A 56,696-nucleotide genomic window follows, 5' to 3' on the forward strand; every position below is an offset into this window, starting at 1 on the left:
GCAACCCGCTCGCCGGGGTGAAGGGGGCATCGGGGCCGTCGCCGTCAAAGACCCCCGGCACACCGCGACGGAAGCTGATCGCATAGGTCTTGGAGTTGCGGTCCACCTCGACGTCGAGGCGCGAACTGAGCGCATTGACCACCGACGCGCCCACGCCGTGCAGGCCACCGGTGGCGTTGTAGGTGCCCGAGCCGAACTTGCCACCGGCATGCAGCTTGGTGAACACGACCTCGACGCCCGACAGGCCGGTGCGGGGTTCCTTGTCGACCGGAATGCCGCGGGCCACGTCGGCCACGACGATGGACCCGTCCTGGCGCAGGTCGACGGTGATCCGGTCACCGAAGCCGCCCAGCGCCTCGTCCACGGCGTTGTCGATGATCTCCCACAGGCAGTGCATCAGGCCCTTGGTGTCGGTGGAGCCGATGTACATGGCGGGGCGTTTGCGCACGGCTTCCAGGCCTTCGAGCACCAACAGGTGCTTGGCCTCGTAGTCGCGTCCGGCGTGCTGGGGGTGATTCTGAGCCACCCCGAGATGATAGCCGCGACCACCGACACGACCTGGTCAGGCTCGCGGCGGGCCGACGGGGCTCCCGTTACGCTGCTGGCATGAGACCCCTGAGTGGACGATTCCGGATCAAGCAGGCCGCCGCCGAGGAACTGCTGCCCGCGGCCCGGGTGATGGCCAGGGCCTGGCGGGAGAGTTTCCCCTTCAGCGACGAGGTCTTCGACCGGCAGGACCAGCTGGTCGGTGCGTCGGCGAGGCGCTGGGACGAGGCCAACCGCCGGGGCGGCTACTTCTGGGTGGTGGTCGACAGCCAGGCTGAGGTCGAGGACGAACGGCTCGTCGGGCTGGCCCATTCGCGGGTCAGCGACGACGCCGACGCGCCGACCCCGCTGGAGTTGCACCTGTTCTACCTGCTGGACGTGGCCAAGGGTTCCGGCATTGCCGACCGGCTGCTCGAGATGGCGATCGGCGACGCACCGGCCCACCTGTGGGTGCTGGAGGGCAACCAGCGGGCGATCGGCTTCTACGAGCGGCACGGTTTCGCCGCCGATGGTGGACGCCGCCGGCTGCCCGATGACCTGGGTGCCCGGTCGAACATCCGGATGGTGCGGGGCACCACCGAACAGGCCTGAGGATGTGACAGGGCCCCCGGCATTCAGCCGGGGGCCCTGGTGCTGCTATCGCCTTCGGTCAGTCCAGGCGAGCGGTCTCGTCCTGGATCGTCAACGCGACCTGCTGGAGCTTGTCGTGGTGGGCCCGGCCGTGGTGGGCGCAGAACAGCAGCTGTCCGCCGCTGTTGAGGGTGACGCGCAGGTAGGCCTGGGCACCACAACGATCGCACCGGTTGGATGCGTCGAGGGTGGTCTCTTCGACAGTTGCAGAACTCATCGGTGGCCTCTCCTTCTCAAGGTTGATCACTGGGTACCAACGCCTGGACGGCGAGGTTTGTTCCAGAACCTGCAGTGGGTACATCACCCGCGCCGGGGTGTCGTCCTGCCCCCACCGTAGGCGATGGGTTCAAGTGACGGGGGCAACACCGCGCGACTGTCACACAATCGTCGCGCAACGACGGGTCACGCCGCCCCGGGTGGGGCCCAGGCGTGTCAGTCGAGGTAGTCCCTGAGGACCTGCGAACGAGACGGGTGGCGCAGCTTCGACATGGTCTTCGACTCGATCTGGCGGATCCGCTCACGGGTGACGCCGTAGACCTTGCCGATTTCGTCGAGGGTCTTGGGCTGGCCGTCGGTCAGGCCGAACCGCATGCTGACCACGCCGGCCTCACGGTCGGAGAGGGTGTCGAGCACGTCGTGCAACTGCTCCTGCAGCAGGGTGAAGTTCACCGCATCGGCCGGGACGATCGCCTCGGAGTCCTCGATCAGGTCACCGAACTCGGAGTCGCCGTCCTCACCCAGCGGGGTGTGCAGCGAGATCGGTTCGCGGCCGTACTTCTGGACCTCGACGACCTTCTCGGGGGTCATGTCGAGTTCCTTGGCCAGTTCCTCGGGGGTGGGTTCACGACCGAGGTCCTGCAGCATCTGGCGCTGCACGCGTGCCAGCTTGTTGATGACCTCGACCATGTGCACGGGAATGCGGATGGTGCGGGCCTGGTCGGCCATGGCGCGGGTGATGGCCTGCTTGATCCACCAGGTCGCGTAGGTCGAGAACTTGTAGCCCTTGGTGTAGTCGAACTTCTCCACCGCACGGATCAGGCCCAGGTTGCCCTCCTGGATGAGGTCCAGGAACAACATGCCGCGGCCGGTGTAGCGCTTGGCCAGCGAGACGACCAGGCGCAGGTTCGCCTCCAGCAGGTGATTCTTGGCCTTGCGGCCGTCCTCGGCGATCCACTCGAAGTCGTCGAGGTCGACCGGCTTGATGTTCACGGTCGCGTCGCTGAGCTGCTCGTCGGCGAACAGGCCGGCCTCAATGCGCTTGGCCAGGTCGACCTCCTGCTCGGCGTTCAGCAGGGCGACCTTGCCGATCTGCTTCAGGTAGTCCTTGACCGGGTCGGCGGTGGCGCCGGCGGCGGTCACCTGCACCTCGGGTTCGTCGGTGTCGTCGGCCTCGTTCATCACGAAGCCTTCCTTGGTCAACTCCTTCTCATCCTTCGCCGCCTCCTCGGGGGTGAAGTCGGCGTCGTCAACCTCGTCCAGGCGCGCCTTGGCGTCCTTCTTCTTGCCACCGACAGTGATCACCAGGTCATCGCCGTCGAGTTCGACGTCAGCCTCGATCTCCACCTGCTGCAAGGTTTCGGCGACGGTCAGCTCGCTCACCGGCACCTCGTCGACCTCGGCCGCCTTCTTGGCGGTCGTCTTCTTCGGGGTGGACTTCGCGGTGGTCTTCTTCGCAGGGGTCGTTTTGGTGGCGGCCTTCTTGGCGGGGGCCTTCGCCGGGGGCTCGGTGGTAGCCGCAGTTGCCTTGGTCGCAGTTGCCTTCGTCGTCGCCGGCTTCCGGGTGCGAGTGGTCTTCTTGGCGCCGTCGGGCTGCTCAGCGGTGGTCGGGTTGTCGCCGGTGGAACGCGCGGTCACAAGGCACCTCTCGATGAAGAATCCAGAATCAGGGCATGGCCAAGCCAGTGGTTGTCAATGCCTCCGCACCATTCTGCCACGCACCTCCAACAGTGAACAACGCCAGCGCAGACAGGGCGCGTCGCCACCGGCATCGATAGGCTGGCGCGCATGTCCCACACCCCCACCCCGTCCGGCCCACCCGTCGCGGCCCGTCGACCCCACGAGCGCACTCACCACGGCGATGTCGTCATCGACAACTACGAGTGGCTGCGGGACAAGCAGGACCCTGAGGTGATCAGCCACCTCGAGGCCGAGAACGCCTGGGCCGAGGCCCGGACCGCCCACCTCGAAGACCTGCGCAACGACCTGTTCAACGACTACAAGGCGCGCACCCAGGAGACCGACCTGAGCGTGCCCACCTGGGAAACGCACACCGACGGTGCCGCCTACTGGTACTACTCACGCACCGTCGAGGGCAAGGACTACCCGATCTGGTGCCGGGTGCCGGCCACCCACCGCGACAACGTGCCCGACCTGACCACCGGCGCCCCGCTGGACGGTGAGCAGGTGCTGCTCGACGGCAACCTCGAGGCCGAGGGCAAGCAGTTCTTCTCCCTCGGTGCGCTGGAGGTCTCCCCCAACGGTCACCTGCTGATGTGGGCCACCGACAATGCCGGCGACGAACGCTACGACGTGTCGATCCGCGACCTGGCCACCGGCGACACCTACCCCGCGCAGACCGGCATCGCCGGCAACATCACCTGGGCCGGCGACGAGGTGCTGTTCTACACCCGGGTCGACGAGGCTTGGCGCCCCCACCAGGTGTGGCGCCACACTCTGCGCACCGACCTCGAGCAGGACGAACTGGTCTTCCAGGAGGACGACGAGCGGTTCTGGATGTGGGTCTCGACCAGCCGCGACCGCGCCTGGGTGGTCATCCACCTCGGCACCAAGCTGACCGGCGAGGTGCACCTGCTGCCGGCCGCCGACCCCACCGCCGCCCCGCGGGTCGTCTCACCCCGCCACGAGGGACTCGACTACGACGTCGAGGCCACCGCCGACCGGCTCTGGATCGTCCACAACGCCACCTTCGAGGACTTCGAGGTCGCCACCGTGGCGCTCGGCCCGCTCCCGGACGACCCGGCCACGCCACTGGCCCCGTCCCAGACCTGGCAGTCGGTGCTCACCCCGCCGCCGGGGACCCGCTTCAGCGAGGTGGACGCCTACGCCAGCCACCTGGTCGTCTCCGGACGGCACGACGGCCTGCCGGCCGTCTGGCTCGCCGAGGTCGACGACGTCGCCGGTGCCACCCCGCTGGGCTTCGACGAGCCGGTGCACGAGGTGTCGGCCCAGTCGGAGTCGGACTACGACACCGACCGGGTGCGGCTGTCGTTCACCTCACTGGTGACCCCACCGCAGGTGCGTGAGGTCGGCTTCAGCGACCGGCAGCAGCGGGTGCTCAAGCAGACCCCCGTGCTCGACCACCCCGTGCACGGGCCCTACCGTAGCGAGGACTACGTCCAGGAGCGGCTGTGGGCCACCGCCACGGACGGTACCCGCATCCCGCTGAGCATGGTGCGCCGTGCCGACACCCCCACCGACGGCAGCGCCCCGCTGGTGCTCTACGGCTATGGCTCCTACGAGATCTCGATCCCCGCCCGGTTCAGCACCCAGCGCCTCAGCCTGCTCGACCACGGCATCATCTACGTCATCGCCCACATCCGTGGGGGCGGTGAACTCGGCCGCGCCTGGTACGACCAGGGCAAGATGACCAACAAGCGCACCACCTTCACCGACTTCATCGATGCCGGCCAGTGGCTGGTCGACCAGGGCTGGACCCGCCCCGACCGGATGGCCGCAATCGGCGGTAGCGCCGGTGGACTGCTGATGGGCGCGGTGGCGAACATGGCGCCGGACCTGTTCTGCGCGATCCACGCCGCGGTCCCCTTCGTCGATGCGCTGACCACCATCCTCAACCCCGACCTGCCGCTCACGGTCACCGAGTGGGAGGAATGGGGCGACCCGCTGCACGACCCCGAGGTGTACCGCTACATGGCCGGCTACACCCCGTACGAGAACATCGCCCCGGTCGCCTACCCGGCGATCCTGGCCACCACCGGCCTCAACGACACCCGGGTGTACTACGTCGAACCCGCCAAGTGGGTGGCCCGGCTGCGGGCCGAGGCACAGCTGAGCCCCAATCGTCCGGTGTTGCTGCGCACGGAAATGGTCGCCGGGCACGCCGGGGTGACCGGCCGCTACGACAAGTGGCGCGAACAGGCCTGGGAAATGGCCTGGCTGGTGGACCGACTCACCGGCAGCGGGCAGGTCTCAGGGTCGGGTACGACCACGGTCTGACCCATTTTGCGCTGATGGCATACTGGAGGGCCCAAATGGGCCGGCGGTGAATCTTTCCGCTCCCCCCGTGCGTTGAGCCATGTGAAGGACGCACGAGAGGGAGTTCATGGAAACCAAGCAGCGTGTTCGCTCCAGTGATGGCATTGAGGGCAAGGACTCGGTCGGTCTGTACCTGGAGTCCATCGCCAAGACGGCTCTGTTGACCGCGGAGCAGGAAGTTGAGCTGGCCAAGCGCATCGAGGCTGGCGTATATGCACGGGGGATCCTTGACGGCGCCGTCAAGAGCAAGGTCAAGGCCACCCGTGAAGAACTCGAATGGCTCGCCGCCGACGGTGAGCAGGCCATGCAGCACTTCATCCGCGCCAACCTGCGCCTGGTGGTGTCGGTGGCGCGCAAGTACCACCGTTCACCGATGCCGATGCTGGACCTGGTCCAGGAGGGCAACACCGGCCTGATCCGCGCCGTCGAGAAGTTCGACTACGCCAAGGGCTTCAAGTTCTCGACCTACGCCACCTGGTGGGTCCGCCAGGCGATCAGCCGTGGCATCGCCCAGCAGGGCCGCATCGTCCGTCTGCCGGTGCATGTGGCCGAGCAGGTCAACCAGGTCTCCGCGGCCCGCCGCAACCTTGAGCGACTGCTGGGCCGTGAACCCAGCGTCGAGGAACTGGCGAAGGAACTCGAGCTCGACACCGACCGGGTCATCGAGCTCATCCGCTACTCGCGTGAGCACATCAGCCTCGACGCGCCGGTCGACGACGACGGGGACACCTCGCTCGGTGACCTGATCGCCAAGGACGTCACCCCCGGCCCGGACGAACTGGTCCTGGACGCCGAGGACCGTGGCCTGCTCGACGGCATGCTGTCCGACCTGGACGAGCGTTCCGCCGACGTGGTCCGCCGCCGCTACGGGCTGGTCGACGGGCGCCAGGCCAAGCTCGCCGACATCGGTGCCGTCTGGGGCATCACCGCCGAGCGTGTCCGCCAGATCGAACGCAGCGCACTGGCCCAGCTGAGGGTCACCACCGCCGCCTGAGCCGCCGTCACCCCGGCAGTACTGATCCGCCTGAGCCCGCTATGGGGCCAGGCGGATCAGTCCTTCCTGGCTCACCGAGGCGCTGAGCCGACCACCCTGGAACAGTCGGCCGTTCGAGAACCCCAGCCCGTTCGAGGCCGTCGGGGAGATCTGGTCGTGCAGCAGCCACCGGTCGGCCCGCAGGTCACGGTGGAACCACATGGCGTGGTCCAACGAGGCCGCCTGCACCTTCGGGGACAGGATGCTGACCGGGTGCGGCACCGCGGCCGCGCTGAGGATCGTCAGGTCGCTGAGGTAGGCGGCCAGGGCCGTGTGCAGCCGGGGGTCGTCCGGCAGGTCCTCGATGGTGCGGGCCCATACCCGCAGGTGGGCGGCATGGGCGCCGGAAGCAATGTCACCCTGCGAATCACCGACGAACCGCACGTCAAGCCCGCGCCAGGTGATCCACTGGCTCGCCTGCGGGCCGATCCGGTCTCTCAGCACCTCCCCCAGTCCCGGGCAGTCGTCGGGGTCGGGCACGCCGGCCGGAATCGGGTCGGCGTGTTCGAGGCCCGGTTCGTCGAGGTGGTAGCTGGCATTCAGCGTGAACAGCAGCACATCGGCCTGGTAGGCGGTGACGCGGCGCTGGGAGAAGGTGTTGCCGTCGCGGGTCAGTTCCACCCGGTAGTCGATCGGCAGCGCATTGCTGCCGGGACGCAGGAAGTAGGCGTGCATCGAGTGGCAGCGCCGCTCCGGCCCGAGGGTGTGTGCGGCGGCCATCAACGCCTGGGCCATCACCTGGCCACCGAAGGTGCGCTGGTGCTCCCAGGGGGTCCCGACGTGCAGCTGGGGGCCGCGGAAGGTGGTCGCCTCGACCTGGTCGAGGGTGAGCAGGCGCAGCAGCGAGGTTGGTTCGGTCACCCGGACTACTGTGCCACCTGCGCGGCGTTCATCCCCACATCCGTTCCACCACGTCGACGGCTCGGGAGACGCCGTCCTCGGCGCGCACCTGTTCACCCAGCACCCGGGCCCGGCGCTGCATGACCGCGTTCTGGCGCAAGGTCCGCAGGGCATGGGCGAGCTTGGCAGCGGTGAGTTTGTGCAGGTGCACCGGGGCCGGGCCGACGCCGAGCTGCTGGACGCGGCGACCGAAGTAGGGCTGGTCGGCCATGTGCGGCACGATCCACTGCGGCACCCCGGCTCGCAGCGCGGTGCCGGTGGTGCCCGACCCGCCGTGGTGGACGACCCCGGCGGTGCGGGGGAACAACCAGTCGAAGGGGGCCTCGTCGATGACGCAGATGTTGTCGGGCACCTCGTGGGGCTGCCAGTCGCGCCACCGGAACCGGACCACGGCCCGCTCACCGGTGTCGTCCAGTGCACGGCAGAGCATGGCCCACAGCTCCTGGGGTCGCGAGCTCGGCATCGACCCGAAGCCGATGTAGAACGGTGCCGGTGAGGTCTCCAGGAAGGTGCGCAGCCGCTCGGGAGGGATGTAGTCGTCCGGCGCCGGCACGTGCCAGTAGCCGGTGACGTCGACCAGCCCACGCCAGTCGTCCGGTTGGGGGATCACCTGCGGGCTGACCCCCACCAGCGTGGGGGTGGCCCGGGACATCTGCAGGTAGCCGCGGTAGGTGCCTCGCGGCACGTCGAGCCTGGCCCGGATCACGTCCCCACCGGGTTTGACGAGCTGGAACAGGGCTGCCTCGAACAGCAGCGAGGCGTACAGGTTGATCCGGCTCTCGCGCCGGCTGAGCGGCGGGTACAGCAGTGCCCTGCCCGACGCGGTGGGGGTCATCGGCGCCATCAGTCCGCGGATGTGTTTCAGGCCCAGGTGGGTGGCCGCCGAGAGCGCCGATTCGTAGGTGAGCATCCCGCTGATCAGCGCGTCGGCGTTGCCGACGATGCGTTCCAGCCCCTCGGCCGCAACCGGGGCCATCTCGGACATGACGCGGTTGAGGTGGCGCCCTTCGCGGTGGGGGCCGATGCTGTGTTCGACCCACTCGCGGCTGGTGTCGGCGTTGAAGGCGGCGGCCATGTCGATGAAGAACGGCTGGTAGGTGAGCCCTCGATCGGTCACCAACCGTGCCAGGTCGGTCGAGGCCGCGATCGACACATCGTGGCCGGCCCGTTGCAGTCCCTGGCCGAGTGCAACGAAGGGCTCGACGTCGCCGCGAGTACCCCACGCCAGCAAGCTGATGCGCATGCTGGCAATCTAGTCGCCTGCCGGCGCCGGACACGTCGTTTGCGCGGCCGAGTTGCCCCGAGATTTCCCCCAGTTCACGCTGCGGGCACCCGCAGTTCAGCCCAGCCGGGCGATGGCTGCCCGCACCCGCTTGGCCGAGATGGGCACCGAGGCCTTCAGCTGCTGGGCGAACAGGCTGATCCGCAGTTCCTCCAGCAGGAAGGCCACCTCTTCGACCTCGACAGGCAGCCGTCCGGGCGGTTGGGCCGCGCACAGGTCGGCGTAGTCGGCCTCCAGCTCGTCGATGACCTCCTGCTGCTGGGCATCCCGGGCGGGGTTGCTGCGCCAGGCGTTCACTCGGACGACCATGCCCTGGACGTAGCGCGGCAGGTGGCCGAACCAGGGGTCGGGGGTGGCTGAGATGAAATTGGTGAAGACCAGGTTGTCGAGCTGCTGGCTGATGTCCTGCGCGATGACCTGGTCGGCGGGTACCTGATCGAGGCCCTGCAGCACCTCGAGGCGCTGGGTCAGCACCTTCGCGGTGGTCGAAACCACCTGCCGCATCCGGTCGGCCTGGCCCTGCCGCACGGCCAGTTCCAGCGAGCGGTAGGCCTGTTCGTCGCGGACCCCGGACAGGTCGGGGTCGAGCTGGCGGGCCAGGGAGTCGACGGCCTTGAGCCGGGCATCGGCCAGCAGGGCCGGCACGCTCGGGTAGGGGCTGTGGGCCAGCGACACCTTCTCGACGTTGCTGAGGTGGGCGACTACCCAGTTGGTGGGGTCGGGGTTGGTCAGCACCAGCAGGCGGCGCACCCCGGCCGCGTGGGAGGCCTGCTGGGCCCGGGGGCTGTCGAGGACGACCTGGCCGACGCTGCTGGTTTCGTCGACCAGCGCCGGGTAGCCGACCGCGGTGTTTCCGCCGCGGCCGAGGTCGGCGCGGGTCTCGACCCGGCCGAAGGTCCAGTCGGTGGCGCCGGTGACCCGCTGCCGGCGGGCCGCCCTGGTGAGCACCTGGGACACCTTGGTGGCCAGCACCTGCCGCAGGCCGGTGAAGTCCTTGGTGGCCTCCTTCGGGGCCCCGGGCCCGGTGACCTGGAAGGACACCCGCAGGTGCGCCGGCACCGATTCCAGTGACCAGTCCCCCGGTTCGACGTGGTGCCCGGTGAGCGCCCGCAATGCCCGGCCCAGCTCGTCGGCGAAGCGCCGGGTGTGGTCGGCGTCGTTGTCGCGCAGCCAGTCCAGGGCGGCGCGGGCATGGTCGGGGGCGGGGATGAAGTTCGTCCGCACCCGCTTCGGCAGGCCCCTGATCAGTTCGGCGGCCAGTTCTCGTCGCAGCCCCGGCACCTGCCAGCTGAAGGGTTCCGCGGTGAGCTGGTTGAGCTGTTCCAGCGGGATGGTGACCGTCACCCCGTCATGGCCCGACCCGGGGTCGAAGACATAGCTGACCGGCAGGTCCAGCCCGTTGACCTGCCACTGGTCGGGGAAGGCGTCCGCATCGGGCCCGGAGGCCTCGTCGCGGATCATGTCGTCCATGGACAGGTCGAGCAGGTGGGGCTGGTCGAGGCGGCGCCACCACTTGTCGAAGGTGGACCCGCTGACCACCTCGGAGCCGAGGCGCCGGTCGTAGAACTCGTAGATGGTCTGGTCGTCAACCAGCAGGTCTCGGCGGCGGGTGCGTTCCTCGAGCTTCTCGGCCTCTGCGCGCACCTCGGCGTTGTGGGCGAAGAACTGGTGGCGCGTCTGCCAGCCGCCCTCGACCAGCGCGGAGCGGATGAAGATCTCCCGGGCTGCGACCGGGTCGATCCCGGAGTAGTCGACGCGGCGGTCAGCGATGATCGGCACCCCGTAGAGGCTGACCTTCTCGTAGGCGACCACGCTGGCAGAACTGGACGACCAGTGCGGCTCGGAGTGACTCCGCTTGAGGGCGTGGGCCCCGACCTGTTCGATCCACTCGGGTTCGACCTCGGCCACCGTGCGGGCCCACAGCCGGGTGGTTTCGACCAGTTCGACCGCCATCACCAGCGGCGGGTTGACCCGGGCGAGTGCCGAGCCGGGGTTGATCGCGAACCGGGCCCCGCGGGCACCAAGGTACTCCCGTGGCCCACGCCTGGGTTTGCCGCCGGCGGCGGGCTTGCCCCGGGTGCTGGGTTCACGGACGTCGAGCAGCCCGATGTGGGACAGCAACCCGGACGCGACCGCCGTCAGCACCGCCGAGGTGGGGGCCGGGGTGCGGTTGGGGCGCCACTTCAGTTCCCGACCGATCTCGCGCAGCTGGGCGGCCAGGTCCTCCCATTCGCGCACCCGCAGGAAGTTGATGAACTCGTCGCGGCACAGCCGCCGGAACGCGTTGCCGGACAGGGCGGCCCGCCGATCAGTGAGGTAGTGCCACAGTCTGACCAGGGCCATGATGTCGCCGCCTTCGGCGGGTGTGGGCCGGTTCTCCTGCGGGCGGGTGTTGGTGTGGGCGGTGTGCCGCAGCGGCTTGCCGTCGGGGCCGACGGTGCCGGCGGCACTGGCCTGGTCGGGTGCCTCGGTGTGGAACCGGGCGTGCAGGGCGTCGGCCTGTTCGCGCTTTTCGGCGGGGCGTTCACGGACATCGGGGATGGCCAGGGCCGCGACCACCACCTGTACCTCACGCAGCGCGTCGAGGCGTTGCCCCTCGACCAGCATGCGGGCCAGCCGCGGGTCGACCGGGATGCGGGCCAGCTGCTGGCCGACCCTGGTCAGTCGGGGGTTGTTGCGGTGGCCGGGTTGCAGGGCGCCGAGTTCCTCCAGCAGTTTGATGCCGTCGCTGACCTGGGAGGAGTCGGGGGCCTCGACGAAGGGGAAACCGCTGATCGCCCCGAGCCGGGCCTGGGCCATCTGCAGGATCACCGAGGCCAGGTTGGTGCGCAGGATTTCCGGTTCGGTGAACTCCGGGCGGGCCTGGAAGTCCTCCTCGGAGTAGAGCCGGATGCAGATGCCCGGGGCGACGCGGCCGCATCGTCCGGCCCGCTGGTTCGCCGAAGCCTGCGAAACCGGTTCAATGGGCAGGCGCTGCACCTTGGTGCGCGCCGAGTAGCGCGAGATGCGGGCGGTGCCGACATCGACCACGTAGCGGATGCCGGGGACGGTCAAGGAGGTCTCGGCCACGTTGGTGGCCAGCACGATGCGCCTGCCGTGGTGCTGTTGGAAGATGCGGTTCTGCTCGGCGGCCGAAAGCCGGGCGAACAATGGCAGCACTTCGACATCGGGCAGCGACAGGTCGGACAATGCCTCGGCGGCGTCACGGATCTCACGCTCACCGGACAGGAAGACCAGGATGTCCCCGGGGCCTTCGGCGAGCAGGTCACCGACGGCGTTGAGGATGCCGGTGTTCTGGTCGGGGTCGTCCTCGTCCAGCGGTTGGTAGCGGATCTCGACGGGGTAGGTGCGCCCGGAGACCTCGACGATGGGGGCATCGTCGAAATGGGCGCTGAACCGGGCGGTGTCAATGGTGGCCGAGGTGATGACCAGTTTCAGGTCGGGGCGCCGGGGCAGCAGCTGCTTGAGGTAGCCGAGCAGGAAGTCGATGTTGAGGCTGCGTTCGTGGGCCTCGTCGATGATGATGGTGTCGTAGCGGCGCAGGTCACGGTCGCTGGTGATGGCGGCCAGCAGCACACCGTCGGTCATCACCGTCAGTTGGGTGTCGCTGGTGGCCTTGCGGGTGAACCGCACCTGGTAACCGACCTGGTCACCGAGTGCCACGCCCATCTCTTCGGCGATGCGTTCGGCGACGGTGCGCGCGGCGATGCGCCGCGGCTGGGTGTGCGCGATGCGTTGGCGGCCCAGTTGCAGGGCGATCTTGGGCAGCTGGGTGGTCTTGCCGGAGCCGGTCTCACCGGCCACGACCACCACCTGGTGTCGTGTCAGCAGGTCGGCGATGTCGTCGACGTGCGCCGTGATCGGCAGTGCCTCGTCGAAGGTGATCCTGGGTTCGTTCATCGCCGACCCAGCGTAGCCGTCAGCGCACCACCATCAGTGGGGACTCGGCGTGCGCCAGCACCGCGCGGGTCATGCCGCCCAGGGCGAACCCGAGGACGGTGGGGGCCCGCATGCCCAGCACCAGCAGGTCGACCTCGCGGCTGAGCGAGACGAGCCGGTCGACGGGGTCACCGGCCTCGACGACGACCTCGACCTCGAGGTCGGGGTCCTCCCCGACGACGCCGGTGACCAGTTCGGTGATCGCGGTGCGGGCCTCGGACAGCAGTTCCCGTTCGGCGTCGGCGGTCAGCTGGTAGCCACCGAACATGCCGACCGGGACGGCGGGCTGGATGTGGGTGACGACCAGCTTGGCCCCACGGATGCGGGCCTCCGCCACCGCCTCGGCCAGGGTGTGCTGGCTGTGGCCCTCACCGTCGACCCCCACGGCGACGACCTTGCGGCCGCCGGTCTCGTCCGGGTTGACCGCGGCGGAGATGACCACCAGTGGGCAGTGCGCGACCGCTGCCAGGGAGGCCGAGGTCGAGCCGACGAACATGCGTTCCAGGCCCCCGAGCCGGCGGCGGCCGACGACCAGCCGGTCGGCGGTCTCGCTGGCCTCCGACAGGACGGCGGTGGGGTTGCCGATCAGGACCTCGCTGGTGATCCGGTCCTCGGGCAGGCCCAGGTCGACCGCGCGAGCACGGGCCGCGACCAGGGTCTGCTGGCCGGCGCGTTCCATCGCCTCGATGTCCTGGATGGCGCCCCAGGCCCCGGCCATCACGGCCGCGTCGACAGCGTGGATGAGGTGCACGGTGCCGCCCACGATCAGCGCACCGCGGGTGGCGTACTCGACGGCACGCAGGCCGTCAGGTGACCCGTCCACCCCGGCAACGTGCCTTCCGGTATGCGGTCGACGGTCAGACTTCTTCGTCATCGGTCCTCCTCGGGGCGAGACACTGCTCTACCGGTCAATCTAGTGGGTGCGATGACCAGCACGTGGTGGCGCGGCCCATCTGCCCACGGGATGATGGAGTCCCCCAACGGCGGGGCACCCTGCTCGAGCCGGCCGCGCACCAGCACGCTCCACGCCACCCCCGTCTCGGGGTCGATGTCGTCGACTTCGAAGGCCACCTGCTGCCCGACGGCGCCGGCGAGCATTGAGGTCGACCGGGTGCGAATGACGACCAGGTCGCTGGTCCACTCGTAGCTGACCGGGTGGATGGTCAGTTCGGCGGCGGTGAAGGCCACTCGTCCGATGACGGCGTCATGCAGCAGGTCGCGGCACTCGGCCTCGTCGAGCACGGTGATCTCGCCGCCCAACACACCGCTGGAGCGGACCTCCCCGTCGTCAGTGGCCACCATCGGCATGCCGTTCCTCCCTGCCTCGCTACGAACTCGGGCAAGTCTAGCCACGACCCCCCTGCGCGGCGCGGCGCCTGGTCAGCCCTCGAAAGTGGTGCGGCCACGCAGTTTGGCGGCCAGGAGGTCGTCCATCTCGTCGGCGATGCGGCTGATCGCCCGCAGTCCCTGCAGCAGGTGGGCCGGGACGAAGGGGTGCGCGAGCAGTGACATGGTGACGAAGACCCGGTCACGGAACAGCGCGAACCGGCCGTACTTGGCCTCGATGTTGAGGTCGTTGAGGACCTCCACCGCCCGGGAGCGGCCCTCGATGTCGTGGACCATCACCGAGAACAGCACGACCTCGTCGGCGGCCGGTGTGGTGCGGACGAAGACCAGTGACGAGCCGACCCGGATGGTGATGTCCCCGTCGGCGTCGCGCAGCGGGGCGTGGCCGAACAGGTCGGTCAGCTCGGCGGTGACCAGTTCGTCGAGGTGCTGCTTGTCGCGCGGCATCACCGCGGTGAGGTCCTCGGCGTCGAACTCCGGCCGACTGACCGGCTCGGGTTGCGGCTTCGGGGCTTCGGGGCGCAGGATCTCGGCCAGCTGGTCGGGGGCGAGGAAGACGGGGTGCTGGACCCCGTAGACGGTCCACAGGGTGCTGGTGGCCAGCACGGCGATCAGGTCGCTGCGTTCCTGAGGCACCACCTTGGAGAAGTTGGCGCTGGGCTGCGCGCCGATGGTGTGCGGTGACTCCCAGCCGGCGCGTTCCATCTCGGTGAGCTGGGTGCCGGTGAGCTGGAACCCGTCACCCAGGGAGGCGTTGCTGGCGGCCTCGACCAGGATCATGTCGGGGTCGCCCTCGATGTGGGTGAACCGGATGAACGGGGCGGGGTCGTCGCTGGCCGACAGGGTGCCGATGGTCAGCGAGCCGCCGTCGTCGATCACCGAAACCACCTCGGCCAGCCGCTCGGCGAAGGTCTCCCAGGCGGTGGCGATGCTGCGGTCAATGTCCAGCTCGGAACTCTCCACGGTTCCCCTTTCCCGTTCACCTGACACCCGCCAACCTAACAACAGGGTGCCGCCTCGACAACGACGCACCACAACCAGCTCAGGAACAACCGGACGATCGTGGGCTCAGCCGTGCACCAGGGCGGCGATGACACCGATGGTGAGGATCGAGCTGACGGTGGTGATGAACACCACATCACGGGCCAGGGCCAATGCCCTGCCGTAGCGTGCGGCCCACACGAACACGTTCTGGGCGGTCGGCAGGCCGGCGATGACGACCACCGCGAGCGTGGTGGTCGCATCCAGGCCGAGCAGGTGCGCGAGCAGCCACGCCACCAGCGGGTGGACGACCAGCTTGATGACCGAGGCCAGGGCTGTCGGGCGCCCGACTCCCCCGCGTCCGGGCAGCGGGCCCAGCCGCAACGAGATGCCGAAGGCGACCAGCATCGCGGGCACCGACATGTCGGCGAGCAGGCTGACCGGGCTGGTGAGCCACGCCGGCAACGTCCAGCCCAGCAGGTTCACCGCGAGCCCGGCCAGGGTGCCGATGGTCATCGGGTTGCGCAGCGGCAGGGTCAGGTTGCCCAGCCACGACACCTGGCGGCCCTCGTCCTTGGCCTGGTCGAGGTCGAGCACGCTCAGCGCGATGGGTTGGACGATGGCGACCTGGAACAGCAGCAGTGGCGCCAGCCAGGTCACGTCATTGAGCACGAACACCGCGATCGGGATGCCGAGGTTCGCGGCGTTCACGTAGGAGGCGCCCATCGCGCCGACCACCAGTTCGGAGCGGGTCGGGCGCAGCCACAGCCGCGCGATGAGCAGGTACAGCCCGCAGGCGATCAGGGTCGCCAGCACGGTCACGACGAGGTTGCCCGAGAAGACCCGGCCCACGTCGGCCTCGGCGACCATGAGGAACAGCAGCGCCGGTGAGGCGATGAAGAAGGCGACCTTCGCCAGTACGTCCTGGGCGGTCAGGGTGAGGATGCGCAGGTGGGCGGCCAACCAGCCCGCGCCGATCACGACCCATATCGTCGCAAAGCCGCTGAGCACCCCGGTCACCGAGTCAGCATAGGATGTGGGGCAGGCCTCCCGGCCGCGCTGGTCCGGTGTGGACGGCCGCGGTGAGGGACCGGCCCGGGAACAGGAAGAGTGGATGTGAATCCGTACAGCTGGAACGCGCCGTGGTTCATCGTGGCCTGCGGCCTGTTCGTGATCGTGATGCTGCGGGCCAACGGCACCTACTGGTTGGGCCGCGGGATCTCCGCGGGCACCTCGCGCACCAAGTACGCCTCGCTGCTGGATTCCGCGGGCTACCACCGCGCCCAGTCCTGGTTGGATCGCTGGGGTGCCCCCGTGGTGAGTGCCTGCTTCCTGATGGTCGGCGTGCAGACCTTGGTGCTGCTGGCCGCCGGTGTGGGCCGGATGTCCATGAGGCGTTTCATGCCGGCGGTGGTGCTCGGCTGTATCCTGTGGGCCCTGCTGTATTCCACGATCGGCTTCGTCGGGATCTCGGCCGTGATGGCCCTGTACGCCTACTCCCCCGTGTTGACCTGGCTGCTCGGTGCGCTGGCCGTGGCCGGGCTGACCGCCTACATCCTCGTCCGGGTGCGCCAGCGGCGCCGGGAAAAGCTGGCCTGATCTGCATGGATTCTTCTCAGCCTCCTTCGGGCGCCGCGACCCTGACCGATGTGGCGCGACGGGCCGGGGTGTCGTTGGCGACGGCCTCCCGCGTGCTGAACGGCAGCTCGCGCACCGTGGGCGCCCGACTTGCCGAACGGGTCCACGCGGCCGCCGATGAGCTGTCCTACTCTCCCCACGGCCCGGCGCAGGCGATGGCCCGGGGGCACACCATGTCGATCGGCATGCTGGCCCCCGACATCGCCGACCCGTACTTCACCCAGTTGTCCGCCGGAGCCACCGAGGCGGCGGGACTGCGCTCCATGATGCTGAGCGTGGCCGTGCACCACGCCGATGCGGCCCGTGAACTGCAGCAGGTGCGCTCCTTCCGCGCGCAGCGGGTGCGGGGGTTGATGATCGCCGGGTCGCGCCCCGCCGGTGAGGACCCCGGTCCGCTGCTGCGTGCCCTGGGTGAGTTGCCCGCCGTGGTGGTGGGCCCCCCGGTCGGGGACCTGCCGGTGATCGGCTTCGCCAACCGCGAGGGGGCCGCCGACCTGGCCCGGGCCCTGCTGCAGGTGGGCTACCAGCGCTTCGTCATCCTGGCCGGTCCGGTGGAGCACACCACCTCGGTGGAGCGCACCGAAGGTTTCACCGCGGTGCTGGACGATGCCGCGGCGCCGTATGTCGTCCAGCGTGCCGCGTTCAGCCGCGACGGTGGGCACCAGGCCATGGTCGACGCCCTGGCTGCTGCGAGGGGCGGGGCCACCTGCGTGTTCGCGGTGACCGACATGATGGCGCTGGGTGCCATGACCGCGCTGCACGAGCACGGCGTCGAGGCCGGCCGTGACGTCGGCGTGGCCGGGTTCAACGACCTGCCGGTCCTGGCCGACCTGCGCCCGGGACTGTCCACCGTGCGACTGCCGTTGCGGGAGGCCGGGCAGGCTGCCATCGAGGCACTGCTGGGCGGTGACCTGCCGGCCGAACCCTTCCGCGGCGAGGTCGTGCTGCGGGCCAGCACCCCCGGCTGCTGAACTCTCCTACCGGCCTCCTGACGCATCACCACTGAGCGAACGCGCACACCTGTGGTCGCGCGCTTGCCTGCCTCGTGGCTCCTGTTGCTACGCTGGGAATACGCTTTCCCGACGATTACAGGAGACCTCGTGGAATCCATCGGCATCATCATGAACGGCGTCACCGGGCGCATGGGCTATCGCCAGCATCTGGTGCGTTCCATCCTGGCCATCCGCGACCAGGGCGGGGTCGAACTGCCCGATGGCCGCAAGGTGCAGGTCGACCCGATCCTGGTGGGGCGCAACGAGGCCAAGCTCGCCGAGATCGCCGCGCGCCATGGGCTCGAGAAGTACTCCACCGACCTCGACCAGGTGCTGGCCGACCCGGCCTACGCCATCTACTTCGATGCGCAGCTGACCTCGGTCCGTGAGGACGCGCTGCGCCGGGCGATTGCCGCCGGCAAGCACATCTACACCGAGAAGCCGACCGCGGAGAACTCCGAAGTCGCCCTCGAGCTGGCCCGGCTGGCCACCGCTGCCGGGGTGAAGAACGGGGTCGTCCACGACAAGCTGTACCTGCCCGGGCTGCGCAAGCTCGAGCGGCTGCTGCGCGGCGGGTTCTTCGGCCAGGTGCTCAGTGTGCGCGGCGAGTTCGGCTACTGGGTCTTCGAGGGTGACTGGCAGCCGGCGCAGCGCCCGAGTTGGAACTACCGTGCCGAGGACGGCGGCGGCATCGTGATGGACATGTTCGCCCACTGGAACTACCTGCTGGAGAACCTGTTCGGCCAGGTCGAATCGGTCTACACCCGGGCAGTGACGCACATCCCGACCCGCGTCGACGAACGGGGCGCCACCTACCAGGCCACCGCCGATGATGCCGCCTACGCCATCTTCGAACTCGCCGGCGGCGTGATGGTCAGCCTCAATTCGTCGTGGACCACCCGGGTCAACCGCGACGAACTGGTGGAGTTCCACGTCGACGGGACCCACGGCAGCGCGGTGGCCGGGCTGCACCGGTGCCGCATCCAACCTCGCGCGGCGACCCCGAAGCCGGTATGGAACCCCGACCTGGTCGAGTCGATCCCCTTCCGTGAGCAGTGGCAGGAGATGCCTGACAACGAGGTCTTCGACAACGGCTTCAAGGCCCAGTGGGAACAGTTCCTGCTGCATGTGCTGGCCGACGGCCCCAACGACTACGACCTGCTTGCCGGCGCCCGCGGGGTCCGACTGGCCGAAGCCGGGTTGGAGTCCTCGGCCACCGGGCGGCGCATCGAGCTGACGGAGTTGTCGCTGTGAGCCTGCACCTGCCCCATCGCGACGGGACGCTGGTCCCGTTCAGCTTCACCGGCACCCCGGCCTGGCGCCGACCGGCTGCCGGGTTCAGCAGCCGGATCGCCTTCGCCGCCGCCCACGTCATCCCACGGGTCACCGCGGAGAATGTGCCCGGCCAGCCCGCCGACATCGACTGGGACGCCACCCTGGGCTTCCGCCACCACCTGTGGTCGCACGGGTTCGGAGTGGCCGAGGCGATGGACACCGCCCAGCGTGGCATGGGCCTGGATTGGGCTGCCTGCGAGCAGCTCATCCGGCGCTCCAGCGCCGAGGCGCTGGCCGGTGGGCACCGGATCGCCACCGGTGTGGGCACCGACCACCTGCCGGCCCGGGTCGGCCTGGTCGAGGTCATCGAGGGCTACCTGACCCAACTCGAGGTCACCCTGGACGCCGGGGCGCAGCCGATCATCATGGCCTCACGCCACCTGGCTGCGTCCGCCACCGGTCCCGATGACTACCTGCGGGCCTACGAGCGGGTGCTGGCCGCCGCCGACCGCCCGGTCATCTTGCACTGGTTGGGTGAGATGTTCGACCCCGCCCTGGCCGGCTACTGGGGGTCGGTCGACCTGGCGCAGGCCACCACCACCTTCGTGGGCCTGGTCCGGGCCCACGCCGAGCGCATCGACGGTGTCAAAGTCTCCCTGCTGGACGCCGACCACGAGATCGCGCTGCGCCGGGCACTGCCCGAGGGTGTGCGGCTCTACACCGGCGACGACTTCAACTACGCCGATCTCATCCGGGGCGACGGCGAGCACCATTCCGATGCCCTGCTGGGTGCCTTCGCCGCGATCACCGGCCCGGCATCGGCGGCGCTGCAGGCGCTCGACGGCGGTGACCTGGAGGGCTACGACCGGCTGATGGCGCCCACGGTGCCGCTGAGCCGGCACCTGTTCCGGGCGCCGACGTTCCACTACAAGACCGGTATCGCCTTCCTGACCTGGCTGACCGGCCACCAGCCGGGATTCACCATGGTCAACGGCCAGCACGCGGGGCGCAGCATCGTCGATCTTGCCGAGACCGCCCGCCTGGCCGATGCTGCCGGGCTGGTGCACGATGTCGAGTTGGCCGAGCGTCGGCTGGGTGCGCTGCTGACCGTGGCGGGGGTGGACCAGTGAGCACCGTGCTGCCCGCTGCGAGCCGCCTGTCGCTCAACCAGAAAACCGTGAATGCACTCGGCCTGGTCGAGGCCGTCGAGCTGTGCAAGCGCCACGACATCGAATCCATCGGGCTGTGGCGTGAACCGGTGGCTGAACTCGGACTGGAAACCGCCGTCGACCTCGTCCGACGTGCGGGCCTGCGGGTCTCGTCATTGTGCCGCGGCGGCTGGTTCACCACCACCGGTGAGGCCTTCACCGAGGCATTGGCCGAGAACCGTCAAGCGGTGGACGAGGCCGCGGCGCTGGGCGCGGACTGCCTCTGCCTGGTGGTCGGGGGCCTGCCGCCCGGGTCGAAGGACCTGCTCGGTGCCCGCCACCAGGTCGCGCGGGCACTGGACGAGCTGGTGCCCTACGCGGCCGAACGTGGGGTCATGTTCGCACTGGAGCCGATGCACCCCATCTTCGCGGCCGACCGCGGGGTGCTCTCGACCCTGGCCCAGGCACTCGACCTGGCCCGGGACTACCCCGCCGAGACGGTCGGGGTGATGGTCGACACCTACCACGTGTGGTGGGACCCGGCGCTGGCCGACCAGGTCGCCCGGGCAGGCGCCGAGGGCCGCATCGCCTCGTACCAGGTGTGCGACTGGGTGCTGCCGCTGGCTGCCGACGCCCTGCTGTCCCGTGGTCAGCCCGGGGACGGGTTCATCGACTTCCCGGCGATCACCCGGCTGGTGAGCGAGGCCGGCTACCGGGGTGACGTGGAGGTGGAGATCTTCAACGCCGCGGTGTGGGCGGCCGACCCCGATGACACCGTGACCACGATGCGCCGGCGCTTCCAGGAGCTGGTGGCGCCGAACCTGTGAACCGAGCACCCGGGGGTCTGGTCCCCGGCCCGGTGTCGTGCGTATTCTTGCCTCACGCAAGGGGGCGCACGGTTCGGTTGTCCCCCACCACCGAAGGGTACGACATGGCCGATCACGCCGCCGCCATCAAGAAGTACGCCCCGCAGGCCGACGAGGCAGCCGTCGCCGGCCTGCTGCGCATCTACGCCCTGGTGCTCTCAAAGCCGGACGCCTCGATCGTTGCCCTGAGCGACGAGGGTGAACGCGACACCGTGAAGAAGAACTTCCTCAAGAAGAAGCTGGGCCTGACCAATGAGGACGAGTGGGATGCGGCCCTCGACGAGATCGCCGCAACCATGAAGGGCGATCGCCACAAGTCGCGGGCGGCCGTCTACTACCTGCTCGCCGAGAAGTACGGCAAGCTCGACGTCTTCATCCGCTGACCCCGCCCGGGTCCTGCCCCGCTGGACTCCCCCAACGACAACGGTCCCGCCACCCGGTTCGGGTGGCGGGACCGTTGCATGTCAACCGGTCAGCTGCAGCCGCTGGTCGAGCCGCAACCCTCGCAGGCGTAGCACGAGCCGGACGGGCGCATCTTGGTGCCGCAGGTCATGCACAGCGGGGCATCCACCGACATGCCGGTGATGGCCTCCATCAGCTCGGCCGTGGTCTGCCCCGCGTTCACGGGGGCAGCCGTGACCGGGGCAGCCACCGGGATGGCCTCGACCAGGGCGGGCTGGTTGGCACCCGGCTGGTCGAAGCGTCGGTTGTCGACCTCGGTGTTCTGCAAGGCCTGCGCCTCGGGGATCTGGGCCTGCTCCTCCTCCGACGGGTAGCGCCCGGTCTCCACGTAGTGGGCCCGCTCGGCGGCGGTGTAGATGCCCAACTCGGAACGCTCGTCGAAGCTCAGGTAGTCCAACGCCAGGCGGCGGAAGACGTAGTCAATCAGCGACTGGGCGATGCGGATGTCGGCGTCGTCGGTCATCCCGGCGGGCTCGAACTTCATGTTGGTGAACTTCTGCACGTAGGTCTCCAGCGGGACCCCGTACTGCAGGGCCACCGAGATGGCCAGCGAGAAGGCGTCCATCACACCGGCCAGGGTCGAACCCTGCTTGCCGAGCTTGAGGAAGATCTCACCCAGACTGCCGTCCTCGTAGCGCGAGGAGGTCAGGTAACCCTCGGCGCCGCCCACCGAGAACGAGGTGGTGCGGGAGTCACGCGACTTGGGCAGCCGGCGACGACGCGGGCGGTACTCGATGCGCACCTCGGGAGCCGGGGCGGCAACCGCGACCGGCGCCTCCTTCTTGCTGGCGTCCGACAGCGGCTGGCCGACCTTGCAGTTGTCACGGTAGACCGCCAGCGCCTTCAGGCCGAGCTTCCAACCCTGCATGTAGACATCGGCGATGTCCTCCACCGTGGCCGACTCGGGCAGGTTCACAGTCTTGGAGATCGCGCCCGACAGGAACGGCTGAACTGCGGCCATCATGCGCACGTGACCCATCGGGGCGATGAAGCGCACACCCATGGCGGTGTCGAAGACCTCGTAGTGCTCGGGCTTCAGGCCGGGGGCATCAATCACGTTGCCGTGCTCGGCGATGTGGCTGACGATGGCCTCAGCGGTCTCGGAGGCGTAGCCCAGGTTCTTCAGGGCGCGCGGGACGGTCTGGTTGACGATCTGCATCGACCCACCGCCGACGAGCTTCTTGAACTTGACCAGCGAGAAGTCGGGCTCGATGCCGGTGGTGTCGCAGTCCATCATGAAGCCGATGGTGCCGGTGGGGGCCAACAGCGACGCCTGAGCGTTGCGGAACCCGTGCTCCGCGCCCAGCTCGACGACCTGGTCCCACTGCTGCTTGGCGGCGCCCAGCACGGCACCGTCGACGGCGTTCAGGGTGATGACGTCGTGGTTGGCGTCACGGTGCTTGCGCATGACGCGCTGGTGGGCCTCGGCGTTGCGGGCGTACCCGGCGTAGGTGCCGACCACCCCGGCCAGTTCGGCCGAGCGGCGGTAGGCCGCACCGGTCATCAGCGAGGTGATCGCTGCGGCGAGCGAGCGGCCGCCCTCGGAGTCGTAGCCCTTGCCGAGCGCCATCAGCAGGGCGCCCAGGTTGGCGTAGCCGATGCCGAGCTGGCGGTAGTCGCGGGTGGTCTGGGTGATCGCCTCGGTCGGGAAGTCGGCGAAGCAGATCGAGATGTCCATCGCGGTGATGATCAGCTCGGTGGCCTTGACGAAGTTGTCGATGTCGAAGGTGTCGTCGTCCTTGAGGAACTTGAGCAGGTTGAGGCTGGCCAGGTTGCAGGAGGAGTTGTCGAGGCTCATGTACTCCGAGCACGGGTTGGATGCGGTGATCCGGCCGGTCTCGGGGTTGGTGTGCCAGTCGTTGATCACACCGTCGTACTGGATGCCGGGGTCGGCGCACTCCCAGGCGGCGGTGGCGATCTTGGTGAACAGTTCCTTGGCCTGGACCTCTTCGATGACCGAACCGTCAGCGCGCGAGGTCAGGCCGAAGGTGGTGTCGGCCTCGACGGCGCGCATGAACTCGTCGTTGACGCGCACCGAGTTGTTGGCGTTCTGGTACTGCACCGAGGTGATGTCCTTGCCACCCAGGTCCATGTCGAAACCGGCGTCGCGCAGGGCGCGGATCTTGTCCTCCTCGCGGGCCTTGGTCTCGACGAACTCGACGATGTCGGGGTGGTCGACGTCGAGCACGACCATCTTGGCCGCGCGACGGGTGGCGCCACCGGACTTGATGGTGCCGGCCGAGGCATCGGCGCCGCGCATGAACGAGACCGGGCCCGAGGCGGTGCCACCGGAGCTCAGCAGTTCCTTGGAGGAACGGATCCGCGACAGGTTCAGGCCGGCGCCCGAACCGCCCTTGAAGATGAAGCCCTCCTCCTTGTACCAGTTCAGGATGGAGTCCATGGAGTCGTCGACCGACAGGATGAAGCAGGCGCTGACCTGCTGCGGCGACTGGGTGCCCACGTTGAACCAGACCGGGGAGTTGAAGCTGAAGTACTGGCGGGCCAGCATCCAGGTCAGCTCGTGCTCGAAGATCTCGGCGTCCTCGTCGGTGGCGAAGTAGCCGTTGTCCACCCCGGCGCGAGTGTAGGTCTTCACGACACGGTCGATGAGGTCCTTGAGGCTGGTCTCGCGAGCCTCGGTGCCCAGCGCCCCACGGAAGTACTTGGTGGTGACGATGGTCGAGGCGTTGATGCTCCAGAAGTCAGGGAACTCGACCCCACGCTGCTCGAAGACGGTCTCGCCCGTCTTCCAGTTGGTCTGGACGATGTCGCGCTTCTCCCAGGTGATCTCGTCGTAGGGGTGCACACCCTCAGTGGTGAACACCCGCTCGATGGTCAGTCCGGCCCGCTTGCGGGTTGAGGTGCGGCGCGCCGTCCGCGTGGTCTCGGTCATGGGGGGGTCTCCTGTGTATCGGTGGGGGCAGTAACGATGGTGCAGGCAGGCACTGACAAAAGTGGGGCCGGCTGCGCGGTGTCTGGTCAGGTGGTGGCGGGTTCCTGCATGCGCGCGATCTCCTCCAGGAAGTCGTCGACGCACTGGTAGTGCTTGTACACCGAGGCGAAGCGCAGGTAGGCCACCGGGTCGAGCTCGCTCAGCGGGCCGAGGATGGCCACGCCGACCTCGTCGGTGGGCACCTCGGCCTGTCCGCTGGCCCGCAGCGCCTCTTCGACGCGCTGGCCGAGCTTGGCCAGGTCGGCCTCGGTGACCGGGCGGCCCTTGCAGGCCTTGCGGACACCGGAGATGACCTTGTCGCGGCTGAAGGGCTCAACGACGCCGCTCTTCTTGACGACCACCAGTTGCATTTGCTCGATGGTCGTGAAGCGGCGCTCGCACGCGGGGCACTGGCGGCGACGGCGAATGCTGGCGCCCTCGTCGGCCGAGCGTGAGTCCAGCACCCGGGAGTCGGTGTGACGGCAGTAGGGGCAGTGCACGGCGATCTCCCTTCCCTGTGGTGCAGGTGCTGGCTGTGGGCAACTTGTGGACGGCGTGTGTACGAACAACCACAAGCTGTGGATGAACCACATCGGTGTAACTACTAGATGTAGAGACTATAGACATGAGCGACCACCACATCAAGGGCGCGACACGCACACCTTCAGCAAACTCGTGGAGCCAGACCGGGCCAGGGTTCAGGGCAGGCCGATGGTCAGCGAACCGAACACGTTCCTGACCAGCATGAACACCGCCGCGGTCACACCGACGACCCAGTAGAGCCGCTTCTCGGTGATCCGGCCCCAACGGCGGGGCCACCTCAGTTTCGGCCCGCCGAACAGCTCGACCACCCAGGCCAGGCTGAGCAGGGCCAGCAGGATGCCGCCGACGAACAGCAGTGGGTTCCACGCGAAGGCGGCGCCCAGATCACCCCCGAGGGCGCTGGCGACCATCCGGCTGCCGCCGCACAGTGGGCAGTAGATGCCGAGCTTGACCAGGCCGCACTCGAACCCGACGCCGGTGACGGCGTACAGGCCACCGATGCCCAAGCCGACCGCGCCGAGCATGCCCACCCGGCGCAGGGCATGCGCCGGCGAGAAGGGGTGCGAGGGGTTCTCGAGCACCGGAAACACGGGAGTGGTTGCCACCCAGCCATCCTCCCACAGCACCTTTCACCTCACCGGGGGTTCTCAGGAAGACAGACTCGTTGAAGCCGCGACATTGAGACCCTCCCCCGCTAGATTTGGTCTCGTTCGCACGCACCACCTGGTCGAGCACTGCGAAAACACCGAACTTGGAGAACCCTCATGAGCAACAACTGGAACGAGCCGAATGCACCGCAGGGCGGTGACGGCGGGGCAGACCAGAACTGGAACCAGGCCGGCAGCGCCGACCAGCCCTGGACTGATCCCACCCAGGGCAGCCAGCCCAGCGCCGACCAGCCTTGGACTGATCCCACCCAGGGCAGCCAGCCCAGCGCCAACTCGTCGTGGGACCAGAGCCAGGCCTCGGCAAACCAGGGTTGGGATGCCAACGCTGGCCAGCAGGCCGGTGGCTGGGACCAGAGCCAGGCCTCGGCGAACCAGGGTTGGGACCAGAGCCAGCAGGCAGGCGGCTGGGACCCCAACGCGGGCCAGCAGGGCTACAACCCCGGCCCGGCCGGCGGTGCCGCCTACGGCGCCCCGGGCTACGGCGCCCCGCCCGCGGCCCCCGGTGCCAACATCGGCCCGCTCGGCATGCCGCTGGCCAGCTTCGGCAAGCGCGCCTACGGTTGGCTGTTCGACTTCCTGCTGCCCGGCTTCGTGATCAGCTTCATCGTAAGCCTGATCTTCCGCCCCGAGGTCACCTCGACCAGCGGTGGCGTCACCGTCACCCAGACCAACAACATCCCCAGCATCATCGGCAGCCTGCTGCTGTACCTCGCGCTGTCCTACGTCAGCGCCAAGACCGGTCAGACCTGGGGCCGCAAGATCGCCAAGACCCAGCTGGTCGGTGAGGACGGCCAGCCCATCGGTCTGGGCAAGAGCTTCATCCGCTACATCGCCCACTACGTCGACTCGATCATCTGCATGATCGGTTGGCTCTTCCCGATCTGGGACAGCAAGCGCCAGACGCTCGCCGACAAGATCATGAAGACCTACGTCCTCGACGTGTCGCAGTCCGGGCCGATCAACGTCCAGCAGTGAACTGATCCGACTGCGGAACACTCCGCGAACACCAGCGGCGGCCCCGCCCTTGAGGCTGGGGCGCCGCTGTTGTTGTTCGCCCCTTGTTGTGCGTCGGGTACTCAGCGGTGGCCGCTCAGGGCTGGCCCACCACCACGGGCTGTGCTGCCGGCGCCTCGGTCGGCTGGCTGACCGCCCAGAGGCCCTGCACGAGCACGACCAGGCCGAACAGGAAGACCAGCGCCACGGCCACCATGATCGCCAGCAGACTGGCATCGCTGGGGCCGCTCGCGGCGCGGGGCACAGAGCACGCCCGCACCGACGATGCGGTGGCCAGGCGGGCCGGACGCCGACGGGGTGACGCCTGGGTCGACGGCTGAGCCATGGGCTGGGTGAGTCGGACCCGGGCCGGGCGGACTGCGGCACCGGTCTCGCGGGTGAGGGTTGCTGCGCTCATGTGATCCTCCTGGGAAGGCCGCCCTGCACATCCTGCAACGCGGTTCGAACACCTGTTCGATCAGGACTCTACTGGCAACCAGCCCAGCAATCAAACATTTGTTCGACATCGGGTCGCTCGACCAGCAGCTGACCCCAGTCGACCAGGCCCCACTGACAAAACTTGCGACACACTCGATTGTGTCGAACAGGTGTTTGAATTGTGGGGCCGGGCAGGCTAGCGTAGGAGCATGGCTGATGATTCGACCCGCGACACCCCCCGACGTGCTGCGACTCCCCGTCGCGCCCAGAAGTCGACCCGGGGGCCGGGTCGTCCCAGCAACGCCGCCGTCGCCGCCGAACTCGGCACCGTGCACGCCCTGCCCGACGGCCCCGCCGACCAGGAGGGCCTGACTGCCCGCCAGCGGGTGATCCTCGAGGTCATCCGCGATGCCGTCGCCGCCCAGGGCTACCCGCCGAGCATCCGCGAGATGGGTGAGGCGGTCGGCCTGGCCAGCCCGAGCAGCGTCTCCCACCAGCTGAAGGCGTTGGAGGCCAAGGGCTTCCTGCGTCGGGACCCTCATCGTCCGCGCGCCCTCGAGGTGCACCTGCCGCCCTCGATGGCGACCCCGTCAGCGGCCCCCGAGCGCCTGCACCAGGTCACCGAGGACGAGGTCGACGACCCGACCGGGATCAACGATGCCCAGCCCACCGGGGTGGCGGTGCCGGTGGTCGGCCGTATCGCCGCCGGTGGTCCGATCCTGGCCGAGGAGCATGTCGAGGACGTGTTCGCCATGCCGCGCCAGCTCGTCGGCGAGGGAGTGCACTTCATGCTCGAGGTGAAGGGTGACTCGATGGTCGATGCGGCCATCTGTGACGGGGACTGGGTTGTGGTGCGCAAGCAGGACACCGCGGTCAACGGCGACATCGTGGCTGCGTTGCTCGACGACGAAGCCACCGTCAAGACTTTCAAGCGCAAGGACGGCAAGGTGTGGCTGATGCCGCACAACCCGGACTACAGCCCGATCGACGGCACCTACGCCTCCGTGATGGGCAAGGTGGTGGCGGTCATCCGCAAGGTGGGCTGAGCCCCACCCCTCAGCCGCGCGACTCCCGTCAGTCGCGTGCTTCCTGCAACCTGCGCAGCGCCTGGACCGCGACCTCACGGTCGGTGGTCATCCAGTAGTTGGGCATGGACGAGCGCAGGTAGGACCCGTAGCGGGCGGTGACCAGCCGCGGGTCCAGCACCGCGATCACACCCCGGTCGGTGGCCCGCCGGATCAGCCGCCCACTCCCCTGCGCCAGCAACAGGCCGGCGTGGGCTGCGGCCACCGACATGAACCCGTTCCCACCGGCCTGCGCCACCGCCTGCTGCCGGGCCTGCATCAGCGGGTCATCCGGGCGTGGGAAGGGGATCTTGTCCATGATCACCAGCTCGCAGGTGTCACCGGGCACATCGATGCCCTGCCACAAAGAAAGAGTCCCGAACAGGCTGGTCTGCGGGTCGGCCACGAACTGGCTGGTCAACTCCGACAACTGGGCATCGCCCTGGCACAGGATCTTCAACTGCGGCAGCTGCTCGCGCACGTGGTTGGCGGCCTCGACCGCATTGCGCTGGGAGGCGAACAGCCCCAGGGTACGCCCGCCCGCGGCCCACACGAGTTCGGCGATCTCGGCCAGTAGTTCGGCGGCCATGCCGTCGCGTTGCGGCTTGGGCAGGTCTGCCCCGACATAGAGGATGCCCTGCTTGGGGTAGTCGAACGGCGAGCCGACATCAAGCCCGGCCCATGCCCAGCGGCCCTCGTCCCCGTCGACGACCTGGGTGGCATCAGCCACCTGTTCCTTGCGGCTGAGCCCGACGCTGGCGGCGATGTTCTCGAAGTTCCCGCCGACGGTCATGGTGGCCGAGGTGAGTACGGTCGGACGTTCCCCGAAGACCTTCTCCCGCATGAGGCCGGCCACCGACAGCGGCGCGACATGTGCCCAGCGGCCGAACCGTTCCCGTTCGGAGACCCAGATGACGTCCTGGGTGTTCAGGGCGGCCATCCGCTCGGCGATGTCGAAGACCTCCTTGACTGCGGCCGCGGACTGCGACTTCTCGGCGTCGTCACCGCGCACCGTGGCCCCGTCGGCGGCTCCCTTGCCGGTCAGCTCGCTGACAGCCTTGCGGGCGGCGTCGCGGACGCTGCGGAAGGCGTCGACCACCGGGCCGTCCTCGGTGATGCGGGCCAGTTCTGACTCCTCGAGGCCCCGGGCCAGGATGTCACCCGCCTCGAGCAGGTCGACCCCGGTGTCATCGGTGAGCCACGGCAGGGCGCGTCGACCCACCCGCTCGACCACCTGGGGGCTGAGTTCGGCGCTGGCGGCGCCGGTCACCCGGGAGACCAGGTCGTGGGCCTCGTCGACGATGATGGCGTCATGTTCGGGCAGGACGGTGCCGCCGTGCATCGCGTTGATCGCCAGCAGAGCGTGGTTCGTGACGAGCAGGTCGGCGGCCCGGGCCCGTTCCCGTGAGGCCTCGACCAGGCATTCGGTGCCGTAGGGGCAGCGCTGGGTCCCCAGGCATTCCCGCACGGGGATGGAGACCTGCTGCCAGGCCGCGGGCGTGTGGGCGGGGGCGTCGTCCCGGTCGCCCAGTTGCTTGTCGGCGACCTGTTCCTCGACCCATTCGCGCAGCATGACGACCTCGGCGCCCAGCGCTGAGGTGGGGTCGGCGCGGCGGGTGGCCGCAGCCAGATCAGCCCCGGCGAGCAGCGCCTGCTGGTCGTCGGTTGACCCGTCGCGCACCTTGTGCAGGCAGGCGTAATTGGTGCGTCCCTTGAGGATGGCTGCCACCGGGCGGGTGCCGGTGACCGCCTCGACGGCGTCCAGTGCCGCGGGGATGTCCTTGGTGGCGAGCTGTGCCTGCAACGCCAGGGTCGCCGTGGCGACCACGATCCGATCACCGCCGTTGGCCAGGTGGGCCAGGGCCGGGGTCAGGTAGCCCAGCGACTTGCCGGTACCGGTGCCGGCCTGGATGAGACTGTGGGTACCCGACTCGATGGTGGCCGCCACGGCATCGGCCATCTGCTGCTGGCCGGCGCGCGGCTGGCCGTGCAGTTTCTCGACGGCAGCCGCGAGGACGGACTGGTGGGGTGTGGGCACCCAGCCACTGTAGTCGGGCCGCCGCGACGGGGCCGCCCGACTCCCGGCGGACAAGCAGATGATTGCCAGGCCCGCCACACGTGATGGTTCACCCCGAGGTACTAGATGACGTAGTCGGCGAACTCACTGGCGAGCTCGGGGTGGACATGGGCCACCACCACCGTGCCCTCCCCGGTGTGTTCGCTCGACTGCAGGGTGCCCAGCCGGTGCACCTTGTCGATGAGGTCGCCGCGGCTGTAGGGCACCAGCGCCCGCACCTCGACCTCGGGTCGGGGCAGTCGCTGCTCGGTGACCTCCCGCAGTTCCTTGATCCCTGCGCCGGTCCGGGCCGACACGAAGATCGCCTCGGGGTAGAGCGAGCGCAGCACGGTCAGCTGATCGGCATCGGCGGCGTCGATCTTGTTGATCACCAGCTGTTCGGGCCGGTCTGCAGCCCCGATGTCGCTGAGCACGGTGCGCACGGCGGCGATCTGGCCCACGGGGTCGGGGTCGGAGCCGTCGACCACGTGCAGCAGCAGGTCGGCCTCGGCCGATTCCTCCAGGGTCGAGGCGAAGGCTTCGACCAGGTCATGGGGCAGGTGCCGGATGAACCCGACGGTGTCGGTGAGGGTGAAGACCCGTCCGTCGCCGGTCTCGGTGCGCCGGGTGGTCGGGTCGAGGGTGGCGAACAGGGCGTCCTCGACCAGGACCCCGGCCCTGGTCAGGCGGTTGAGCAGGCTTGACTTGCCGGCATTGGTGTAGCCGACGATCGCCACCGACGGCACCCGGTTGCGGACCCGGTCGGCCCGCTTGGTGGCCCGGGTGGACTCCATCTCCTTGAGCCGGTTGCGCAGGATCGAGATGCGGCGCGAAATGCGGCGTCGGTCGGTTTCGATGCGGGTCTCACCGGGGCCGCGGCCACCGATGCCCACACCACCGCCGGCCTGGCCGCCGGCCTGGCGGCTCAGGTTGCCACCCCAGCCACGCAGTCGCTGCTTGAGGTAGTTCAGCTGGGCCAGTTCCACCTGGGTCTTGCCCTCGACGCTCTTGGCGTGCTGGGCGAAGATGTCGAGGATCAGCGCGGTGCGGTCGACAACCTTGACCTTGACCCGGTCCTCCAGGTTGCGCAGCTGGGCGGCCTCGAGTTCACCGTCACAGATCACGGTGTCGGCGCCGGTGGCCTGGACGACTTCGCGCAGTTCATCGACCTTGCCTCGGCCGATGAAGGTCGCCGGGTCGGGCTTCTGGCGGCGCTGGACGAGGCCGTCGAGCACCTGTGAGCCGGCGGTCTCGGCCAACAGTTTCAGTTCGGTCATGGCGTTGTCGACGTCGGCCTGGGTGCCGGAGGTCCACACGCTGACCAGCACGACCCGTTCCAGCTTGAGGTCGCGGTACTCGACCTCGGAGATGTCGTCGAGCTGGGTCGACATGCCGGCCACGCGCCGCAGCGAACGGCGGTCGGCCAGGTCGAGCTGCTCACCGTCCACGCTCTCCGGGTCGGGTTCCGCCCACGGGTCGGCGAAGTCGTCGTGGCCCTCGAAGTCGTCGGACTCGAACGCGTCGTCGTCCTCGAGCAGGTCGTCGGTCTCGAGTAGGGAGCGGTCGTGGGAGTGTGCAGCAGTCATCGTCTTCCACTGTGCCACCACGGCCGGGGTGACGGCCAGTGATTATCCCCTCGGCGTGACCCGGGTTCAGTCCGGCAGGCTGGCCTTGCCGTGGGCGACGATCTCCGCCGGGCCGCGAAGCACTGCCCGGTCCCCGGTCAGCACCACAGTGAGGACACCGCCGGGCACGTCGACCTGGTAGGTGCCATCCCCCAGTCCCGTGGCGGCCGCGTGGGTGGCCACGGTGGCCACCACACCGGTCCCGCACGACGGTGTCTCCCCCGCCCCGCGCTCGTGCACCCGCATGGCCAGGTGGTGGTCATCGATCCGGCGGACGAACTCCACGTTGGTGCCGTGCGGGTAGGCCTCGGCGGGGCTCCAGGTCGGTGCCACGGTGAGGTCCAGCTCGGCCAGGTCCTGCCCGTCATCGAGCAGCACCACGGCGTGGGGGTTGCCGACATCGACCCGGGTCCCGCTCCATTCAAGGCCGCCGAGTTGCACCCGGACGGGCTCGGGGTCGATCCCGACCACGCCCATGTCGGTCGCGACCGACCCGTCGGAGTGGAACGTCAATCGACGCACCCCGGCCCGGGTGGCGATGTCGACCTCCCGCCCCGAGATCAGGTCCTGGTCGGCGAGGTGGCGCCCGAAAACCCGGGTGCCGTTGCCGCACATCTCGGCGATGGACCCGTCGGCATTGCGGTAGTCCATGAACCACAGGTCGGGGTCGCCGTCCCATTCGGGGATGTGTTTTGCCTTGACCGCACGCAGGACGCCGTCACCGCCGACCCCGGCGCGACGGTCACACAGGTGTCTGACCTCTTCGTCACTCAACGGGAATGCGGCGTAGCGGTCGACGATGACCACGAAGTCGTTCAGGGTGCCGTGTCCCTTGACGTAGTTGACCCAGCGCATGGCATTCACGATGGCACTCCTGTGCTGCTCGGGCAAGGACTCTTCACGATTGGCGCAACCCCAGCACGTGCTCGGCGAGCTCAGCCGGTTCCACCGTCCCGGCCTGGCGCCAGTCGATCCGGTGGTCCCTGCGGTACCAGCCCAACTGCTTGCGGGCGAAGCGGCGGGTGGCCGCCGCCACCGCCGCCCGGGCCTCGTCCTCGTCGAACTCACCGGCCAGGTACTGCAGCACCTGGCGGTACCCGATCGCCCGCGAGGCGGTGCGGCCCCGGGCCAGGCCGACCTCCAGCAGGCCACGGACCTCCTCGACCAGGCCATCAGCCCACATCTGCTCGACCCGCTGGGTGATCCGCTCGTCCATCACCTGCCGGTCCAGAGCCAGCCCGATGGTGTGCACCCCCTCCAGCGCATAGGTCCAGGTCGGCAGGGTGGGTCGCAGGTCCTGGCCCAGGTCCAACAGTTCCAGCGCCCGCACGACCCGTCGTCCGTTGTCGGGCAGGATCTCGACGGCAGCCTCGGGGGCCCGGGCGGCCAACTCGGCGTGCAGCGCCCGGGCACCGCGCTCGGCCAGGGCCTGTTCCCAGCGGGCTCGGGTCTGCTCGTCGGTGCCGGGGAACTCGAAGACATCGGTGATGGCCCGGCTGTACAGCGCTGAACCGCCGACCAGGATCGGGACGGCGCCGCGCCCACGCACCTCGTCGAGCGCTGCGCGGGCCAGCGACTGGAACTGCGCCACCGAGGCGGTCTCGGTCACATCCATGATGTCGATGAGGTGGTGGGCGACGCCGCGCCGCTCGGCCGGGCTGGGTTTGGCTGTGCCGATGTCCATGCCGCGGTAGACCAGCATCGAGTCGGCATTGACCACCTCGGCGGGCTGCCCTCGCTCGGCCAGCGCCAGCGCCAAGTCGACGGCCAGGCCCGACTTGCCGCTGGCGGTCGGGCCCACCAGCTGGATGATCGGCAGGAGCACGCCCCCATTCTGCCCAGAGCCGATCGATTCAGCGGAATCGCTGACATCGACCGCGCGGGTGTGGACACTTGGACAGTCAAGGATTCCAACGAAAGGACTGACAACCATGGGTCTCATCGACTCGATCAAGAACGCCTTCGACGGCGACGACAGCAACGACTCGAGCCTGGTGAACAAGGCCAAGGACGTGGTCAACGCCCAGGAGGACAAGATTGACGCAGGCGTCGAGAAGGCCGGTGACTTCATCGATGAGAAGACCGGGGGCAAGTTCGAGGCCCAGGTCGACCAGGGCCAGAGCTTCATCCAGGACAAGACCGGCAACCTCTGATCCCGGTTTCGGCACCGCCCGGCCCCTGAGGGGTCGGGCGGTGTTTGCTGTCCGGGGCGCTCAGGCCTCGCTGCGGCGCAGGGTTGGCATGCCGAGGCTCACCCCGGCGCTCGCCGGCGGTGCCTCGTGGCGCAACTGCCAGGCGTCCCCACCGCGGGTGCGGCGCACCTGGGCCAGTCCCCCGTCGGCGATCAGGTGGTGGGGGGCGGCCCTGGTGATCTCGACCATGGCCATGTCGCCGGGGCGCGGCTGGTGTTCCCCGATGTTGACGTGCACCAACCGGTTGTCGGGGGCACGCCCCGACATGCGCTGGGTGGCGGCGTCCTTGCGGCCCTCACCGTCGGCGAACATCACCTCGACGGTGCGCCCCACCTGCGCCTGGTTCTCCTGGTAGGTGATGTCGTTGACCAGTTCGATGAGCCGGTCGTAGCGCCCGGTGACCAGGGCCTTGTCGACCTGGTCGGGCATGGTGGCTGCCGGGGTCCCCGGGCGGATCGAGTACTGGAAGGTGAACGCCGAGGCGAACCGCGCCTGCTCCACCACGCGCAGGGTGTCCTCGAAGTCCTGCTCGGTCTCGCCGGGGAAACCGACGATGATGTCGGTGCTGATCGCGGCGTGCGGGATCGCGGCCCGGACCCGGTCGAGGATGCCCAGGTACTTCTCGGAACGGTACGACCGGCGCATCGCCTTGAGGATCCGGTCGGAGCCGGACTGCAGCGGCATGTGCAACTGGGGCATGACGTTGTCGGTCTCGGCCATGGCCTCGATCACGTCGTCGGTGAAGGCTGCCGGGTGCGGTGAGGTGAAGCGGACCCGTTCCAGGCCGTCGATCCCACCGCAGGCACGCAGCAGCTTCGCGAAGGCACCACGGTCACCGAACTCGACGCCGTAGGAGTTCACGTTCTGCCCGAGCAGGGTGATCTCCTGGACGCCCCCACCCACCAGGGCCTCGATCTCACGCAGGATGTCGCCGGGGCGCCGGTCGGCCTCCTTGCCGCGCAGGGCGGGCACGATGCAGAAGGTGCAGGTGTTGTTGCAGCCCACGCTGATCGAGACCCACGCGGCGTAGGGCGACTCGCGGCGGGTGGGCAGGTTGCTGGGGAAGGTCTGCAGCGCCTCGACGATCTCGACCTGGGACTCCTGCTCGATGCGGGCCCGTTCGAGCAGCACCGGCAGGGAGCCGACGTTGTGGGTGCCGAACACGACGTCGACCCAAGGCGCCTTGGCGAGGATGGTGTCGCGGTCCTTCTGGGCCATGCAGCCGCCGACCGCCAGCTGCATGCCGGGTCGGGCCGACTTCGCTGCCGCCATGTGACCGAGGTTGCCGTAGAGCCGGTTGTCGGCATTCTCACGCACCGCACAGGTGTTGAACACGACCAGGTCGGCCTCGTCCGCGTCGCTGCGCACGTAGCCGGCTTCCTCCAGCAGCCCCGAGATCCGCTCGGAGTCGTGGACGTTCATCTGGCAGCCGTAGGTGACCACCCGGTAGCTGCGTTCGACGCCGGTGGCGGGTGTGGTGGGGCTGGTCAGCAGGTTGCTCATGATGCCCAGATTCTAGGTGTCGGGCGTCGCCGAACTCGAATTCTGCAGTGCTCGGGGGTTGTGCAGGGATGTCGGGCAGGCAACATTCCGGCAACAGTGAGCTGAACCTCGCGCCATCGGCCCCCTGATGGGCCTAGTGTGCACGCATGACCCAGAGCACCCCCGAGCCCGCCGAGCAGCCAGTCGATGATGCCCAGTCGCCGCAGCCCGACCTCTCGGACGACGCCGCGTCCCACACCATCCAGGTCCAGAAGAACGGGATGCCCGCCCCCTCCAACGAGGACCTGGTCGTGCTCACCGGGGTCAACAAGTACTTCGGTGAGAACCACGTGCTCAAGGAGATCAACCTTGGCGTGAAGCGCGGGGAGGTCGTGGTGGTGCTGGGCCCCTCCGGGTCGGGCAAGTCCACCCTGTGCCGCACCATCAACCGGCTGGAAACCATCGAGTCCGGGACGATCACGATCGACGGCGCCCGGCTGCCCGAGGAGGGCAAGCAGCTCGCCGCCCTGCGGGCGAAGGTGGGCATGGTCTTCCAGTCGTTCAACCTGTTCGCCCACAAGACCATCCTGGAGAACGTCACGCTCGGCCCGATCAAGGTCCGCAAGCTCAAGAGCAAGCAGGCCGACGAACTCGGGATGAAGCTGCTGACCCGGGTGGGCGTCGACAACCAGGCCCACAAGTACCCTGCGCAGCTCTCCGGCGGCCAGCAGCAGCGTGTGGCGATCGCGCGGGCGCTGGCGATGGACCCGAAGGTGATGTTGTTCGACGAACCCACCTCGGCGCTGGACCCGGAGATGGTCAACGAAGTCCTCGACGTCATGGTCGACCTGGCCCGCCAGGGCATGACCATGATCGTGGTGACCCACGAGATGGGGTTCGCCCGCAAGGCCGCCGACCGGGTGATCTTCATGGCGGACGGCGCCATCGTCGAGGAGGCGGACCCCGAGTCCTTCTTCACCAATCCACAAAGCCACCGAGCACAGGACTTTTTGTCCAAGATCCTCCACTGACGGCGCTGCTCCTTCCGGGGCAGCACCGCATTCGGGCCTCGGCCCGAAACCTCCACCGCCGGCCCGGGGCACCACCCCACCGGTACCAACGCCAGAGAGGCACTCACATGAAGTTCATCAAGAAGCTGGCCGCCGTGGCATCTGCTGCGGCGCTGGCGCTCAGCCTGGCCGCGTGTGGCGATGACGCTGGTAGCGCGGACGACAAGATCGTCATCGGCATCAAGTTCGACCAGCCCGGTCTCGGGCTGAAGGTCGGCGACGGCTATGAAGGATTCGACGTCGAGGTGGCCAAGTACGTGGCCAAGGAACTCGGCTACGAGGAGAACCAGATCGAGTTCATGGAAGCTCCCTCGCCGCAGCGCGAGAACCTGATCATGGGTGGCCAGGTCAAGCTGATCTTCGCCACCTACTCGATCACCGACGCCCGCAAGGAGAAGATCGACTTCGCCGGCCCCTACTTCATCGCCGGCCAGGACCTGCTGGTCTCGGTGGATTCCGACATCACCGGCACTGACAGCCTCGACGGCAAGAAGCTGTGCTCGGTGACCGGTTCGACCTCTGCAGTGAAGGTCAAGGAGCAGGTGCCCGGCGTCCAGCTGCAGGAGTTCGACACCTACTCCAAGTGCGTCGAGGCCCTGGCCAACGGTTCGATCGACGCGGTGACCACCGACGACGTCATCCTGGCCGGCTACGCCGCCCAGGAAGCCTACAAGGGCAAGCTGAAGGTCGTGGGAGCGCCCTTCTCCGAGGAGCGCTACGGCGTCGGCCTGAAGAAGGGCGACACCGAACTGTGCAACAACGTCAACGCGGCCATCCAGAAGATGTTCGACGACGGCTCGTGGGCGGCTGCCCTGGAGAAGACGGTGGGTGACTCGGGCTACGTCCTGCCCGAGAAGCCCGCGCTGGATTCCTGCGGCTGATCTGCCAGCACCGGCCGGGGCACGTGACCTGAGGGTCCGTGCCCCGGCACATCCCCCAGACCCACACCCCGGACGCGGGAGCCAGGAGCAGGTTGCACATGGACATCTTCACAACAGCAGGTGAGTTGATCAGGAACTTCGACGTCCTGCAAGCCTTCGGCTTCACCATCCTGCTCACCCTCTTCGGTGCGGTCGGCTCGTTCCTGATCGGCGTGGTCGTCGCCATCCTGCGGGTCAGCCCCGTACCGGCGCTGCGGTTCTTCGGCACTGCCTATGTCAACCTGATCCGCAACACCCCGCTGACCATCGTCATCTTCTTCTGCGTCTTCGGGTTGATGCTGTCGATGAACTGGTACCTGCTGCCCGCCGGCGTCGACCTGAAGTGGCAGAACTTCATGTGGGGTGGGATCGGCCTGTCGATCTACCACGCCACCTTCGTCGCCGAGGCGCTGCGCTCGGGCATCAACACCGTGCCGCTCGGGCAGGCTGAGGCCGCCCGGGCCATCGGGTTGTCGTTCCTCGGCACCGTGCGGGAAGTGGTGCTGCCCCAGGCGCTGCGCGGCGCGATCGCCCCGCTGGGCAACACGCTGATCGCGTTGACCAAGAACACCACCGTGGTCGCCACCATCGCCGCCATCGAGGCATCGGCCGCGATGAGGCAGATGATCGAGTTCCGCCCCGACGCCCTGTTCCTCAGCTTCTTCATCATCGCGGTCGGCTTCGTGATCCTCACCCTGCCGGTCGGCGTACTGTTCACCCGGCTGTCCAAGAAGCTGGCGGTGGCACGATGAGCGCCAGCAACGTCTCGGTCATCTTCGACGCCCCCGGCCCCAAGGGCCGGGTTGTCAGCCGCGTCATCGGCATCGGCGGCATCCTGCTGTGCATCCTGCTCGGCGCCCTGGCGCTGTACCTGCTGCGCAACCAGATCCTCAACTGGGACTACTGGGCGCGGTTCTTCGAACCCCGCTCCTGGACCCGGTTCATCCTGCCGGGGCTGTGGTCAACCCTCAAGGCTGCCGGTGTCGCGGTGGTGCTCTCGATCATCTTCGGCCTGGTCTTCGGTGTCCTGCGGCTGAGCCACCTGAAGGTGCTGTCCATCCCGGCCGGCATCGTGGTGGAGTTCTTCCGCGCCGTGCCCGTGCTGATGATGATGCTGCTGGGCTACTACTTCCTGCTGTACAACCCCGGCATCGTCGCCCCCAACCAGATGGCCTTCGTCGGCGTCGTGGTGGGCCTGACCTTCTACAACGGCTCGGTCATCGCCGAGCTGGTCCGCAGCGGCGTGCACAGCCTGCCCAAGGGCCAGCGGGAAGCTGGTGCCGCGATCGGCCTGACCCGCAACCAGACCCTGTTCAGCGTGCTGCTGCCGCAGGCCGTCACCGCGATGCTGCCGTCCCTGCTGAGCCAGCTCGTGGTGGTCCTGAAGGACACCGCGTTGGGCTACATCATCACCTACCCCGACCTGCTGCGCTCGGTGCAGAACCTGTTCCCCAGCGGCGGCGTGATGGTGGCCCTGCTGTTCGCCGCAGGCGTGTACATCATCCTGAACTACGGCCTGACCCTGTTCGCCTCCTGGGTCGAACGTCGACTGCGGGTGCGTCGCGCCGGCAAGTCGGTCGGGGTCGGTGCCGTCCCGGTGCGCGGTATCGCGAACACCAACATCCGCCCCGACGCCTGAGTCCGTGCGCGGCCTGGGCGGTCAGTGTGCGGTCTGGGTCGCCCGGGACTCGCGGACCACGGTGACGCGGATCTGGCCCGGGTAGGTCAGTTCCTCCTCGATGGTGCGGGCCACACCCTTGGCGATGGCCTGGGCACCCAGGTCGTCGACCTCTTCGGGCAGCACCATGATCCGCAGTTCCCGACCGGCCTGCATGGCATAGGCGCGGTCCACCCCGGGCTGCTCCATCGCGATGTCCTCCAGCCGCTCCATGCGTCGGACGTGGGCCTCCAACGACTCGCGGCGGGCCCCCGGGCGTGAGCCGGAGATGGCGTCGGCGGCCTGCACCAGCAGCGCCTCCACCGTGCGCGGTTCGACCTCGTTGTGGTGGGCGGCGATGGCGTGGACGACGTCATCGTGTTCACCGTGGCGGCGGCACAGGTCCGCCCCGATCTCGGCGTGCGGCCCCTCCACCTCATGGGTGAGGGCCTTGCCGATGTCGTGCAGGAAGGCCGCCCGCTTGGTGGTGGTCGGGTCGAGGCCCAGTTCGCTGGCCATCATCCCCGCCAGGTGGGCCGACTCGACCAGGTGGCCCAGCACGTTCTGCCCGTAGGAAGTGCGGTACTGCAGGCTGCCCAGCACGGGGACCAGGTCGGGTGACAGGTCGGTGATGCCCACTTCGGCCAGGGCATCCTCGGCGGCTCGGCGGCAGCGTTCGTTGACCTGCTCGAGGCTGCGGGCATGCATCTCTTCGATGCGGCCCGGCTGGATGCGACCATCGGCCACCAGCGCCTCGAGGGTGACCCGGGCGGCCTCCCGGCGCACCGGGTCGAAGCTGGACAGCAGGACGGTCTCGGGCGTGTCGTCGATCAGGACGTTGACCCCGGTCACCTGCTCGAAGGTACGAATGTTGCGGCCCTCACGCCCGATGATGCGACCCTTCATGTCCTCGGTGGGCAGGTGGACGGCGGTGATCACCGAGTCTGCTGTCTGGTCAGCGGCCAGCCGCTGGATCGCGGTCGTGATGATGCGTCGGGCAATGGTGTCGGCCTCGCGGGAGGTCTCCCGTTCGATGTCGCGCACCACCCGAACGCTCTCGAGCCGGGCATCGTGCTCGGCGCGCTGCAGGATCTCCTGACGGGCCTGCTCCGCGGTGAGCCCGGCGACCCGTTCCCGTTCCGCAGTCACCTGGGCGGTGAGGGCGTCGGTTTCCTCGAGTGCCCGGGCCACGGCCTGTTCCCGGTCGGCCAGCACGAGTTCCTGGTCGTTCAGTTGTGCCTCGGCCTGTTCGAGTCGTTGCTGGCGGCTGTTGATGGCCTCTTCCCGCCGCTGCACCTGTTCGTGCAGTTCCCGCAACGATGTCCGCTCACGGTGCAGGTCGGCCTCGATCCTTTCGCGGTCGGAGCGCAGTTGAGCCGAGGCCTCGTCCAGGTCCTGGTGGCGGGCATCAAGTTCGGAGCGGCGCGCTTCCAGGTCAGCGGTGCGTGCGTCCACCTCCCGCTGGCGCGCCGCCAGCGCCTGGGACCGCTCGTCGAGGCCGGCACCGGTTGAGGTGAGCGTGGCCGACAAGGACTCGCTGTGGGTCTCGGCCTTGTCCCGCGCGGCATTCGCCCTGCGCAGCAACAGGCCCAGGACGACCACCCCGGCGGTCAGCAGGGTGATGACCACCACCTCGACCACATCCATGGCGCACCTCACTGCCCTTGTCAGCGCCACGGTCCCTCATGGACGGGCAGCGCCGGATCACCCCGGCCTTCCCACCCTAGCCCTGAGTACCGCGCAACGGGCGCGGCTACTCGTAGTGGCCGTGGTCGGGCGCGTCGCCCTCGTCTTCCTGACCCCGGTCCGACAGCACATCATTGACCACCTGGAGGGCTACGTCGGTGCCGTAACCGCGTCGGGCCAGTGCGGCGGACAACCGCCGCCGCACCACCACCGGGTTACTGACCGAGGCCATCGACCGGAGCTTGCGCTGCGCCACGGCCGTAGCGGTCCGCACTTCGTCGTCGCGGTCGAGGGTGGACGTGGCTGCGGTGACGAGATCGGCGTCGATGCCCTTGCGGCGCAGTTCCTCGGCCAGGGCCCGACGCGACAACCCGCGCGAGCGGTGCCGGGACTCCACCCACTGCTCGGCGAACTCCTGGTCACCGACCAGGTCCAGTTCCTCGAACCGGTCCAACAGCTCCTGCTGCACCTCCGGGTCGATCCCCTTGGCGGTCAGGGCCCGTGCCAGTTCTGCACGACTGTGGGCGCGCAACGACAGCCGTCGCAGGATCACCTCCCGCGCCACCTCGAGCTGAGCGGCGCGGGTCGGCGTCCGGTCGTCGCCCTCGCTCAGAAGTCAACCTCCCCGGTGACCGGGTCCACCCCGGCGGGGACCTCTTCGGCGGCGGCACCACCCAGGCCCAGGGCGGCGCGGATGCGTCGCTCGATCTCGTCGGCCACCTCGGGGTTGGTCCGCAGGAAGTTGCGGGCATTCTCCTTGCCCTGGCCCAGCTGGTCGCCGTCGTAGGTGAACCACGCACCCGCCTTGCGGATGATGCCGGCGTCGACGCCCATGTCGATCAGCGAGCCTTCGCGGCTGATGCCCTGCCCGTAGATGATGTCGAACTCGGCCTGCTTGAAGGGCGGGGCGACCTTGTTCTTGACGATCTTGACCCGGGTGCGGTTGCCGACCGATTCGGTGCCGTCCTTCAGGGTTTCGATGCGGCGCACGTCAAGGCGCACCGAGGCGTAGAACTTCAGCGCCCGACCACCGGTGGTGGTCTCCGGCGAGCCGAACATGACCCCGATCTTCTCGCGCAGCTGGTTGATGAAGATGGCGGTGGTGCCGGCCTGGTTGAGCCCACCGGTCATCTTGCGCAGCGCCTGGCTCATCAACCGGGCATGCAGGCCGACATGGTTGTCACCCATCTCACCCTCGATCTCGGCGCGCGGGGTCAGGGCCGCCACGGAGTCGATGACGATCAGCGCCAGTGCACCGGAGCGCACCAGAGTGTCGGCGATCTCGAGGGCCTGCTCACCGGTGTCGGGCTGGCTGACCAGCAGCGAGTCGGTGTCGACACCGAGCTTCTTGGCGTAGTCGGGGTCCAGGGCGTGCTCGGCGTCGATGAAGGCGCAGATGCCGCCCTCGGCCTGGGCCTGGGCGATCGCATGCAGGGCGACGGTCGTCTTGCCGCTCGACTCGGGTCCGTAGATTTCCACGATGCGGCCCCGGGGAAGCCCACCGATGCCGAGGGCGACGTCGAGGGCGACCGAGCCGGTCGGGATGAAGGCGATCGGTTGGCGGGTTTCGTCGCCCAGGCGCATGACCGAGCCCTTGCCATGGGTCTTCTCGATCTGCGAGAGCGCGGCCTCGAGGGCCTTCTGGCGGTCTGCAACTGCCATGAGCAGTTCCTTTCAAGCGGCCGTCATGTGACGGGTTCGTGGTCCAGTGCTGACGACGATAGGCGTGCGGTCCGACACTTCCGGCGACAACTTTCTCGCCTGTGGACAACTTCGCCCCGTCACGATTCTTCGGTGGACAACACACTACCGAACGCCTGTTCGAATGACGAGTGTTGTCCGGGCGTGTCGCTCGAAGGTGTTGTTCAGCGGTCGGTGGCCGGCAGCTCCAGTGCCTGCCAGACCGCGCGCCAGATGGTCTTGTTCGGCAGTCCGGCCGCCAGCGACTCCACCACGGTGCGTCCGCCGAGGGTGTCGAGGCTGTACTGCTCGGCCCAGGTGCGGGCGTAGCCATCACCCAGGTGCTGCGCCAGGCGTTGCCACAACTCTGCTTCCCTCACCCCCCGAGCCTAGCGCGCACGCACCGTCGGGCCGGTGCACCCGGCGGTGTCCGGACGAAACTTGTCACCCCGGGATGTCACCATGGCAGGCATGGGTATTGAGCCGACCACCGCCGACGCATTGGCCGGCTTCAGTGCGCCCACCAAGGCATGGTTCAGTGACTCCTTCGCCGCCCCGACGGCCGCGCAGTCCGCGGCCTGGTCGTCCATCGGGGCCGGCAAGCACACGCTGCTGGTGGCGCCGACCGGTTCCGGCAAGACCCTGGCGGCGTTCCTGTCCAGCCTCGACCGGCTCAGCGCCCGCAGCACCGATGAGGTGGCCGATGCCCGCGAGCACGGCAAGGTCCAGGTGCTCTACGTCTCACCGCTCAAGGCCCTGGCCAGCGATGTCGCCCGCAACCTCACCGCCCCGCTGCGCGGCATCCAGGTGGCCGCCGAACGGCTGGGCTCCCCCAGTCCCGACATCACCGTGGCCATCCGCTCCGGCGATTCGAGCGCTGCCCAACGCCGCCAATTGGCAGCCCACCCACCGGATGTGCTGATCACCACACCCGAGTCGCTCTTCCTGATGCTGTCGAGCCAGTCGAAGGACATGTTCGACGAACTGGGCACCGTCATCGTCGATGAGGTCCACGCGCTGGCGGGCACGAAACGCGGGGTGCACCTGCAGCTGTCGCTGGAACGCCTGGACCAGCTCGGCGGCCGGGGTTTCCAGCGGATCGGGTTGTCGGCCACCGTCGAGCCACCGGCCCAGGTGGCCCGCTTCCTGGCCGGTGATCGCCCCGTCGAGGTCCTGCAACCAGCCCCCGACAAGCAGTGGGACCTCAGCCTCGAGGTGCCCGTCGAGGACATGACCGACCTCGCCCTGCCGCCGGGCAGCTCCGAGGAAGGGGCCGGTGAACCGAACCGGTCGATCTGGCCCTTCATCGAGCAGCGCCTGCTGCAACTGATCGATGCCCACCGCACCACCTTGTGCTTCGTGAACTCACGGCGGGTGGCCGAACGGTTGACCGCCCACCTCAACGAGTTGCACGCGGCCCGGCTGGGTGCCGACCTCGACCAGCACCCGGTGCCACCTGCCGAAGTGATGGCCCAGTCGGGGGCATCGCTCGGGATCGACCAGGAGCAGTGGCCCCAGGTCGCCCGCGCCCACCACGGCTCGGTGTCCAAACAGCGGCGCGCCGAGATCGAGCAGGACCTCAAGTCGGGGAGGCTCGCCTGCGTGGTGGCCACCTCCTCATTGGAGTTGGGCATCGACATGGGCAGCATCGACCTGGTGGTGCAGGTCTCGGCCCCGCCCTCGGTCTCGTCCGGGTTGCAGCGGGTGGGCCGGGCCGGCCACCAGGTCGGGGCGGTGTCCGCCGGGGTGATGCTGCCGACCCACCGCAGTGACCTGCTCGAGGCGACCGTGGTCACCCACGAGATGCTGCTGGGCCGCATCGAGCCGGTGCGCCAGGTCCGCAACCCGCTCGACGTGTTGGCCCAGCACCTGGTCTCGATGACCATTGACCAGTCGGTCCCCACCCAGGACGCCTATGACCTGGTCCGTCGCTGCGACGCCTACGCCCAGCTGTCGCGGCCCGTGTTCGACGGTGTGGTCGACATGCTGGCCGGGCGCTACCCCAGCGAGGAGTTCGCCGAACTACGCCCGCGGCTGGTGCACGACCGGGTCACCGGGACCCTGAGCGCGCGCCCCGGGGCGCGACGCCTCGTCACCACCAGCGGGGGCACGATCCCCGACCGTGGCCTGTACGGCGTGTTCCTGGTCGGTGAACCCGGCACCCCGGGGCGTCGGGTGGGTGAACTCGACGAGGAGATGGTCCACGAATCCCGCGTCGGTGACGTGTTCACCCTGGGCACCACCAGTTGGCGGGTCGAAGAGATCACCCCGCACCAGGTGCTGGTCACCCCGGCCCCGGGCCAGCCCGGCCGGTTGCCGTTCTGGAAAGGCGAGCAGCCCTGGCGCCCGTCGGGGCTGGGTGTGGCGATCGGCCGGTTCGTCGACGCGCTGGCGGCCGGCAGTCCCTCCGCCGACCGGGCGCTGGCCACGCTGGACGAGAACGCGGCCCAGAACCTGCGCACCCACCTGGCCGAGCAGCGCGCGGCGACCGGCGAACTGCCTGGGGCCTCCACGGTGCTGGTGGAACGGTTCCGTGACGAACTGGGCGACTGGCGGGTGGTGGTCCACTGCCCGTGGGGGGCGGCGGTGTTGACGCCGTGGGCGCTGGCCATCGAGGCCCTGGCCCGCCGGGAGTACGGCGGTGAGGTGCGGGCCTGGGCCACCAACGACGGGATCGTCGTCAGTATCCCCGACTCCGACCGGGTTCCCGGGCTGGAACTGCTCGACCTCGACCCGGAGCAGGTGCACGAGGTGGTCACCGACGAGGTCTACGGGTCTGCTCTGTTCGCGGCCCGGTTCCGGGAATGCGCCACCCGCGCGCTGTTGCTGCCCCGCCTCGACCCGGGCCGGCGCACCCCGCTGTGGCGCCAGCGGCAACGCGCGGCTCAGCTGCTCGAGGTGGCCAGCCGCCACGCTGACTTCCCCATCGTGCTGGAGACGCTGCGCGAATGCCTCGACGACGTCTTCGACATGCCTGGCCTGCGCGACCTGCTCGCCGGCATCCAGGCCCGGACGACCCGGCTGGTGCTCGCCGAGACCGAGCGCCCCTCCCCCTTCGCCCGCAACCTGATGTTCGGCTATGTCGGTGAGTTCCTCTACGACAGCGACCAGCCGCTGGCCGAACGCCGGCTGGCGGCCCTGAATGTCGATGCCGGGCTGCTGGCGGAGTTGTTGGGGCGTGAAGGCAGTGAGGTGCTGCTCGACCCGGCCGCCGTGGCCCGGGTGGAGGCGGACCTGCAGCGCACCAGTGAACCGGCCCGGGCCGCCACCGCCGAACAACTGTGGGACATCATCCGCATGCTCGGGCCGCTGGACCCGGACGAGTGCGGTGAGCGGGCCGACCCGCAGGCACCGGTGCAGGACTGGGTCGCCGACCTGGTGGCGCAGCGCCGGCTCGTCCGGGTGCGGGTGGCGGGCCGGTCGATGCTGTGCACCGTCGACGACATCGGGGTGCTGCGTGACGGCCTGGGGGTGCCCGCGCCACCCGGTTTCGGGGAGCAACCCGGGCCCGGCGCCGACGAGGCGCTGGCGCGGCTCGTGCTGCGCCAACTGCTCTGCCGCTGCGGTGTCACCCCGGCGGGGCTGGCGGAGCGCTGGGGGTTGGCCGCTGCAACGGTGCACGAGGTCCTGCAGCGCCTGCGCGAGCAACACCAGCTGGTGCTGTTGGACCAGCACTGGTGGCACCCCGACGTCCTGGCCCGGGTGAAGCGGCGCACGCTGGCCATACTGCGCGCAGAGGTGGAACCGGTCGAACCGGCCCAACTGGCGCGATTCCTGGTGGCCTGGCACGAGCTGGATGCCCCGGCGGCCGGGCCGGATGCCCTGCTGGCTGCGGTGGACTCCCTGGCCGGGTGGCCGGTGCCCGCCTCGATGCTGGAGTCGGTGGTGCTGCCGGCCCGGGTCGAGGGATACCAGCCGCACCTGCTCGACCAGGCCATCGCTTCGGGTGAGGTGGTCTGGTCGGGTCGCGGGGCGATCGGCTCCGGCGACGGCTGGGTGCAGCTGTGGCCCGCGGACCTCGTGCTGCCAGACCCGCCGGAGCAGGCCGTCGCCGGGCTCACCCCCGCTGCGGCCGAGTTGTGGGACCGCCTGGGCGGCGGTGGCGCCTGGACACTGGACGAGTTGGCCGGTGGCCTGGCCGACCCGGAACAGTCCCAGGCCCTGTGGGAGTTGGTGTGGGCTGGGCTGGTGACCAGCGACAGCCTGCAGGCCGTGCGCGACCTGGGCCGCCGACGTGGCGCGGCACCGGCGCTGCGGACCCCGACCAGGGCACGGATGCAGCGCAGGTCGCTGCCCCGGATGGTGCGGATGCCGCGCCTGGCCACTGCTCCCGGTCGGTGGTCGAGGGTGGTGCCCTCCGGCGGCGACCCGGTGCAACGCCGGGCGCAGGAGGCCACGATCGCCCTGCACCGCCACGGGGTGCTGACCCGCGGTGCGGTGGCCGCCGAACCCTTCTGGACGAGCTTCCAACCCGCCTACCAGGTGTTGGTCGGCATGGAGGACCAGGGGCTCGTGCGGCGCGGGCACGTCGTGGCCGGCCTGGGAGCAGCCCAGTTCGCGCTGCCCGGTGCCATCGACCGGCTGCGCGCCTGCGGACCGGCGGACGACCCCGAGTGCCGGATGTTGGCGGCCTGCGACCCGGCGAACCCCTACGGTGCCGCGCTGGCCTGGCCACCGACCGAGGGCCACCGCCCCGCCCGTCGGGCCGGGGCCCTGGTCGTCCTGCGTGACGGGATGCCGGTGCTCTACGTGGAGCGCGGGGCACACTCCCTGCTGGGCTTCCGCGAGGTCGACCGGCAGCACACCGGTGAGGCACTGGCGAAGCTGGCCGCGCTCGTCCGGGACCGGGCCCTCGAGGAGATCACCGTCCACCGCGCCGATGGTGCCGAGGTGCTCGGGCACCCGGGCTGGGCGCCCCTGCTGGAGGCTGCGGGGTTCCGGATGACCCCGCGCGGCTACCGGGTACGATCCGATCCCTGAGCCGGATCGCTCACCCATGGCGTGCACATGTGAACATGTCGATCCCGATTCTCGTGCATGAAACGCTCAGCGATCTATGATCGGGGCGTACTGCTTCGCCCAGATCGGATTTCGCCCAGATCGGATTCAGTGAGGAATCACATGGCCCCGTCACACGAGTCGCCGTCCAAGATCCGTTCCCAGCGCATGGTGCGCCTGCTGCAACTGGTGGCTGAGCGCGGCGACGTGCAACTGCGCGACCTGGCCGGTGAACTGAATGCCTCGGCGGCCACCATTCGGCGCGATGTCGGCACGCTGGCCGAGCAGGGACTGCTGATCCGCACCCATGGTGGGGCCTCCGCGCGCCCCACCGGCGGTGAGTTGCCGGTCAACCTGCGCGGTGGGCGCAACCAGCAGGCCAAGCGGACGATCGCCCGGGCGGCCGTCGAACAGATCCCCCTCGGCCGCCATGCGGTGGCCATGACCGGTGGCACCACCACGACCGAGGTGCTGCGGGCACTGGACCGTCGCGGTGACCTGACGATCGTGACGAACTCGGTCGGGCTGGCCATCGAGGCCGCCGGGCACGGCCAGAACCGGGTGCTGATCGCCGGTGGCATCCTGCGGGCCACCTCACTTGAGCTGGTCGGTTCCCTGGCGGAGTCGACCTTCCGCCAGATCAATGTCGGCACCGCCATCGTCGGCTGCGACGGCATCAGCGTGCAGGGTGGCCTGACCACCCATGACGATGTCGAGGCCAGCACCAACCACTCCATGATCGAGCGAGCCCAGCGGGTCATCTGCGTCGCGGACGGGTCGAAGATCGGGGTGGCCACCCTGGCGCGGCTCGCCGAACTGTCCGAGGTCGACCTGCTCATCACCGATGCCACTGCCGATGCCGCCGAGCTGGGCCGGATCCGCGCTGCGGGTGTTGAGGTGGTCGTCGTGGACGAGGGCACCGACGAATCCTGAGCAGGCCACCTGCCCGGGCCCGCACAGACGAACACGGCCGACCCGAACAGGTCGGGTCGGCCGTGTGCCGTGGTGGTGGGGGTGGGCTCAGGCAGCCCGGGCCATACGGGTCTTCAGCTCCGCAGCAGCCAGCTTGTCGCTGACCGTCAGCAGCACCACCGACAGGGGCACTTCGAGCGCTGCGGTGATGGAGGCCAGCAGTTCGCTGGAGGCCTCCTTCTGGCCACGCTCAACCTCTGACAGATATCCCAGGCTCACACGGGCCGCGGTGCTCACATCGCGCAGGGTACGTCCTTGCGCGAAGCGCAACTCGCGCAGCGTTTCACCGATCAGTTCTCGAACCAGCACAGGCTTCATGTCCGTCCGCCTTCCTGCGTCCCGGACAGTCAACCGGTCGCACAGGTGACAACGCCGACCTTGCGGAATCCATTCCCGCCCTCAGGGCAGACTGTTGGCGACCAGGTCGACCATGGCAGCCACGGTGGCCTCACGGATGGCCCGGCGGTCACCGTCCAGGGACAGTTCCACCGCCCGGGTGGACCCTGCCAGGGCGAGTGCCAGGAACACCGTGCCGACCGGGGCGCCATCGCTGGGGTCGGGGCCGGCAACCCCGGTGCAGGCGACCGCCACCGAGGCACCGAGTCGTCGGCGGGCTCCTTCGGCCATGGCCCGGGCCACCGCCTCATTGACCGCCCCGTGGCGGGCCAGCAGGTCGGCGTCGACACCGAGCAGTTCGTGTTTGAGCCGGCTGGTATAGGCCACCACCCCACCGACATAGCTGCGCGAGGCTCCCGGCACGGAGGTGACCAGGCCGGCGAACCTGCCCCCGGTGACCGATTCTGCGCTGGCCAGGCTGAGCCCCCGCGCGGCCAGGGCCTCGAGCAGCCGGGACGCAGCCGCCGCCGGGCCGGCCTCGTCCGCCGGTTCAGGCACCGGTCGCGCCACCGGCGCGGGCCTCGTTGCGCACCTTGATCGCCTGGCGGACGTAGTCGATGCCGGTGACCACGGTGAGCACGAAGGCAATACCCATCAGCACCCAGGCCACCCACGCGATGATGCTGGGCTGCTGCGGCAGCCAGGTCAGGTACAGGATCAGCGCCAGCGACTGGGTGACAGTTTTCAGCTTGCCGCCCTTGTTGGCGGCCATCACGAAGTTGTACTTGAGCAGGAACTGCCGCAGGATCGTGATACCCCACTCGCGCACCAGGATGATGATGGTCACCCACCACTGCAGTTCACCCAGGATGCTGAGGCCGATGAAGGCCATCCCGGTGAGGGCCTTGTCGGCCATCGAGTCGAACAGCTTGCCGAAGTTGGTGACCAGGTTGTACTTGCGGGCGATCTTGCCGTCGGCCACATCGGTGAGGATGGCCAGCACGAAGACGCCGGTCGTCCAGTAGCGCCAGTCCTGCTCGTGCGGGTGGGCCAGCAGCATCCAGGCGAACACCGGCACCGCGATGATGCGCAGCGCAGTCAGGATGTTGGGCACGTTCCAGGCCGACGCCTGCTTGGGTTGTGCGCCGGTGGCGCCGGGTTCGCTCATGCCACTACCTCCGCCCGCAGGTCGACGCCCTCGGAGTCAATGATGGCAGCGACGACGAAGTCACCGGGGGCGGCATCGCAGTCGGCGATGGTGACGGTGCCGTCGACCTCGGGGCCCTGGAACTCGGCGCGCCCGACAGCCGCACCGTCCTCACGGCCCTCGACCAGCACGGTGGTGACCTCACCGATCCGGTCCTCGGCCCGCTGGGCGCACAGCTCGGCGGCCAGGTCGGACAGCTCGGCGGCGCGTTCCTCGATCAGGTCCTGGTCGAGGTGGCCGTCCATGGTGGCGCCCTCGGTGTGGTCCTCGTCGGAGTAGGCGAACACGCCGACCACGTCGAGGCGGGCACGGTTCAGGAAGTCGGTGAGCACGGCGACGTCCTCGTCGGTCTCACCGGGGAAGCCGGCGATGACGTTGGACCGGATGCCGGCGTGCGGCACCTTGTCGCGGATGGTCTCGACCAGGTTCAGGAACGATTCGGCGTCACCGAAGCGGCGCATCCGGCGCAGCAGGGGGCCCGACGCGTGCTGGAAGCTGAGGTCGAAGTAGGGCACGACCTTCTCGGTGGAGACCATCGCGTCGATCAGGCTCGGACGGATCTCGGCCGGCTGCAGGTAGGAGACGCGGATCCAGTCGAGGCCGTCAACCGCGGACAAGTCACCCAGCAGCTTCTCGAGCAGGCGGATGTCACCGAGGTCCTTGCCGTAGGACGAGGAGTTCTCGCTGACCAGGAACACCTCGTGGACGCCATGGTCGACCAGCCAGCGGGCCTCTTCTACGACCTCCTCGGGGGTGCGCGACAGGTAGGAGCCACGGAAGCGTGGAATGGCGCAGAAGGCGCAGCGACGGTCGCACCCCGAGGCGATCTTGAGCGGGGCGTAGGGGCTGTTGCCAAGGCGCTTGCGCAGGGTCCTCGGGCCGCTGGCCGGGACGACCCCGGCCGGCAGGTCGGCGTGCCCGGGCACGGCGATACCGGCCGCTGCCTCGCGACGCTTGACCGGGGTGATCGGCAGCAGGGTCCGGCGGTCACGCGGGGCATGGGCCTCGACGTGGCCACCGTTGAGGATGGTGGTCAGCCGGTCGGCAATGGTGGCATAGGAGTCGAAGCCGAGCACCGCGTCAGCCTCGGGCATGGACTCGGCCAGTTCCGAGCCGTACCGCTCGGCCATGCAGCCCACGGCCACCACGGCCTTCGTCCGGCCCTGGTCCTTGAGGTCGGCGGCCTGCAGCAGGGTGTCGACCGAGTCCTTCTTGGCCTGTTCCACGAAGCCGCAGGTGTTGACCATGACCGCGTCGGCCTGGTCCGGGTCCTCGACGAGGCGGAACCCGCCCGCCTCGAGCCGGCCGGCGAGTTCTTCGGAATCTACCTCGTTGCGGGCACAGCCCAGGGTGACAAGGTGCACGTTGGTGAGAGTGGACATCGTGCACCATTATGCGCCCTCAGTCGCCGTGGGGCCGCATCGTCGCCTCGAAGGCCAGCAGCGCCTGCTTGGTCTCGACCCCGTAGCGGAACCGGCCCAGCCCACCGTCGCTGCGCACGACGCGGTGGCAGGGGACGAACAGGGCTGCCCGGTTGGTCGCGCAGGCGCTGGCCGCAGCCCGGACCGCGGCCGGGCGTCCTGCGGCCGCCGCGAGTTCGGTGTAGGTGACCCGCTCCCCCGCGGGGACGCGCCGCAGGGCCACCCAGGCGTCGGTGATGAACTCCCCTGCCTGTTGCTGCACCGGCACCCGGTCCAGGGCAGCAGGGTCACCGGCGAAGAAGTCAGCGATCGCCGTGCTGGTCGGCTCGTCGGTGCCGGGGACGACGGTGGCGCTGCTGCGGGCCAGGTCGCGCAGGTAGTCGGGGTCGGTGGTCCAGCCGCTGGCCACCACGGCCCCGGCGTCGGTCGTCAACCAGCCGAAGGGACCCATCGGGGTGTCGGTGGTGGTGAAGGTGAGGGTCGTCATCGGGTCTCCGTACTGGTGGGGGTGGCGGCGAGGCGCCACAGGTGGACGGTCAGGTAGGAACGCCATGGGGCGCAGTCCTCGGTCCGGGTCAGGCCGAGCCGGTCGAGGGTTCGTCGGATGACCAGGTCGGTGTCGAGCAGGATGTCGGGGTCGCCGAGCGCGCGCAGCGCGATGTACCCGCTGGTCCAGGCGCCGATGCCGGGCAGCGATTCCAGTGCCGCCCGTGCCTCTTGCCGGTCGACTCCGGCAGCCAGGCTGACCCGGCCGGTGGCGAGAGCGTCGGCCAGGCCGACCAGGGCCCGACCCCGCGCGCGGGGCATCGGCAGGGTGTCGGTGTCGAGCCCGGCCAGGGTGTCCATGCCGGGGAACACCCGGTTCAGCCGGTACCCCCAGGCGGTGGCGGTGGCGGCCAGGTCGGGTTCGAGGGGGTCACCGTGGTCGGCAACCAGTCGCCCGGTCACGGTCACGGCCCCGGCCAGGGAGACCTGTTGGCCGACCAGGCAGCGCACGGCCAGTTCGTCGGGGTCGGGGGTGCCGGGCAGCCGCACCCCGGGGGCGGCGATGGCCTCCGCCACCGCGGGCGCCTCGGCGCCCAGCGCGGCGCCCAGCGCCTCGTCGACGGCCAGGGGGTCGGCGTCGAGGTCGAACCATGCCCTCACCCGCGCCACCAGCGTGCTGAGGTCACGCCAGTCCGCCAGGGCCACCCTGGCCCGCAGTCCCCCGCCCCGGGGTTCCACGGCGACGATGCCGTGGCCGTAGGGCAGGCGGACGGTCCTGGCGAACCCTCCCGGGCCACCCGATTCCAGGCCGGGGACCGTCCGGGTGGCCATGAAGGCAAGTTGGCCGGCCAGGTCGAAGGGCTGGCGGACCGGCAGCCGCAGGACCAGTCCCCCGGCCTCTGCGACGGCCACGGTGCCGCGCCGGCCCCGCAGGGCGGTGGGGGTCTGCCCGTACACCTCGCGGATCGTGTCGTTGAACTGCCGCACCGAACTGAACCCGGCCTGGAAGGCGATCGACGAGACCGGCAGCCGGGTGGTCTGCAGCAGGAGCCTGGCGGTGTGCGCACGGCGGGTCCGCGCCAGCGCCAGTGGCCCGGCCCCGGCATGGTCCTGCAGCACCCTTTGCACCTGCCGGGTCGAGTAGCCCAGTCGCGCGGCCAGCCCGCCGATGCCCTCGCGGTCGACCACCCCGTCATTGATCATCCGCATGGCCCGGGCAGTGATGTCCTCGTTGAGGTCCCACATGGGTGAGCCGGGGATGGCGTCTGGTTGGCAGCGGCGGCAGGCCCGGAACCCGGCGGCCTGGGCGGCCGCCGCGGTGGGGTACCAGTGACAGTTCTCGCGCCGGGGGGTGCGGGCGGGGCAGCTCAGCCGGCAGTAGATCCCGGTGCTGGAGATGCCGGCGTAGACCCAGCCGTCGAACCTGGGGTCGCGGCTCGACAGGGCGCGATAGCACGCCTCGGGGTCGGGCATCTGCAGGGTCATGGGTCCAGTCTGGCTCATCGGCGGCAGCGGTTCTGGCGGGTTTCGGACGCGGCGGCGGTCAGCCCTGCTCGCCCAGCAGCAGCTGGCGCGGTTGGCCCTCCCAGTCGGTCCAGCTCAGCGTCGGGTATTCCGGCCCTGTCTGGGGCGGCCTCATCCCCATCCACCCGAAGCGACGCACCTGCCGGATCTCGACCTCCTGGGCCCCGACCCCGGTGACCGAGAGTCCCGGCTGCGACCGAGCCCAGACCACGAAGACCAGTGTGCCGTCGGACAGGTGCGCCATCTGCACGCCGCGCAGCCGGGCGCGGCTGCTGGCCCGCCTCCGTGCGCCGCAACCAGACCACGGCCCAGAGCCTGCGGGCCTCCAAGCAGATGGCCGAGGCGGCGGACAGGCTCGGGTTCACCCGCTACTGGGTGGCCGAGCACCACAACACCGACTCGGTGGCCTCCACCAGCCCCGCCATCGAGCTGATGTACCTCGGGCAGGACACCGAGCAGATCCGGCTCGGCTCCGGCGGCGTGATGCTGCCCAACCACGCCCCCCTCGCCGTGGCGGAGCAGTTCGCCCTGCTGACGGCGGTCTACGGCGACCGCATCGACCTGGGCATCGGGCGCGCGCCCGGCACGGACCCGATCACGTCCGCGGCCATCCGTGGGCACCTCGGCGGCGGCCACTTCGTCGACGCCGACGGCCGCCCCATCGACCCGGTGCGCGAGTTCCCCCGCAACGTGCAGGACATCCTCACCTTGCTCAGCCCCCACGGCGCGGAGGTTCGGCTGCCCCGCGGGCAGACCTACCAGCTCCGTGCGGCCCCGGACGTCGAGCACGCTCCCCAGGTGTGGCTGCTGGGATCCAGCGACTACTCGGCCCAGCTCGCCGCCGCGCTGGGCCTGCCGTACGTGTTCGCGCACGACTTCAGTGGCCGCGGCACCCGCCAGGCCCTCGACCTGTACCGCGGCAGCTTCGAGCCGTCCGAGCACGGCGAGGCACCGCGCACGTTCCTGTCGATGAACGTGTGCGTCGCCGAGACCGCGGATGAGGCGTGGGAGCTCGTCGAGCCGCACCTGAACACGATGACGAAGTTCACCACCGGCGGCGGGATGTCGCCTGCGCCGTTCGTCGGCGACGACGTCAAGGCCCTCTTCACCGACGACCTGCGCCGCGCGGCGCAGCCGACCGTCGACACCTGGGCGGTGGGCGACCCGGCTCAGGTCGCCCACCAGCTCCGTGAGGCGGCCGCTGAGTTCGGCGTCGACGAGATCATGGTGCACCCCGTGCAGGGCGCCTATCAGGACGATCCGGCCGACGCATGGCCGGCCAAGGTGCGCGGTTTCGAGCTGCTCGCGGAGCAACTACTCGACGACTGATCGTCATCCCTACCGAATCCGAGGGGGCAGTGTGGATTATCCACACTGCCCCCTCTCTTGGTAGAGATTGGAAAGAGGTGACTCAGCAACAGTCCGCGTCGGCGCTGGCGGGCAGGTCCAGGAAGCCGCGCACCGAGGCGAGGGATTCGGGCCGCACCGTCCAGTGCACCCACCGGCCACGCTTCTCGCGTAACACCAGGCCGGCGTCGTGCAGCTTGTTCATGTGGAATGAGAGCGTCGGCTGGCTGATGCCCAGGGCCTCCGGCAGGTGGCAGGCGCACGCCGTCCCTGCCGCGGATTCCGCGAGGTAACGCAGCAGCCGGACACGGGTGGGATCCGCGAGGGCCTTGAACGTCACCGCCAGCAGTGTGGCCTCGTCGATGGGGAGCAGGGCGGACGTCGCGCCCGCGCAACACGGGTCTGCGTCGTGTTCGTGCACCACGGTGGAAGCCATCCACACAGCTTAGCAAGACATATTGATTTCTTTCTATATGTCGGGCATCATTCATATAGACAACTATCAATATGGAGGCATGCATGACTACCCAGATCCGCGTGTTCGAACCCGCCCTCTGCTGCAACACGGGCGTCTGCGGGCCAGAACTTGACGAGAACCTGGTGCGCTTCACCGCCGATCTCGATTACCTCAAGGCCGAGGGCATCGACATCGCCCGCCACAATCTCGTCAACGACCCGGCGGCATTCGCAGCCAACCCGGTGGTCGTCAACTACCTCCAGGTGGCTGGTTCAGAAGGGCTCCCGCTGGTGCTGGTCGATGACGTGACCGTCGCCACGGGACGCTACCCCTCCCGCGCCGAATTCCTCCGCTTCGCCGGCCGCCCCGAGGGCGCCGATCTCGGGCTGACCGCAAGCAGCGGCTGCTGCGCCGACGACGATGCGGCCCCGGCGGCGGCTGGCTGCTGCGGCGGCGCCAGCGAGCCCTCCCGTGCCACCACCGGGGACTGCTGCTGATGCTGTTCCTCGACGACCTCCCCCGCTTCCTCTTCTTCACGGGCAAGGGCGGGGTGGGCAAGACCTCACTCGCCTGCGCCTCGGCCACCCGCCTCGCTGACGAGGGCAGGCGGGTGCTGCTGGTCTCCACCGATCCTGCCTCCAACGTCGCGCAGGTATTCGGCCAGGGCATCGGCAACCAGATCACCCCCATCAACGCCGTCGACGGGTTGGACGCCATCGAGATCGACCCCCAGCAGGCGGCAGACGCCTACCGCGAGCGCATCATCGGCCCGGTGCGCAACCTCCTCCCGGCCGCCGAGATCGCGTCGATCACCGAGCAACTCTCCGGCTCCTGCACCACGGAGGTCGCGTCCTTCAACGAGTTCACCGATCTGCTCGCCGACGACACCCGCATCGCCGGATACGACCACATCGTGTTCGACACCGCCCCCACCGGCCATACGATCCGCCTGCTCCAACTGCCCGGCGAGTGGACCAGCTTCCTCGATGAGGGCAAGGGCGATGCGTCCTGCCTCGGCCCCATGGCCGGCCTCGACAAGACCCGTGCCACCTACGCGGCCGCGCTCCAGCGCCTCGCCGATCCCACGCAGACACGCCTGGTGCTCGTCACGCGCGCCCAGCCGTCCACGCTGGCCGAGGCCGAGCGCACCTCAGCAGAACTCGCGAAGGTGGGCATCACCGAGCAGCACCTGGTGATCAACGCCCTGCTGAACGACCCGGGTGAGGACGCGCTGGCCCATGCGCTGCACCAGCGCGAGCAGCAGGCGATCACCGAACTCCCACCGCTCCTGCGGACGCTCGATCGCACGGAGATCGGCCTGCGTGCCGTCGCCGTCGTCGGCGTGGAGCAACTGCGCGAGCTGCTGAACCCCACTCCCGAGCCGGTCGATTCCCTGGCTGAACCCACCCACGTCGACGCTGACGGGCTGGGAGCGCTCGTCGAGGAACTCGCCGCCCAGGATCACGGCCTCGTGATGTGCATGGGCAAGGGCGGCGTCGGCAAGTCGACGGTGGCGGCAGCTGTCGCGATGGCCCTGGCCGAGCGCGGCAAGACCGTGCACCTGTCCACCACAGACCCGGCAGCCCACCTCGATGATGTGCTCGCCGGAGCCTCGGACGACAACCTCACCGTCTCGCGAATCGATCCGCGGGCGGCGATCCAGGCCTATC

General features: G+C 69.2%; 52 protein-coding genes (2 of these 52 running past the window's edge). 21 read left to right on the forward strand and 31 right to left on the reverse strand.

Annotated elements, in window-relative coordinates:
• Positions 1-526, reverse strand: the beginning of a protein-coding gene (locus ACQE3C_RS01675) for a DNA gyrase/topoisomerase IV subunit B (RefSeq protein ID WP_434537455.1). The gene continues 1,544 nt to the left of window position 1, outside the view; only the first 526 of its 2,070 coding nucleotides appear in the window; the start codon lies at positions 524-526; its stop codon lies off the left edge, out of view.
• A gap of 80 nt (positions 527-606) precedes the next feature.
• Between ACQE3C_RS01675 and ACQE3C_RS01680 the strand changes: the two genes are divergently transcribed.
• The gene (locus ACQE3C_RS01680; RefSeq protein ID WP_434537456.1) at positions 607-1,137 is read left to right on the forward strand and encodes a GNAT family N-acetyltransferase; all 531 of its coding nucleotides are present in this window, start codon (positions 607-609) and stop codon (positions 1,135-1,137) included.
• Between the two features lie 58 nt (positions 1,138-1,195).
• On the opposite strand, the gene ACQE3C_RS01685 is transcribed toward ACQE3C_RS01680, so the two are convergent.
• Together ACQE3C_RS01685 and ACQE3C_RS01690 are read right to left on the reverse strand one after the other, a co-directional pair.
• Positions 1,196-1,393 (reverse strand): DUF7455 domain-containing protein, encoded by a 198-nt coding sequence (locus ACQE3C_RS01685; protein WP_434537457.1) that lies wholly within the window; start codon positions 1,391-1,393, stop codon positions 1,196-1,198.
• Between the two features lie 215 nt (positions 1,394-1,608).
• Positions 1,609-3,078 carry an RNA polymerase sigma factor gene (locus tag ACQE3C_RS01690; protein ID WP_434537572.1) on the reverse strand — a complete coding sequence of 490 codons (1,470 nt, stop codon included), beginning with the start codon at positions 3,076-3,078 and terminating at the stop codon, positions 1,609-1,611.
• A 102-nt stretch (positions 3,079-3,180) separates the two neighbouring features.
• Between ACQE3C_RS01690 and ACQE3C_RS01695 the strand changes: the two genes are divergently transcribed.
• Positions 3,181-5,370 (forward strand): S9 family peptidase, encoded by a 2,190-nt coding sequence (locus tag ACQE3C_RS01695; protein WP_434537458.1) that lies wholly within the window; start codon positions 3,181-3,183, stop codon positions 5,368-5,370.
• A gap of 106 nt (positions 5,371-5,476) precedes the next feature.
• A complete protein-coding gene (locus ACQE3C_RS01700; RefSeq protein ID WP_434537459.1) occupies positions 5,477-6,403 on the forward strand; it encodes a sigma-70 family RNA polymerase sigma factor in 927 nt (308 codons plus the stop codon).
• A 39-nt stretch (positions 6,404-6,442) separates the two neighbouring features.
• Here ACQE3C_RS01700 and ACQE3C_RS01705 read toward each other — a convergent pair whose 3' ends face one another.
• The 7 genes from ACQE3C_RS01705 to ACQE3C_RS01735 all read right to left on the reverse strand — a co-directional run bounded on the left by ACQE3C_RS01705 (position 6,443) and on the right by ACQE3C_RS01735 (position 15,911).
• Positions 6,443-7,303: an acyl-CoA thioesterase gene (locus ACQE3C_RS01705; RefSeq protein WP_434537460.1), complete on the reverse strand. Its 861-nt coding sequence runs from the start codon at positions 7,301-7,303 to the stop codon at positions 6,443-6,445.
• Positions 7,304-7,331: 28 nt separating this feature from the next.
• Positions 7,332-8,585, reverse strand: coding sequence for a glycosyltransferase (locus ACQE3C_RS01710; protein ID WP_434537461.1), 1,254 nt, complete (start codon positions 8,583-8,585; stop codon positions 7,332-7,334).
• Between the two features lie 96 nt (positions 8,586-8,681).
• A complete protein-coding gene (hrpA, locus tag ACQE3C_RS01715; protein ID WP_434537462.1) occupies positions 8,682-12,524 on the reverse strand; it encodes an ATP-dependent RNA helicase HrpA in 3,843 nt (1,280 codons plus the stop codon).
• 19 nt (positions 12,525-12,543) lie between these two features.
• Positions 12,544-13,437 (reverse strand): universal stress protein, encoded by an 894-nt coding sequence (locus ACQE3C_RS01720; RefSeq protein ID WP_434537463.1) that lies wholly within the window; start codon positions 13,435-13,437, stop codon positions 12,544-12,546.
• Positions 13,434-13,871 (reverse strand): pyridoxamine 5'-phosphate oxidase family protein, encoded by a 438-nt coding sequence (locus tag ACQE3C_RS01725; RefSeq protein ID WP_434537464.1) that lies wholly within the window; start codon positions 13,869-13,871, stop codon positions 13,434-13,436. Before ACQE3C_RS01725 ends, ACQE3C_RS01720 begins: the two co-directional genes overlap by 4 nt.
• Positions 13,872-13,943: 72 nt before the next feature.
• A complete protein-coding gene (locus ACQE3C_RS01730; RefSeq protein ID WP_434537465.1) occupies positions 13,944-14,873 on the reverse strand; it encodes a T3SS (YopN, CesT) and YbjN peptide-binding chaperone 1 in 930 nt (309 codons plus the stop codon).
• 105 nt (positions 14,874-14,978) lie between these two features.
• Positions 14,979-15,911, reverse strand: coding sequence for an AEC family transporter (locus tag ACQE3C_RS01735; RefSeq protein ID WP_434537466.1), 933 nt, complete (start codon positions 15,909-15,911; stop codon positions 14,979-14,981).
• Positions 15,912-16,007: 96 nt separating this feature from the next.
• On the opposite strand from ACQE3C_RS01735, the gene ACQE3C_RS01740 reads away from it, so the two are divergent.
• The 6 genes from ACQE3C_RS01740 to ACQE3C_RS01765 all read left to right on the forward strand — a co-directional run bounded on the left by ACQE3C_RS01740 (position 16,008) and on the right by ACQE3C_RS01765 (position 21,193).
• Positions 16,008-16,490, forward strand: a complete 483-nt coding sequence (locus ACQE3C_RS01740) for a DedA family protein (RefSeq protein WP_434537467.1) — start codon at positions 16,008-16,010, stop codon at positions 16,488-16,490.
• Between the two features lie 50 nt (positions 16,491-16,540).
• Positions 16,541-17,500, forward strand: a complete 960-nt coding sequence (locus ACQE3C_RS01745; protein WP_434537468.1) for a LacI family DNA-binding transcriptional regulator — start codon at positions 16,541-16,543, stop codon at positions 17,498-17,500.
• Positions 17,501-17,629: 129 nt separating this feature from the next.
• Positions 17,630-18,775, forward strand: a complete 1,146-nt coding sequence (locus ACQE3C_RS01750) for a Gfo/Idh/MocA family protein (RefSeq protein ID WP_434537469.1) — start codon at positions 17,630-17,632, stop codon at positions 18,773-18,775.
• On the forward strand, positions 18,772-19,926 hold the full coding sequence (locus ACQE3C_RS01755; RefSeq protein ID WP_434537470.1) for a dihydrodipicolinate synthase family protein: 1,155 nt from the start codon (positions 18,772-18,774) through the stop codon (positions 19,924-19,926). The genes ACQE3C_RS01750 and ACQE3C_RS01755 overlap by 4 nt, the downstream gene beginning before the upstream one ends.
• Positions 19,923-20,771 (forward strand): sugar phosphate isomerase/epimerase family protein, encoded by an 849-nt coding sequence (locus ACQE3C_RS01760; protein ID WP_434537471.1) that lies wholly within the window; start codon positions 19,923-19,925, stop codon positions 20,769-20,771. The genes ACQE3C_RS01755 and ACQE3C_RS01760 overlap by 4 nt, the downstream gene beginning before the upstream one ends.
• Positions 20,772-20,875: 104 nt before the next feature.
• Positions 20,876-21,193, forward strand: coding sequence for a DUF2853 family protein (locus ACQE3C_RS01765; RefSeq protein ID WP_434537472.1), 318 nt, complete (start codon positions 20,876-20,878; stop codon positions 21,191-21,193).
• A gap of 89 nt (positions 21,194-21,282) precedes the next feature.
• Here the strand turns inward: ACQE3C_RS01765 and ACQE3C_RS01770 are convergent, their stop codons facing one another.
• From ACQE3C_RS01770 to ACQE3C_RS01780, 3 genes are all read right to left on the reverse strand, one after another.
• Positions 21,283-24,165 carry a vitamin B12-dependent ribonucleotide reductase gene (locus ACQE3C_RS01770; protein WP_434537473.1) on the reverse strand — a complete coding sequence of 961 codons (2,883 nt, stop codon included), beginning with the start codon at positions 24,163-24,165 and terminating at the stop codon, positions 21,283-21,285.
• A gap of 86 nt (positions 24,166-24,251) precedes the next feature.
• Positions 24,252-24,704, reverse strand: a complete 453-nt coding sequence (gene nrdR, locus ACQE3C_RS01775) for a transcriptional regulator NrdR (protein ID WP_434537474.1) — start codon at positions 24,702-24,704, stop codon at positions 24,252-24,254.
• A gap of 198 nt (positions 24,705-24,902) precedes the next feature.
• A complete protein-coding gene (locus ACQE3C_RS01780; RefSeq protein WP_434537475.1) occupies positions 24,903-25,352 on the reverse strand; it encodes a DUF2752 domain-containing protein in 450 nt (149 codons plus the stop codon).
• A 159-nt stretch (positions 25,353-25,511) separates the two neighbouring features.
• Here ACQE3C_RS01780 and ACQE3C_RS01785 point away from each other — a divergent pair, with 159 nt between their 5' ends.
• Positions 25,512-26,390 carry an RDD family protein gene (locus tag ACQE3C_RS01785; protein WP_434537476.1) on the forward strand — a complete coding sequence of 293 codons (879 nt, stop codon included), beginning with the start codon at positions 25,512-25,514 and terminating at the stop codon, positions 26,388-26,390.
• A 115-nt stretch (positions 26,391-26,505) separates the two neighbouring features.
• Here ACQE3C_RS01785 and ACQE3C_RS01790 read toward each other — a convergent pair whose 3' ends face one another.
• Positions 26,506-26,826, reverse strand: a complete 321-nt coding sequence (locus tag ACQE3C_RS01790) for a hypothetical protein (RefSeq protein WP_434537477.1) — start codon at positions 26,824-26,826, stop codon at positions 26,506-26,508.
• A gap of 229 nt (positions 26,827-27,055) precedes the next feature.
• Here ACQE3C_RS01790 and lexA point away from each other — a divergent pair, with 229 nt between their 5' ends.
• Positions 27,056-27,892 (forward strand): transcriptional repressor LexA, encoded by an 837-nt coding sequence (gene lexA / locus ACQE3C_RS01795; protein WP_434537478.1) that lies wholly within the window; start codon positions 27,056-27,058, stop codon positions 27,890-27,892.
• A gap of 28 nt (positions 27,893-27,920) precedes the next feature.
• Here lexA and ACQE3C_RS01800 read toward each other — a convergent pair whose 3' ends face one another.
• The 4 genes from ACQE3C_RS01800 to miaA all read right to left on the reverse strand — a co-directional run bounded on the left by ACQE3C_RS01800 (position 27,921) and on the right by miaA (position 33,416).
• A complete protein-coding gene (locus tag ACQE3C_RS01800) occupies positions 27,921-29,870 on the reverse strand; it encodes an ATP-dependent DNA helicase (protein ID WP_434537573.1) in 1,950 nt (649 codons plus the stop codon).
• Between the two features lie 179 nt (positions 29,871-30,049).
• A complete protein-coding gene (gene hflX, locus ACQE3C_RS01805) occupies positions 30,050-31,552 on the reverse strand; it encodes a GTPase HflX (protein ID WP_434537479.1) in 1,503 nt (500 codons plus the stop codon).
• 66 nt (positions 31,553-31,618) lie between these two features.
• On the reverse strand, positions 31,619-32,446 hold the full coding sequence (dapF, locus tag ACQE3C_RS01810) for a diaminopimelate epimerase (protein ID WP_434537574.1): 828 nt from the start codon (positions 32,444-32,446) through the stop codon (positions 31,619-31,621).
• A 43-nt stretch (positions 32,447-32,489) separates the two neighbouring features.
• On the reverse strand, positions 32,490-33,416 hold the full coding sequence (gene miaA, locus ACQE3C_RS01815) for a tRNA (adenosine(37)-N6)-dimethylallyltransferase MiaA (protein WP_434537480.1): 927 nt from the start codon (positions 33,414-33,416) through the stop codon (positions 32,490-32,492).
• A gap of 106 nt (positions 33,417-33,522) precedes the next feature.
• Here miaA and ACQE3C_RS01820 point away from each other — a divergent pair, with 106 nt between their 5' ends.
• Positions 33,523-33,744 carry an antitoxin gene (locus ACQE3C_RS01820; RefSeq protein ID WP_434537481.1) on the forward strand — a complete coding sequence of 74 codons (222 nt, stop codon included), beginning with the start codon at positions 33,523-33,525 and terminating at the stop codon, positions 33,742-33,744.
• Between the two features lie 60 nt (positions 33,745-33,804).
• Here the strand turns inward: ACQE3C_RS01820 and miaB are convergent, their stop codons facing one another.
• A complete protein-coding gene (gene miaB, locus ACQE3C_RS01825; protein WP_434537482.1) occupies positions 33,805-35,286 on the reverse strand; it encodes a tRNA (N6-isopentenyl adenosine(37)-C2)-methylthiotransferase MiaB in 1,482 nt (493 codons plus the stop codon).
• 284 nt (positions 35,287-35,570) lie between these two features.
• Here miaB and ACQE3C_RS01830 point away from each other — a divergent pair, with 284 nt between their 5' ends.
• The 4 genes from ACQE3C_RS01830 (at position 35,571) to ACQE3C_RS01845 (ending at position 38,894) form a co-directional block, all read left to right on the forward strand.
• Complete coding sequence (locus ACQE3C_RS01830) at positions 35,571-36,296, forward strand: amino acid ABC transporter ATP-binding protein (RefSeq protein WP_434537575.1); 726 nt, start codon at positions 35,571-35,573, stop codon at positions 36,294-36,296.
• A gap of 107 nt (positions 36,297-36,403) precedes the next feature.
• Positions 36,404-37,216: a glutamate ABC transporter substrate-binding protein gene (locus ACQE3C_RS01835; protein WP_434537483.1), complete on the forward strand. Its 813-nt coding sequence runs from the start codon at positions 36,404-36,406 to the stop codon at positions 37,214-37,216.
• 98 nt (positions 37,217-37,314) lie between these two features.
• Positions 37,315-38,007 (forward strand): amino acid ABC transporter permease, encoded by a 693-nt coding sequence (locus ACQE3C_RS01840; RefSeq protein ID WP_434537484.1) that lies wholly within the window; start codon positions 37,315-37,317, stop codon positions 38,005-38,007.
• The gene (locus ACQE3C_RS01845) at positions 38,004-38,894 is read left to right on the forward strand and encodes an amino acid ABC transporter permease (RefSeq protein ID WP_434537485.1); all 891 of its coding nucleotides are present in this window, start codon (positions 38,004-38,006) and stop codon (positions 38,892-38,894) included. Before ACQE3C_RS01840 ends, ACQE3C_RS01845 begins: the two co-directional genes overlap by 4 nt.
• A gap of 21 nt (positions 38,895-38,915) precedes the next feature.
• Here ACQE3C_RS01845 and rny read toward each other — a convergent pair whose 3' ends face one another.
• From rny to ACQE3C_RS01865, 4 genes are all read right to left on the reverse strand, one after another.
• Positions 38,916-40,559 (reverse strand): ribonuclease Y, encoded by a 1,644-nt coding sequence (gene rny / locus ACQE3C_RS01850; RefSeq protein ID WP_434537486.1) that lies wholly within the window; start codon positions 40,557-40,559, stop codon positions 38,916-38,918.
• Between the two features lie 106 nt (positions 40,560-40,665).
• Entirely contained in the window at positions 40,666-41,151 is a 486-nt protein-coding gene (locus ACQE3C_RS01855) for a regulatory protein RecX (RefSeq protein ID WP_434537487.1), read from the reverse strand.
• Between the two features lie 56 nt (positions 41,152-41,207).
• Complete coding sequence (gene recA / locus ACQE3C_RS01860) at positions 41,208-42,260, reverse strand: recombinase RecA (RefSeq protein ID WP_434537488.1); 1,053 nt, start codon at positions 42,258-42,260, stop codon at positions 41,208-41,210.
• 203 nt (positions 42,261-42,463) lie between these two features.
• A complete protein-coding gene (locus tag ACQE3C_RS01865) occupies positions 42,464-42,658 on the reverse strand; it encodes a DUF3046 domain-containing protein (protein ID WP_434537489.1) in 195 nt (64 codons plus the stop codon).
• A gap of 91 nt (positions 42,659-42,749) precedes the next feature.
• Between ACQE3C_RS01865 and ACQE3C_RS01870 the strand changes: the two genes are divergently transcribed.
• Positions 42,750-47,258 carry a DEAD/DEAH box helicase gene (locus ACQE3C_RS01870; RefSeq protein ID WP_434537490.1) on the forward strand — a complete coding sequence of 1,503 codons (4,509 nt, stop codon included), beginning with the start codon at positions 42,750-42,752 and terminating at the stop codon, positions 47,256-47,258.
• Between the two features lie 186 nt (positions 47,259-47,444).
• Positions 47,445-48,209 (forward strand): DeoR/GlpR family DNA-binding transcription regulator, encoded by a 765-nt coding sequence (locus tag ACQE3C_RS01875; RefSeq protein WP_434537576.1) that lies wholly within the window; start codon positions 47,445-47,447, stop codon positions 48,207-48,209.
• 87 nt (positions 48,210-48,296) lie between these two features.
• Here the strand turns inward: ACQE3C_RS01875 and ACQE3C_RS01880 are convergent, their stop codons facing one another.
• From ACQE3C_RS01880 to ACQE3C_RS01910, 7 genes are all read right to left on the reverse strand, one after another.
• A complete protein-coding gene (locus tag ACQE3C_RS01880) occupies positions 48,297-48,566 on the reverse strand; it encodes a helix-turn-helix domain-containing protein (RefSeq protein WP_434537491.1) in 270 nt (89 codons plus the stop codon).
• An 81-nt stretch (positions 48,567-48,647) separates the two neighbouring features.
• On the reverse strand, positions 48,648-49,142 hold the full coding sequence (locus ACQE3C_RS01885; RefSeq protein ID WP_434537492.1) for a CinA family protein: 495 nt from the start codon (positions 49,140-49,142) through the stop codon (positions 48,648-48,650).
• Complete coding sequence (pgsA, locus tag ACQE3C_RS01890) at positions 49,135-49,752, reverse strand: CDP-diacylglycerol--glycerol-3-phosphate 3-phosphatidyltransferase (protein WP_434537493.1); 618 nt, start codon at positions 49,750-49,752, stop codon at positions 49,135-49,137. Before pgsA ends, ACQE3C_RS01885 begins: the two co-directional genes overlap by 8 nt.
• Positions 49,749-51,173 carry a 30S ribosomal protein S12 methylthiotransferase RimO gene (gene rimO, locus ACQE3C_RS01895; protein ID WP_434537494.1) on the reverse strand — a complete coding sequence of 475 codons (1,425 nt, stop codon included), beginning with the start codon at positions 51,171-51,173 and terminating at the stop codon, positions 49,749-49,751. Before rimO ends, pgsA begins: the two co-directional genes overlap by 4 nt.
• Before the next feature lie 19 nt (positions 51,174-51,192).
• Positions 51,193-51,699 carry a methylated-DNA--[protein]-cysteine S-methyltransferase gene (locus ACQE3C_RS01900; RefSeq protein ID WP_434537495.1) on the reverse strand — a complete coding sequence of 169 codons (507 nt, stop codon included), beginning with the start codon at positions 51,697-51,699 and terminating at the stop codon, positions 51,193-51,195.
• Entirely contained in the window at positions 51,696-53,183 is a 1,488-nt protein-coding gene (locus tag ACQE3C_RS01905; protein ID WP_434537496.1) for a DNA-3-methyladenine glycosylase 2 family protein, read from the reverse strand. Before ACQE3C_RS01905 ends, ACQE3C_RS01900 begins: the two co-directional genes overlap by 4 nt.
• 58 nt (positions 53,184-53,241) lie before the next feature.
• Positions 53,242-53,472, reverse strand: a complete 231-nt coding sequence (locus ACQE3C_RS01910; protein ID WP_434537497.1) for a hypothetical protein — start codon at positions 53,470-53,472, stop codon at positions 53,242-53,244.
• Between the two features lie 35 nt (positions 53,473-53,507).
• Between ACQE3C_RS01910 and ACQE3C_RS01915 the strand changes: the two genes are divergently transcribed.
• On the forward strand, positions 53,508-54,551 hold the full coding sequence (locus ACQE3C_RS01915) for an MsnO8 family LLM class oxidoreductase (protein ID WP_434537498.1): 1,044 nt from the start codon (positions 53,508-53,510) through the stop codon (positions 54,549-54,551).
• 82 nt (positions 54,552-54,633) lie between these two features.
• On the opposite strand, the gene ACQE3C_RS01920 is transcribed toward ACQE3C_RS01915, so the two are convergent.
• Positions 54,634-55,005: an ArsR/SmtB family transcription factor gene (locus ACQE3C_RS01920; protein ID WP_434537499.1), complete on the reverse strand. Its 372-nt coding sequence runs from the start codon at positions 55,003-55,005 to the stop codon at positions 54,634-54,636.
• 83 nt (positions 55,006-55,088) lie between these two features.
• Between ACQE3C_RS01920 and arsD the strand changes: the two genes are divergently transcribed.
• Positions 55,089-55,523, forward strand: a complete 435-nt coding sequence (gene arsD / locus ACQE3C_RS01925; protein ID WP_434537500.1) for an arsenite efflux transporter metallochaperone ArsD — start codon at positions 55,089-55,091, stop codon at positions 55,521-55,523.
• Positions 55,523-56,696, forward strand: partial view of an arsenical pump-driving ATPase gene (gene arsA, locus ACQE3C_RS01930; RefSeq protein WP_434537501.1) — the 5' portion only. 581 nt of this gene lie beyond the right edge of the window; only the first 1,174 of its 1,755 coding nucleotides appear in the window; the start codon lies at positions 55,523-55,525; the stop codon falls past the right edge of the window. Before arsD ends, arsA begins: the two co-directional genes overlap by 1 nt.

The sequence above is a fragment of the Aestuariimicrobium sp. Y1814 genome (assembly GCF_050113895.1).
GTDB lineage: Bacteria > Actinomycetota > Actinomycetes > Propionibacteriales > Propionibacteriaceae > Aestuariimicrobium.

Bases quoted from the DNA above. Each gene is read 5' to 3' on its own strand.
- ACQE3C_RS01905 (WP_434537496.1), bottom strand. From the start codon at position 53,183: ATGACCCTGCAGATGCCCGACCCCGAGGCGTGCTATCGCGCCCTGTCG.
- rimO (WP_434537494.1), bottom strand. From the start codon at position 51,173: ATGTCCACTCTCACCAACGTGCACCTTGTCACCCTGGGCTGTGCCCGC.
- hrpA (WP_434537462.1), bottom strand. From the start codon at position 12,524: ATGAACGAACCCAGGATCACCTTCGACGAGGCACTGCCGATCACGGCG.
- ACQE3C_RS01875 (WP_434537576.1), top strand. From the start codon at position 47,445: ATGGTGCGCCTGCTGCAACTGGTGGCTGAGCGCGGCGACGTGCAACTG.
- ACQE3C_RS01820 (WP_434537481.1), top strand. From the start codon at position 33,523: ATGGGTCTCATCGACTCGATCAAGAACGCCTTCGACGGCGACGACAGC.
- ACQE3C_RS01840 (WP_434537484.1), top strand. From the start codon at position 37,315: ATGGACATCTTCACAACAGCAGGTGAGTTGATCAGGAACTTCGACGTC.
- ACQE3C_RS01770 (WP_434537473.1), bottom strand. From the start codon at position 24,165: ATGACCGAGACCACGCGGACGGCGCGCCGCACCTCAACCCGCAAGCGG.
- hflX (WP_434537479.1), bottom strand. From the start codon at position 31,552: ATGACTGCTGCACACTCCCACGACCGCTCCCTACTCGAGACCGACGAC.
- ACQE3C_RS01685 (WP_434537457.1), bottom strand. From the start codon at position 1,393: ATGAGTTCTGCAACTGTCGAAGAGACCACCCTCGACGCATCCAACCGG.
- ACQE3C_RS01680 (WP_434537456.1), top strand. From the start codon at position 607: ATGAGACCCCTGAGTGGACGATTCCGGATCAAGCAGGCCGCCGCCGAG.
- arsD (WP_434537500.1), top strand. From the start codon at position 55,089: ATGACTACCCAGATCCGCGTGTTCGAACCCGCCCTCTGCTGCAACACG.
- lexA (WP_434537478.1), top strand. From the start codon at position 27,056: ATGGCTGATGATTCGACCCGCGACACCCCCCGACGTGCTGCGACTCCC.
- ACQE3C_RS01720 (WP_434537463.1), bottom strand. From the start codon at position 13,437: ATGACGAAGAAGTCTGACCGTCGACCGCATACCGGAAGGCACGTTGCC.
- ACQE3C_RS01765 (WP_434537472.1), top strand. From the start codon at position 20,876: ATGGCCGATCACGCCGCCGCCATCAAGAAGTACGCCCCGCAGGCCGAC.
- ACQE3C_RS01900 (WP_434537495.1), bottom strand. From the start codon at position 51,699: ATGACGACCCTCACCTTCACCACCACCGACACCCCGATGGGTCCCTTC.
- ACQE3C_RS01700 (WP_434537459.1), top strand. From the start codon at position 5,477: ATGGAAACCAAGCAGCGTGTTCGCTCCAGTGATGGCATTGAGGGCAAG.
- pgsA (WP_434537493.1), bottom strand. From the start codon at position 49,752: ATGAGCGAACCCGGCGCCACCGGCGCACAACCCAAGCAGGCGTCGGCC.
- ACQE3C_RS01790 (WP_434537477.1), bottom strand. From the start codon at position 26,826: ATGAGCGCAGCAACCCTCACCCGCGAGACCGGTGCCGCAGTCCGCCCG.
- miaB (WP_434537482.1), bottom strand. From the start codon at position 35,286: ATGAGCAACCTGCTGACCAGCCCCACCACACCCGCCACCGGCGTCGAA.
- ACQE3C_RS01845 (WP_434537485.1), top strand. From the start codon at position 38,004: ATGAGCGCCAGCAACGTCTCGGTCATCTTCGACGCCCCCGGCCCCAAG.
- dapF (WP_434537574.1), bottom strand. From the start codon at position 32,446: ATGCGCTGGGTCAACTACGTCAAGGGACACGGCACCCTGAACGACTTC.
- ACQE3C_RS01695 (WP_434537458.1), top strand. From the start codon at position 3,181: ATGTCCCACACCCCCACCCCGTCCGGCCCACCCGTCGCGGCCCGTCGA.
- ACQE3C_RS01880 (WP_434537491.1), bottom strand. From the start codon at position 48,566: ATGAAGCCTGTGCTGGTTCGAGAACTGATCGGTGAAACGCTGCGCGAG.
- ACQE3C_RS01725 (WP_434537464.1), bottom strand. From the start codon at position 13,871: ATGCCGATGGTGGCCACTGACGACGGGGAGGTCCGCTCCAGCGGTGTG.
- ACQE3C_RS01920 (WP_434537499.1), bottom strand. From the start codon at position 55,005: ATGGCTTCCACCGTGGTGCACGAACACGACGCAGACCCGTGTTGCGCG.
- ACQE3C_RS01870 (WP_434537490.1), top strand. From the start codon at position 42,750: ATGGGTATTGAGCCGACCACCGCCGACGCATTGGCCGGCTTCAGTGCG.
- ACQE3C_RS01835 (WP_434537483.1), top strand. From the start codon at position 36,404: ATGAAGTTCATCAAGAAGCTGGCCGCCGTGGCATCTGCTGCGGCGCTG.
- ACQE3C_RS01800 (WP_434537573.1), bottom strand. From the start codon at position 29,870: ATGGCCGATGCCGTGGCGGCCACCATCGAGTCGGGTACCCACAGTCTC.
- ACQE3C_RS01710 (WP_434537461.1), bottom strand. From the start codon at position 8,585: ATGCGCATCAGCTTGCTGGCGTGGGGTACTCGCGGCGACGTCGAGCCC.
- recA (WP_434537488.1), bottom strand. From the start codon at position 42,260: ATGGCAGTTGCAGACCGCCAGAAGGCCCTCGAGGCCGCGCTCTCGCAG.
- ACQE3C_RS01785 (WP_434537476.1), top strand. From the start codon at position 25,512: ATGAGCAACAACTGGAACGAGCCGAATGCACCGCAGGGCGGTGACGGC.
- rny (WP_434537486.1), bottom strand. From the start codon at position 40,559: ATGGATGTGGTCGAGGTGGTGGTCATCACCCTGCTGACCGCCGGGGTG.